Annotated in this window: 53 protein-coding genes and 1 other annotated feature (2 of these 54 running past the window's edge); of the genes, 33 read left to right on the top strand and 20 right to left on the bottom strand. The window is 47.4% G+C overall.

What is annotated here, in order from left to right; all coding sequences use genetic code 11:
* A protein-coding gene (locus tag B4V02_RS19840; protein ID WP_094156086.1) for an aldo/keto reductase crosses the window boundary here: on the top strand, positions 1-742 show its 3' portion. Its footprint begins 134 nt before the window's first position; 742 of the gene's 876 nt are visible here — the last part of the coding sequence; its start codon lies off the left edge, out of view; its stop codon occupies positions 740-742.
* Between the two features lie 14 nt (positions 743-756).
* Positions 757-1,293 (top strand): mismatch-specific DNA-glycosylase, encoded by a 537-nt coding sequence (locus tag B4V02_RS19835; RefSeq protein ID WP_094156085.1) that lies wholly within the window; start codon positions 757-759, stop codon positions 1,291-1,293.
* A 106-nt stretch (positions 1,294-1,399) separates the two neighbouring features.
* Here B4V02_RS19835 and ald read toward each other — a convergent pair whose 3' ends face one another.
* Entirely contained in the window at positions 1,400-2,530 is a 1,131-nt protein-coding gene (ald, locus tag B4V02_RS19830; protein WP_007429086.1) for an alanine dehydrogenase, read from the bottom strand.
* Between the two features lie 347 nt (positions 2,531-2,877).
* On the opposite strand from ald, the gene B4V02_RS19825 reads away from it, so the two are divergent.
* The 6 genes from B4V02_RS19825 (at position 2,878) to B4V02_RS19800 (ending at position 11,435) form a co-directional block, all read left to right on the top strand.
* Positions 2,878-4,542, top strand: coding sequence for a PucR family transcriptional regulator (locus tag B4V02_RS19825; RefSeq protein WP_094156084.1), 1,665 nt, complete (start codon positions 2,878-2,880; stop codon positions 4,540-4,542).
* Positions 4,543-4,643: 101 nt separating this feature from the next.
* A complete protein-coding gene (locus B4V02_RS19820) occupies positions 4,644-6,167 on the top strand; it encodes a copper amine oxidase N-terminal domain-containing protein (RefSeq protein ID WP_094156083.1) in 1,524 nt (507 codons plus the stop codon).
* Between the two features lie 279 nt (positions 6,168-6,446).
* Complete coding sequence (locus tag B4V02_RS19815) at positions 6,447-7,742, top strand: galactokinase (RefSeq protein WP_094156082.1); 1,296 nt, start codon at positions 6,447-6,449, stop codon at positions 7,740-7,742.
* 165 nt (positions 7,743-7,907) lie between these two features.
* The gene (locus B4V02_RS19810) at positions 7,908-8,825 is read left to right on the top strand and encodes a PD-(D/E)XK nuclease family protein (RefSeq protein WP_094156081.1); all 918 of its coding nucleotides are present in this window, start codon (positions 7,908-7,910) and stop codon (positions 8,823-8,825) included.
* Positions 8,826-9,071: 246 nt separating this feature from the next.
* Positions 9,072-9,731: an SGNH/GDSL hydrolase family protein gene (locus B4V02_RS19805; RefSeq protein ID WP_167383769.1), complete on the top strand. Its 660-nt coding sequence runs from the start codon at positions 9,072-9,074 to the stop codon at positions 9,729-9,731.
* Positions 9,732-10,163: 432 nt separating this feature from the next.
* Positions 10,164-11,435, top strand: a complete 1,272-nt coding sequence (locus B4V02_RS19800) for a methyl-accepting chemotaxis protein (protein ID WP_094156079.1) — start codon at positions 10,164-10,166, stop codon at positions 11,433-11,435.
* 90 nt (positions 11,436-11,525) lie between these two features.
* Here the strand turns inward: B4V02_RS19800 and B4V02_RS19795 are convergent, their stop codons facing one another.
* On the bottom strand, positions 11,526-11,738 hold the full coding sequence (locus B4V02_RS19795) for a hypothetical protein (RefSeq protein ID WP_007429094.1): 213 nt from the start codon (positions 11,736-11,738) through the stop codon (positions 11,526-11,528).
* A 142-nt stretch (positions 11,739-11,880) separates the two neighbouring features.
* Here B4V02_RS19795 and B4V02_RS19790 point away from each other — a divergent pair, with 142 nt between their 5' ends.
* Positions 11,881-12,648, top strand: a complete 768-nt coding sequence (locus tag B4V02_RS19790) for a YwaF family protein (RefSeq protein ID WP_094156078.1) — start codon at positions 11,881-11,883, stop codon at positions 12,646-12,648.
* Between the two features lie 45 nt (positions 12,649-12,693).
* Complete coding sequence (locus B4V02_RS19785) at positions 12,694-14,127, top strand: N-acyl-D-glucosamine 2-epimerase (RefSeq protein ID WP_094156077.1); 1,434 nt, start codon at positions 12,694-12,696, stop codon at positions 14,125-14,127.
* A gap of 185 nt (positions 14,128-14,312) precedes the next feature.
* On the opposite strand, the gene B4V02_RS19780 is transcribed toward B4V02_RS19785, so the two are convergent.
* Together B4V02_RS19780 and B4V02_RS19775 are read right to left on the bottom strand one after the other, a co-directional pair.
* Entirely contained in the window at positions 14,313-14,990 is a 678-nt protein-coding gene (locus B4V02_RS19780) for a peptidylprolyl isomerase (RefSeq protein ID WP_094156076.1), read from the bottom strand.
* Between the two features lie 330 nt (positions 14,991-15,320).
* On the bottom strand, positions 15,321-15,578 hold the full coding sequence (locus B4V02_RS19775; protein ID WP_007429100.1) for a YqkE family protein: 258 nt from the start codon (positions 15,576-15,578) through the stop codon (positions 15,321-15,323).
* Positions 15,579-15,709: 131 nt separating this feature from the next.
* On the opposite strand from B4V02_RS19775, the gene B4V02_RS19770 reads away from it, so the two are divergent.
* The gene (locus B4V02_RS19770; protein ID WP_094156075.1) at positions 15,710-16,939 is read left to right on the top strand and encodes an MFS transporter; all 1,230 of its coding nucleotides are present in this window, start codon (positions 15,710-15,712) and stop codon (positions 16,937-16,939) included.
* 145 nt (positions 16,940-17,084) lie between these two features.
* A complete protein-coding gene (locus B4V02_RS19765; protein WP_094156074.1) occupies positions 17,085-17,312 on the top strand; it encodes an aspartyl-phosphate phosphatase Spo0E family protein in 228 nt (75 codons plus the stop codon).
* Between the two features lie 351 nt (positions 17,313-17,663).
* Here B4V02_RS19765 and B4V02_RS19755 read toward each other — a convergent pair whose 3' ends face one another.
* From B4V02_RS19755 to B4V02_RS19745, 3 genes are all read right to left on the bottom strand, one after another.
* Positions 17,664-19,286, bottom strand: coding sequence for a DUF1593 domain-containing protein (locus tag B4V02_RS19755; protein ID WP_094156073.1), 1,623 nt, complete (start codon positions 19,284-19,286; stop codon positions 17,664-17,666).
* Positions 19,287-19,519: 233 nt separating this feature from the next.
* Positions 19,520-20,602, bottom strand: coding sequence for a bifunctional 3-deoxy-7-phosphoheptulonate synthase/chorismate mutase (locus tag B4V02_RS19750; RefSeq protein WP_094156072.1), 1,083 nt, complete (start codon positions 20,600-20,602; stop codon positions 19,520-19,522).
* A 53-nt stretch (positions 20,603-20,655) separates the two neighbouring features.
* Positions 20,656-20,929: a binding site (T-box leader), on the bottom strand.
* A gap of 180 nt (positions 20,930-21,109) precedes the next feature.
* Positions 21,110-21,346 carry a hypothetical protein gene (locus B4V02_RS19745; RefSeq protein WP_094156071.1) on the bottom strand — a complete coding sequence of 79 codons (237 nt, stop codon included), beginning with the start codon at positions 21,344-21,346 and terminating at the stop codon, positions 21,110-21,112.
* Between the two features lie 356 nt (positions 21,347-21,702).
* On the opposite strand from B4V02_RS19745, the gene B4V02_RS19740 reads away from it, so the two are divergent.
* Positions 21,703-23,592 carry a sensor histidine kinase gene (locus B4V02_RS19740; protein ID WP_094156070.1) on the top strand — a complete coding sequence of 630 codons (1,890 nt, stop codon included), beginning with the start codon at positions 21,703-21,705 and terminating at the stop codon, positions 23,590-23,592.
* Positions 23,593-23,704: 112 nt separating this feature from the next.
* Here B4V02_RS19740 and B4V02_RS19735 read toward each other — a convergent pair whose 3' ends face one another.
* The 4 genes from B4V02_RS19735 to B4V02_RS19720 all read right to left on the bottom strand — a co-directional run bounded on the left by B4V02_RS19735 (position 23,705) and on the right by B4V02_RS19720 (position 27,384).
* Positions 23,705-23,941 carry an NHLP leader peptide family RiPP precursor gene (locus B4V02_RS19735; RefSeq protein ID WP_007429107.1) on the bottom strand — a complete coding sequence of 79 codons (237 nt, stop codon included), beginning with the start codon at positions 23,939-23,941 and terminating at the stop codon, positions 23,705-23,707.
* A gap of 75 nt (positions 23,942-24,016) precedes the next feature.
* The gene (locus B4V02_RS19730) at positions 24,017-24,952 is read right to left on the bottom strand and encodes a hypothetical protein (RefSeq protein WP_094156069.1); all 936 of its coding nucleotides are present in this window, start codon (positions 24,950-24,952) and stop codon (positions 24,017-24,019) included.
* Positions 24,953-25,141: 189 nt separating this feature from the next.
* Positions 25,142-26,212 (bottom strand): polysaccharide deacetylase family protein, encoded by a 1,071-nt coding sequence (locus tag B4V02_RS19725; protein ID WP_094156068.1) that lies wholly within the window; start codon positions 26,210-26,212, stop codon positions 25,142-25,144.
* A gap of 86 nt (positions 26,213-26,298) precedes the next feature.
* On the bottom strand, positions 26,299-27,384 hold the full coding sequence (locus tag B4V02_RS19720; protein WP_094156067.1) for a glycoside hydrolase family 11 protein: 1,086 nt from the start codon (positions 27,382-27,384) through the stop codon (positions 26,299-26,301).
* A gap of 335 nt (positions 27,385-27,719) precedes the next feature.
* On the opposite strand from B4V02_RS19720, the gene B4V02_RS19715 reads away from it, so the two are divergent.
* Positions 27,720-28,232 (top strand): hypothetical protein, encoded by a 513-nt coding sequence (locus tag B4V02_RS19715; protein ID WP_094156066.1) that lies wholly within the window; start codon positions 27,720-27,722, stop codon positions 28,230-28,232.
* A 206-nt stretch (positions 28,233-28,438) separates the two neighbouring features.
* Here the strand turns inward: B4V02_RS19715 and B4V02_RS19710 are convergent, their stop codons facing one another.
* Both B4V02_RS19710 and B4V02_RS19705 read right to left on the bottom strand, forming a co-directional pair.
* Positions 28,439-29,317, bottom strand: coding sequence for a (Fe-S)-binding protein (locus B4V02_RS19710; RefSeq protein ID WP_094156065.1), 879 nt, complete (start codon positions 29,315-29,317; stop codon positions 28,439-28,441).
* A gap of 164 nt (positions 29,318-29,481) precedes the next feature.
* Complete coding sequence (locus B4V02_RS19705) at positions 29,482-29,937, bottom strand: MarR family winged helix-turn-helix transcriptional regulator (RefSeq protein ID WP_094156064.1); 456 nt, start codon at positions 29,935-29,937, stop codon at positions 29,482-29,484.
* A gap of 182 nt (positions 29,938-30,119) precedes the next feature.
* Here B4V02_RS19705 and B4V02_RS27115 point away from each other — a divergent pair, with 182 nt between their 5' ends.
* Positions 30,120-30,218, top strand: a complete 99-nt coding sequence (locus B4V02_RS27115; protein ID WP_232289054.1) for a stalk domain-containing protein — start codon at positions 30,120-30,122, stop codon at positions 30,216-30,218.
* A 93-nt stretch (positions 30,219-30,311) separates the two neighbouring features.
* Here the strand turns inward: B4V02_RS27115 and B4V02_RS19695 are convergent, their stop codons facing one another.
* Positions 30,312-30,761, bottom strand: a complete 450-nt coding sequence (locus tag B4V02_RS19695) for an AbrB/MazE/SpoVT family DNA-binding domain-containing protein (RefSeq protein ID WP_094156062.1) — start codon at positions 30,759-30,761, stop codon at positions 30,312-30,314.
* Positions 30,762-30,989: 228 nt separating this feature from the next.
* Between B4V02_RS19695 and B4V02_RS19685 the strand changes: the two genes are divergently transcribed.
* The 5 genes from B4V02_RS19685 (at position 30,990) to B4V02_RS19665 (ending at position 35,669) form a co-directional block, all read left to right on the top strand.
* A complete protein-coding gene (locus B4V02_RS19685) occupies positions 30,990-32,387 on the top strand; it encodes a helix-turn-helix domain-containing protein (protein ID WP_094156060.1) in 1,398 nt (465 codons plus the stop codon).
* 226 nt (positions 32,388-32,613) lie between these two features.
* The gene (locus tag B4V02_RS19680; RefSeq protein ID WP_094156059.1) at positions 32,614-32,799 is read left to right on the top strand and encodes an aspartyl-phosphate phosphatase Spo0E family protein; all 186 of its coding nucleotides are present in this window, start codon (positions 32,614-32,616) and stop codon (positions 32,797-32,799) included.
* Between the two features lie 356 nt (positions 32,800-33,155).
* Positions 33,156-33,764: a hypothetical protein gene (locus tag B4V02_RS19675; RefSeq protein ID WP_094156058.1), complete on the top strand. Its 609-nt coding sequence runs from the start codon at positions 33,156-33,158 to the stop codon at positions 33,762-33,764.
* A 221-nt stretch (positions 33,765-33,985) separates the two neighbouring features.
* Complete coding sequence (locus B4V02_RS19670) at positions 33,986-35,173, top strand: hypothetical protein (RefSeq protein WP_094156057.1); 1,188 nt, start codon at positions 33,986-33,988, stop codon at positions 35,171-35,173.
* A gap of 31 nt (positions 35,174-35,204) precedes the next feature.
* Positions 35,205-35,669 carry a copper amine oxidase N-terminal domain-containing protein gene (locus B4V02_RS19665; RefSeq protein ID WP_094156056.1) on the top strand — a complete coding sequence of 155 codons (465 nt, stop codon included), beginning with the start codon at positions 35,205-35,207 and terminating at the stop codon, positions 35,667-35,669.
* 78 nt (positions 35,670-35,747) lie between these two features.
* On the opposite strand, the gene B4V02_RS19660 is transcribed toward B4V02_RS19665, so the two are convergent.
* Positions 35,748-36,974, bottom strand: coding sequence for an acyltransferase (locus tag B4V02_RS19660; protein ID WP_094156055.1), 1,227 nt, complete (start codon positions 36,972-36,974; stop codon positions 35,748-35,750).
* A gap of 206 nt (positions 36,975-37,180) precedes the next feature.
* Here B4V02_RS19660 and B4V02_RS19655 point away from each other — a divergent pair, with 206 nt between their 5' ends.
* From B4V02_RS19655 to hcp, 4 genes are all read left to right on the top strand, one after another.
* Positions 37,181-38,188 carry a substrate-binding domain-containing protein gene (locus tag B4V02_RS19655; RefSeq protein WP_094156054.1) on the top strand — a complete coding sequence of 336 codons (1,008 nt, stop codon included), beginning with the start codon at positions 37,181-37,183 and terminating at the stop codon, positions 38,186-38,188.
* Positions 38,169-40,235 (top strand): cache domain-containing sensor histidine kinase, encoded by a 2,067-nt coding sequence (locus B4V02_RS19650; RefSeq protein WP_208618689.1) that lies wholly within the window; start codon positions 38,169-38,171, stop codon positions 40,233-40,235. Before B4V02_RS19655 ends, B4V02_RS19650 begins: the two co-directional genes overlap by 20 nt.
* On the top strand, positions 40,198-41,478 hold the full coding sequence (locus tag B4V02_RS19645) for a response regulator (protein ID WP_244188366.1): 1,281 nt from the start codon (positions 40,198-40,200) through the stop codon (positions 41,476-41,478). Before B4V02_RS19650 ends, B4V02_RS19645 begins: the two co-directional genes overlap by 38 nt.
* Before the next feature lie 95 nt (positions 41,479-41,573).
* Positions 41,574-42,866 carry a hydroxylamine reductase gene (hcp, locus tag B4V02_RS19640; protein WP_094156053.1) on the top strand — a complete coding sequence of 431 codons (1,293 nt, stop codon included), beginning with the start codon at positions 41,574-41,576 and terminating at the stop codon, positions 42,864-42,866.
* Between the two features lie 64 nt (positions 42,867-42,930).
* Here hcp and B4V02_RS19635 read toward each other — a convergent pair whose 3' ends face one another.
* A complete protein-coding gene (locus tag B4V02_RS19635; RefSeq protein WP_094156052.1) occupies positions 42,931-43,278 on the bottom strand; it encodes a helix-turn-helix domain-containing protein in 348 nt (115 codons plus the stop codon).
* Between the two features lie 325 nt (positions 43,279-43,603).
* Here B4V02_RS19635 and B4V02_RS19630 point away from each other — a divergent pair, with 325 nt between their 5' ends.
* From B4V02_RS19630 to mmsB, 5 genes are all read left to right on the top strand, one after another.
* Complete coding sequence (locus B4V02_RS19630) at positions 43,604-44,107, top strand: hypothetical protein (RefSeq protein ID WP_007429124.1); 504 nt, start codon at positions 43,604-43,606, stop codon at positions 44,105-44,107.
* A gap of 107 nt (positions 44,108-44,214) precedes the next feature.
* Positions 44,215-44,547: a nucleoside triphosphate pyrophosphohydrolase gene (locus B4V02_RS19625; RefSeq protein WP_094156051.1), complete on the top strand. Its 333-nt coding sequence runs from the start codon at positions 44,215-44,217 to the stop codon at positions 44,545-44,547.
* Positions 44,548-44,811: 264 nt separating this feature from the next.
* On the top strand, positions 44,812-45,897 hold the full coding sequence (gene chvE / locus B4V02_RS19620; RefSeq protein WP_094156050.1) for a multiple monosaccharide ABC transporter substrate-binding protein: 1,086 nt from the start codon (positions 44,812-44,814) through the stop codon (positions 45,895-45,897).
* A gap of 34 nt (positions 45,898-45,931) precedes the next feature.
* Positions 45,932-47,482 (top strand): multiple monosaccharide ABC transporter ATP-binding protein, encoded by a 1,551-nt coding sequence (gene mmsA / locus B4V02_RS19615; protein ID WP_094156049.1) that lies wholly within the window; start codon positions 45,932-45,934, stop codon positions 47,480-47,482.
* Positions 47,466-48,629 (top strand): multiple monosaccharide ABC transporter permease, encoded by a 1,164-nt coding sequence (gene mmsB, locus B4V02_RS19610; RefSeq protein ID WP_094156048.1) that lies wholly within the window; start codon positions 47,466-47,468, stop codon positions 48,627-48,629. Before mmsA ends, mmsB begins: the two co-directional genes overlap by 17 nt.
* An 86-nt stretch (positions 48,630-48,715) precedes the next feature.
* Here mmsB and B4V02_RS19605 read toward each other — a convergent pair whose 3' ends face one another.
* Both B4V02_RS19605 and B4V02_RS19600 read right to left on the bottom strand, forming a co-directional pair.
* Positions 48,716-49,615, bottom strand: coding sequence for an SDR family oxidoreductase (locus B4V02_RS19605; protein WP_094156047.1), 900 nt, complete (start codon positions 49,613-49,615; stop codon positions 48,716-48,718).
* 124 nt (positions 49,616-49,739) lie between these two features.
* Positions 49,740-50,492, bottom strand: coding sequence for an MBL fold metallo-hydrolase (locus tag B4V02_RS19600; protein ID WP_094156046.1), 753 nt, complete (start codon positions 50,490-50,492; stop codon positions 49,740-49,742).
* 160 nt (positions 50,493-50,652) lie between these two features.
* Here B4V02_RS19600 and B4V02_RS19595 point away from each other — a divergent pair, with 160 nt between their 5' ends.
* Positions 50,653-51,081, top strand: coding sequence for an Lrp/AsnC family transcriptional regulator (locus B4V02_RS19595; RefSeq protein WP_007429132.1), 429 nt, complete (start codon positions 50,653-50,655; stop codon positions 51,079-51,081).
* Between the two features lie 52 nt (positions 51,082-51,133).
* Here the strand turns inward: B4V02_RS19595 and B4V02_RS19590 are convergent, their stop codons facing one another.
* Positions 51,134-51,652, bottom strand: coding sequence for a GNAT family N-acetyltransferase (locus B4V02_RS19590; protein ID WP_094156045.1), 519 nt, complete (start codon positions 51,650-51,652; stop codon positions 51,134-51,136).
* A 158-nt stretch (positions 51,653-51,810) separates the two neighbouring features.
* Between B4V02_RS19590 and B4V02_RS19585 the strand changes: the two genes are divergently transcribed.
* On the top strand, positions 51,811-52,677 hold the full coding sequence (locus B4V02_RS19585; protein WP_094156044.1) for an EcsC family protein: 867 nt from the start codon (positions 51,811-51,813) through the stop codon (positions 52,675-52,677).
* Here B4V02_RS19585 and B4V02_RS19580 read toward each other — a convergent pair whose 3' ends face one another.
* Positions 52,678-53,946 (bottom strand): MFS transporter, encoded by a 1,269-nt coding sequence (locus tag B4V02_RS19580; RefSeq protein WP_094156043.1) that lies wholly within the window; start codon positions 53,944-53,946, stop codon positions 52,678-52,680.
* 224 nt (positions 53,947-54,170) lie between these two features.
* On the opposite strand from B4V02_RS19580, the gene B4V02_RS19575 reads away from it, so the two are divergent.
* Both B4V02_RS19575 and B4V02_RS19570 read left to right on the top strand, forming a co-directional pair.
* Positions 54,171-56,177, top strand: coding sequence for a stalk domain-containing protein (locus tag B4V02_RS19575; protein WP_094156042.1), 2,007 nt, complete (start codon positions 54,171-54,173; stop codon positions 56,175-56,177).
* 198 nt (positions 56,178-56,375) lie between these two features.
* Positions 56,376-57,671, top strand: the 5' portion of a protein-coding gene (locus B4V02_RS19570) for an acid phosphatase (RefSeq protein ID WP_094156041.1). Its footprint extends 474 nt past the window's final position; 1,296 of the gene's 1,770 nt are visible here — the first part of the coding sequence; the start codon lies at positions 56,376-56,378; the stop codon falls past the right edge of the window.

The following is a 57,671-nucleotide window of genomic DNA, read 5'->3' as shown; positions in this document are numbered from 1 at the left end:
TCAACTTGGTTTGGAGCTGGGCATGACGCTGATTGACACGGCTGAAATGTACGCGGAGGGGGGAGCGGAAGAGATCGTCGGGGAGGCCATTCGCGGCCGTCGGGATGATGTATATCTCGTTAGCAAGGCTTATCCGCATCATGCAGACCGTCAAGGGCTGGCTGATGCCTGTGAAGCGAGCCTAACCCGAGTGGGAACGGAGTACATGGATATGTATCTGCTGCATTGGCGTGGGAATATCCCGTTGGAAGAGACGATTCAAGGCATGGAAAAGCTGCGTGAGCAGGGTAAAATCCGTAACTGGGGAGTGTCCAATCTGGACAAGTCCGACATGGAGGAGCTGTGGAGCCTGAGCGGAGGCGATGCCTGCGCAGTAAACCAGGTACTGTATCATGCAGCTTCGCGAGGCATCGAATACGACCTGCTCCCTTGGAGCCGCACGCACGGGGTGCCTGTGATGGCCTATTGCCCGATTGCACAGGGTGGACGCCTGCGACGGGGGCTGCTGGAGCATCCCGTTATGGTGGATATCGCAGCCAGCCACGGGGTAACTCCAACCCAAATTGCGCTCGCGTGGGTTATACGGGATGGCGATGTCTGGGCAATCCCGAAGGCGGTACAAGAATCGCACGTACGGGAAAATGCAGCGGCAGCCCATATCCGGCTTACCCCTGAGCAGCTTCAACGAATAGACGAAGCTTTTCCTCCACCCACGCGGAAGCAGCCACTGGATATCGTTTGAGGAAGGGGAGGCCCATGGCAGAGCAGGAGACAGAGTTGCATGAAGTAGATGATCATTTGGATTATGGATTATCCGTCGTATTCATTGGTTTTAATCCCAGCTTGAAATCAGGCGAGGTAGGGCATCATTATGCGAATCCCCGCAACCGTTTCTGGCGCATCCTGGAGGGAGCAGGCTTGACGCCCCGCTTGTACGATCCATCGGAAGATCGGGAGCTGCTGAAGCTTGGCTACGGTTTTACGAACATTGTTTCCCGCCCTACCAGGGGCGTGGAGGACATTACGCGCGAGGAATACGCCAAAGGACGTCTGGAACTGCATGCAAAGCTAAAAGAATATCGCCCGAAGGTCGCTTGCTTTGTCGGCAAAGGCGTATACACCGAATACAGTAAAAAATCTAAAGTGAATTGGGGATTTCAGCCTGAACCGCTCATCCCCGAGATGCATGAATTTGTGGCACCCTCGTCCAGCGGATTGGTGCGCATGTCGCTGGACGAGATCACGGATATTTACCGCCAGCTGCAGACGTTCCTTTCGTCGGAAATCGTCTGAAAGCAGCAAAACACAGCGAATGCATTGGATACTGTGAACGGAAAAAGAACCACACGTCTTCAACCCTTAGAGGAGAGAATGTGTGGTTCTTTGAGTTGCAGCTATTTTATTGCAAAGCCTTCGCCTGCCATGCCTGTTCCACCGGAACGTAAGGGTAACCCAGGTCGCGGGCGACTGCTTCGTAGGTGATATGTCCGTTCAGGACATTTGTGCCGCTAAGCAGCGGCTTGCTTTTGCGAAGCGCCTCCTGCACACCCAGATCCGCGAGCTGGAGAGCATAGGGGAGGGTGGCGTTCGTCAGAGCAAGCGTCGAGGTTTGCGGTACTGCGCCCGGCATGTTTGCTACCGCATAGTGAATGACGCCATGCTTCACATAGGTTGGCTGATCGTGTGTCGTGATGTGGTCAATCGTCTCGACAATACCACCTTGGTCGATAGCAACATCCACGATCACAGAGCCGGGCTGCATGGTCTGCACCATGGCCTCCGTTACAAGCCGCGGGGCCTTGGCACCGGTGATCAGAACAGCCCCGATCAGCAAATCGCTTTGCGCCACGGCCTCAGCAATGTTGGAGGGGGTGGACACCAGCGTATGGAGCTGGTTGCCAAAAATATCATCCAGCTGGCGCAGCCTTTGCAGACTCAGATCGATCAGGGTCACATCTGCGCCGAGACCGATGGCGACCTTGGCGGCGTTCGTGCCGACGATCCCTCCACCAATAATGGTTACTTTGCCACGCTTGACCCCCGGTACGCCTGCCAGCAGGATGCCTTTGCCGCCCTTTGGCTTTTCCAGCAGCTGTGCTCCGATTTGTACAGCCATTCGACCTGCAACCTCGCTCATCGGAGTGAGCAGCGGAAGGCTTCCTTCGACGTCTAGCGTTTCATAGGAGATGGCAGCTACACCGTTGTCCGTTAAAGCCTTGGCCAGTGCTGGCTCAGCGGCTAGATGCAGATAGGTGAACAAAATCAATCCTTGTCGAAAATATCCGTATTCCGAGGCTAAGGGCTCCTTCACCTTTATAATCAGATCGGCCTGGGACCACACATCGGCAGCCTTCTGTACAATGGTTGCACCCGCAGTGGCATAATCCCCATCGCTAAAGCCACTTTCAGCCCCTGCATGGCTTTCCACAAACACGTGATGTCCGTGTCGAATCATTTGAGCTGCACCTGCAGGTGTCAACGCGACACGGTTTTCATTGTTTTTAATCTCTTTCGGAACCCCGATTTTCATTTCATTCACCTCTCCTTAAAATAATGTTTACCCAACGGCAATCATTGCTTGTTAGGGCAGTTGTGCTGCTGCGCTACTGTGTTACTGTTGCTGGTGGGCTTATGCTTCCTATTCTTGCTGGTATTTATTATTGCCCAAATTGCATTATCATTTTTGTGCAGGCTGCCAATTAGTTAGTTGGACTCAAGCCGATAAATGCAATTCATGTTAGATTAGGTACAGTTTACAGGGGAGGGAACTCCTTGACATCATACATTTTGTCGGATTATCTGACTTGGGGGCTCGACTTTTTGATGAATATGTGTCATATAATATGACATAAAGACATATATATAAGGAGAATGCCGATGAACGGTAAAAAAACATTTACCATTGCGGATGTGCTGGAACGTCCTGTTTTCCGGCGGGCCAAGTTGGCGGCGGGGGAGCAGGGCACGAACCGCCGGGTTGGTTGGGTACATGTGTTGGAAATTACAAATGTTTCTCCGTTTGTGAGTCGCCATGACCTGATTTTGACGACTGGCCTGTGGCTGACCCGGAAAGGGGAGGAGCGCGCCGAGTATATGGAGCAGCTGATCCGCTCGGAAGCGGCGGGATTGTGTGTGGAGCTGGGCACAAGCATTCATGAAATCCCGCTGGAAATTCTGGAGCTGGCGGAACAACATCATTTTCCGGTCATCGTATTTGAGCAGCCCGTGCGTTTTGTGGAAATTACGCAAGATATTCATTCCCTTCTTATTAACCGCCATCATGAACTGCTAAAAGATCTGGAGCGCTTTTCACGTCAGCTTCAGCAGGAAACGCTGCGCAGCACTGATATGAACGCTCTCTTGCGAGTGCTCCATGATTATACCGCCCGGCAGATCATCTACATGTCCTCCATAGACACCAATCGGTTCGTACCTTCCGTCCAGCCGGAATCGGCGGACCATATTGCAGATTTTTACGCCAATGAAGTGGCATCCAGCATGACTGCTGATCGCGAGGGGCACCTGCTGTTTCAGCTGAATGACTCCACTGCCGTCTTGTTTCAGCCCGTTGTATGCTTTGGTCAGGTGTTTTCCGCTGTAGGTTTGGTGCTGCACGGTGAAACCCCGACGGAAGAAATGTCGCTGCTGCTCGATTACACAGCCAAGGCAGCCGCTACACTGGTGCTGAGGACACAGTTTCTTGAAGACCGTTTATTACGCAACCAGAATGAACTGATTCAGGATGTATTGAACAGACAGCTTCCCAGCGAAGAACAGGCCCAGACCCGGATGGGGCTGCGATTGTTGTCAAAGGGACAGTATTTATTTTGGGCAGGGGTTATCGAGGTGGAGCATGAGGATAAGGACGCCAGTCAGGTGCGCAAGGAATCCATCAATCAGGATGTGCTGGTGCTGCTTCGTTCTTTGTTGAAAAAAGAGACATTGCACAATCTGTTGATGATGAAGGGCAGCCAATGCTACATCCTTTGTGCCAAGGAGGAATTAACGCTGCGTTCTGCAGCGCAAATGAGAAAAGTGCTTGCCCATACCGTACAATATATTCAAAATTATGCCGCAGGACAGCTTGACAAGGTGCGCATTCATGCAGGCTTTGGTAAAGTTAGGCACCGTATGACAGAGACGGATCGCAGTTTTGAAGAGGCTTATCAGGTCATTGAAGTAGCGCGAAGCGTCCCGGCCATGCAGGATCGGCTGTTTTACGACAGCATCGGAATCTATCAGCTATTGAAGGCGGCACCCAGCATTCCTTTTTTACAAGAGTTTGTACAGGACCATTTGGGCGGACTGATTGCTCATGATCGTGAGCATCATATGCAGCTGCTGGACACGCTGGATGCCTACTTTCAATGTCATGGCTCCAAGCGCGATACTGCCGGGATGCTATACATTCACAGGCAAACTCTTTATAATCGGCTGGACAAAATTAATGAAATCGTCGAGGGAAGTCTTGCAGACCCAGACAAACGTCGTTGTTTGGAGATGGCACTACTGGCTCACCGGATGCTGCAGGCTGAAAATTGATTCTAAATGACTAGTTCTATTTTCCAATCTGATTGTTTACAATGCGTGTTAACACTGAGATAATAGAAGAAAGTAAGGTAATATCTTGAAAGGGGATTAATATGAATATAAAAAAATGGATTGCTGTCCCTCTTATTCTGTTAATGGTAGCTTTGACAGGGTGTCAGGCAGTAGGAGGATTTGATGTAAGTAAAAATCTTTTGGGAACACTTGATGTGAAATCCCAGCAGTCAACGGAGAAGATATCTCTTAAATTGACTCCAAGAGAAGGAATCTCGCAAGGTGATCAGGAAATCATAGATCTTCTTAATTCCATTTCGGTAACGGTGGATGAAGCCAAGGTGCAATCGGAGGAGATCGCTTCCGCCAAGGGTACATTGCACATCGATAAGTATAATTTGCCGTTTGAGCTTGCTTTGGATCGCCAAGGTATGGCTATTCAACTGGAAGGCGCCAAAAAACCTTATTACATATCTTTGAACTCGTATGAGAGTTTAGGCGGCCTGCCTGCCGGATTTGATCCATACGTATACTCCAAGGATGTAAAAGACCTGACCAAAACAGCTATGGCACTTGTGCTCAAGCATGCTCCTAACCCTTCAACCATTTCTGCAACGTCTGTAACCGAGGAAGTATATGGTGAAAAGGACAAAGTGAAACTGACCCATCTGCATGCTGAACTTCGTGGCGATGAGCTGGTAGCGCTTGTGAAACCGTTCCTGACTAATCTGGCCAAGGACGAGGCAGGTTTGAAAGAACTGATCGGGCAAGCCATTGATGTGACCAAAAATATCGCTTCCGGCATGGCTATTGAAGGTAGTGATAAAGTAACAACTGAACTGAATGCCAACAAGGAAAAGCTGGTTAATGAGGCTTATACCGAGGTTAAAAAGTATCTGGATCTGGCTGTTGCGCAGTATGATACAGGAGTTAGTACTTTGTACGCACAGTCCCCTGAAATTAAAACAGTACTGAGTGCGAATACGGTGCTGAAAACCGACCTGTATTTTGATGAAAAAGGAAATGCCCGCAAATCATCGGCAGACCTGACAGTTGCTTTGCCAGATGTGGAAGGTCTTCCAGTGAAGTCCTTCTCGATTCTGACTGAAACTCAAGCTTGGAATATCAATGGCAGTGTAACGGCTGACAAAGTAGATATTTCGAAAGGCGTTATTGACTTGAATAAACAAGCTGAATTAACGCCGGGAGCGACACTCCGCAATTTTGATGAGAATTCTCCGATCTACAATATTTTAAAAAATGATCTGAAAATTACAAAGGTAGAAACCACCTTCGATCCGAAAGACGATTACTACGTTTTGGAGAATCGTGGAGGTACAGCCTTCATTCCGCTGCGTGAATTGGCATATGAACTGAACTCCGAATTAAAATGGGATGCAGCTGCCAAGCAAATTACAGTAGTGGATGATATGACAGGCAAGACACTCAAACTGAAAAGCGGCTCCAAACAAGCTACACTGGAAGGAAGCACGTTGAAGCTTCCACAAGCTCCATATACGGATCAATATGGAACGCTGTATGTTCCTTTCAAAACAGTTGCCGAGGCGCTTGGTGCTACTGTAACTCGCAGCAGTAATGGGGAATATGTACTGAAACGCGATTAAAAAGAATGCCACATATTGGTCTCCAGCAGAACTGCTGGTGCATAGAGAAATATGCCAGTATGGACACAGGAACCGGCCCGTTCAAGGGGCGGTTCCTTTTTTTCGTCTGTTGATTTTTTGCGGAAATATTCTCGGAAAATGATTAAAATAAGCGCTTACAGATTAAAAAAGTACCCTGTTTTTGTACAGAGAAAATTGAGATAATTATAGTGTTGTTGCGCCATATATATTCGCGGCCAGGCGCCACAGTAGAAATCACCTACAATAGGGGGATATACGATGACAGATACGGAACTGTTGAATTCTAGCGAGGGACAAATTGTACTCGCCCGGATGTATGGTCAACAGCAGGTTTCAGAGCAAACGACGCGATATCAATCACTTATACAAGCGTATCGGGAGCACTTCGGTGTCGGGAATATTGAATTGTTTAGTGCTCCGGGGCGATGCGAAATTGGAGGAAATCATACAGACCACAATCACGGGAAGGTGCTGGCAGGCAGTATTACACTTGATACCATCGCTGTAGCTGCTAAAGTAGAGGAGCCTGTAATTACGTTCTTTTCCGAAGGCTACCAAACGAAATACGTCATTCATTTAAATGACTTGTCGCCACAACCGAAAGACGACGGTACGACGCTGCTGGTTCGCGGTATGGTCGCTGGTCTGCTCGAATTCGGCTATCGTATCGGAGGATTCCAGGCTTATATATCCAGCAATGTGTTCTCTGCTTCAGGCTTAAGCTCTTCCGCTTCGTTTGAAATGTTGATATGCACGATCATAAGTCATTTTTATAATGAGGGAGCATTGGATGCTGTCGCCAAATCCAAAATCGGCCAGTATGCAGAAAATCGCTACTGGAACAAGCCGTCGGGCCTGCTCGACCAAATGGCTTGCGCATATGGGGGATTGGTTGCGATTGACTTTGTAAACCCCAAGGAACCGATCATCAACCCGGTTCATTGGAATTTCGGGCAAAACGGATATTCCCTGGTGATCGTAAATACAGGAGGAAATCATGCTGATTTGACAGATGATTACGCTGCGGTGCCAAACGAAATGTATGCAGTGGCTCAGTCCTTGGGGGCTTCGGTTTGCCGTGACTTATCGCCGGAAGATCTGTATGCCAATCTCAAATTGGTCAGGGAAACAGCAGGAGATCGTGCAGTGCTGCGTGCGTTGCATTTTTTTGAAGAAAACAAGCGTGTGGATGAACAGGTGAAGGCGCTGCAGGAGAGACGCTTTTCTGATTTTTTGAGGCTCGTCACCGAATCCGGTAATTCTTCATGGAAATGGCTTCAAAACGTATATAGAAGTGAGGTTCCCCGGGAACAGGACGTATCCGTTGCACTTGCTTTAACAGAAATATATTTGAAATCAATAGATGACAGCGCATGCAGGGTACATGGTGGTGGCTTTGCTGGAGTCATCTTGACGATTCTTCCGAATGATTATGTTGAAGATTATAAGACGTGGATCAGCGGAATGCTGGGAACTCCCGTACTCGTTGTCAACGTCCGTGAGCATGGTGCCGTTAATGTCAGTGATCTGATTCATGCGGAGAAGAAGTATTGACAATGAGACCATGGTTGGATGGACCTCGGGAGTCATTGTGAATTGAACATACTGGACAGTTGAAGACTTTAACCCATGGGTTAGAGTCTTTGTTCTTTTTGGACGATGCAGTCCAGGCTTGCGTTATAATAGAGCATGGAAGTTCTAATGAAGGAGGGCCTATTCATGGCTATGTACCCGTCCTGGTCCTATTCGCAATCGAGGGCCCAAACGTTCGATGAATGCTTACGCAAATACTACTACCATTATTACGGCTCGCATAACGGCTGGAACCCCGCACAGGGCAGTGAAGAGCAGGTTGTGTTGTATCGGCTCAAGCAGCTGAGCAACTTATATATTTTATTCGGGAATATTACGCACCAAATGTGTGAATCGGTCATACGAGGGTGGATGGAAAAAGGTGCGATTCCACGTCCGGCGTACCTGGAGACAGCGATGAAGAATATGCTGAACGATAGTTACAAGGAATCGCTGCACCGTGAGCTATGGCAGCAAGATCCCAAAAATCGCATTATGCTCGCTGAAATTTATTATGATGACGAGGTGCTGACGGAACGGATTGCCCGGATTAAGGAGCGACAGCATGCGGTAGTACACAATCTGTACCGTACTGCGGTTTGGCGCGAATTACAGCAGGGCGAGGCTAGAATCGTCGAGGTGGAAAAGTGGGATACAATGCTGCTTTACGAGACGAAGGTATATGTCAAAATGGATTTGCTCTACCGCAGAGCCAATGGAGACATGGTTATCGTAGATTGGAAGACAGGTAAGGAAGGCGACTTCTCCGACCAGCTATTTTTGTATGCGTCCTATGTGCAGGAGCATTACCAGCTCCCCTTGGAGAAGATCGAGGTGCGTGTGGAATATTTGATGACCGGAGAGCATGAAGTGTACCGGCCTGTGCAGGAGGATATCGACAAGGTGGTTCGTAATGTCGGACGATACATCGAGGAAATGAAGTCTTGTCTTGATGACGATTATTACAATCGACCCAAAGCGGAGTCCTTTTTCACCCCGATGCCTTCACGCAGAGCGTGCGGGGGCTGTAATTTCCGGGAGGTATGTAAGTACCGCGCGGTGTGAACATGGTTTTAATGTGTCGAACCAAAAAAAGTACATGGAAAACGGAGCAGGCGGAATGGTGCTGTACAAGCGAAGCATCATCCGTCTGCGTAGTGGCGCATCATTTACATTTCCAGTTCGGCTTATATATTAAAATTCATATGGCAAATCTATAATTCTCCCATGTTTTGAAATCGCTTTCTAATTTAGAGGATACGAGGTATGATAAGGGTATTATTGGGAAAAGGTGAAGGGGGAATCAAGGAGATGACGAGTACAGGACATATACGTATTCTTTTTCAGGGGGATTCCATCACAGATGGGGGAAGAGGACGGAATGAGGACGCGAACCATTGGCTGGGTCATAGCTATGTGTATATGATCGCGGGTGCACTGGGGAGTCGTTTGGCTGCAACGCAGCCGGAATTTGTGAACCGGGGAATTTCGGGGGATCGGGCTTCGGATTTGTATGCACGCTGGAATGAGGACACGTTTAGCCTGAAGCCGGACCTGCTCAGTATTATGATCGGAGTGAACGATGCCTGGCGAATCGTGGAGCAGGAGCCGTCCGGGGTGACGGACCGGTTTGAACGAGCCTATCGCCACATTTTGGAGGAAACGCGTGAAGTGTTGCCTGATACCGGGCTGGTGCTATGTGAGCCGTTTATTTTGAAAACAGGAGCTACCGAGGCACGGTGGGACATTTGGCAGGAAAAAATAACGGGCTATCAGCGGCTTGTACGTCAGCTTGCAGACGAGTTTGGGACCGTATTTGTGCCGCTGCAAGGCATGCTGAACGAAGCCGCTACCAAGGCAGACGCCTCCTACTGGCTGCATGACGGGGTTCATCCGACAGCGGTTGGGAACCAGTTGATAGCCGATCAATGGATAGATGTCGTGCAGAAGAGCCGGCTGGCGATCCGCTAGCGTGATTAAGTATAGTCTACTCCTTGTTATTTTTGGGTGATACACGACTATGGACATACTTACTTAGATAATGGGAGTATACCGTGCTGGAAAAAAACAGTCACCAAATAGCCATAATTGAAGCGGTCAAGAAAGAAGTCATTGGTCAGGAAAATGACAGTACTTCCGAATGATGGAATGTGAGATTTGCTGATGAATCGTTGATTTAAAATGGGACGAATGTCTGTAAAGCAAGTAGCAGCGCGGTTCGTCCGTTTTTTGTTGCAGATTGCGGCCTGTTAATCTGCTGTTTTTACAGTTAGGTCGAGGGCCTTAAGTCTCTCTATCTTTATGCTCATAATTAAAATTGTCTGTGAAAAATACTGCTAGAATTGTAGCAATTTTATGGTAAAATGGAATCAAATTTGAGTTTTTTGGGGTGGGCTACGGTAGATGAAGATGTCACTAGGTACGAAAATGGTTGCTGCATTTGTCTTGATTTCTGCAATAACCTATGGAACAAGCGCTTTTTTTATTTTTGTACTCAAGGACTGGCTCGCTCATGATGCACAGGAATGGGTGTACACTTCGATCATTCTGTTATTGGGTGTCCTGTGGAGTGGCATTTTGGGCTGGTTGATCTCAAAATTACTCACAGGTCCAATTGTTAGATTGGCAAAGGCGGCAGAGGAAGTTTCAGCGGGAAATCTGTCGGTTGTCATTCCGGAACGTCGTTCGGATGATGAAATCAAGGTGCTTTATGATGCATTCCGGCATATGATGCTGAACATTAAGGACATGTTTAACGAGATATCGTACAGTACCAAAACAACTTCGCAAAGTGCGGAAAATCTGAGTTCGGCTATTGTACAGGCAACGGCACAAATTGAGGCCATGTCTTCGGTGGTAGAAGATATTTTGGATGGTGTGCAGCAGCAGCAGCAAGCTTCCTCCCAGTCCATTGAAACAGCGGATCGAATGTTGGGCGATTTTAAAATGATGCGCAGCAAATCGGGACATATGCTGGAGCTGTCAGGCCACATGGAGAATTCAGTGGATTCAACACAGACCGTATTTTCATCGCTTATGAATGGAATGGAGGAGCTGACAGCTTCACACGGTCGTTCGCAGCAGGTTATTGCACGCCTGGAAAAGGAAGCTTCTCAAATTGAAGCGATTACAAGCACGGTGAAGGATATCGCGGAGCAGACCCATCTGCTGGCGCTGAACGCTTCCATCGAAGCTGCCCGTGCGGGAGAAGAAGGTAACGGGTTTGCCGTAGTGGCTCACCAAATTCGTGCACTTGCCGCCCAAAGTACGGAGTCTGTACAGCAAATTAATGCCATCGTTAGCCGTGTGCAGTCGCAAATCGTAGAAACGGTGCAGCTAATGCATCAGCAAACGTCCTTGGTCAGCGCTGAGGCGGAACGGACAAGCTCTGTGGATCAGACATTGAATCGCTTGAACGCTATTGTACACGAATTTGTCGAGAGCATCCGCTTAATGGAAGAAGCCGTAACAGAGCAGACGAACCGGGTAGATCAAACCTTTGAACAAATTCGTCGTATTCAGCAAATGTCAGGGGCCTTCTCAGAAGGTGCAAACAAGATTTATACAGCGGCTCATGAGGAAACCGCGATCATGCAGGAAATTTCGTCTTCTTCCGAGGATTTGAAAGTGCTTACGAATAAACTTATGATGAAAACACATGGAATTCAACTATAGCAGGAACAGCCACGAGATATGATGTCTAAAGCCAAATATAGCCGCTGTACACCGGAAAACGAAGCAAAATGGTTCCCCGGTGTGTGGTGGCTATTTTTTAATTTCAAAAAATTCACATTGTTTTCTTGGATGGTAGGCCACATCACTGACACTGGATTGCACGACGATGGTTTGATCGTCAAAACGGATGATGGTTCCGCCCGAGCCAATCAACTGGTCGTCCTGAAATACCCGGACACGAAGATGGCGTTCCAGTGCCTCACTGAAATCCTGATCTGTAATTAATCGGCGATTAATGGGCATGAGAGATCTCCTTTGAATATGATATCTATTATCATAAGGGTTGAAGTATGGAACAAGCAAGAAAGGTGGCTAGAACATATTCGGTTTTTTGGTATAAAATAGAATGCAATGAAAGGGAAACAGGGATAAAAGGGGGCTTTTTATGAACAAGCCGTGGTCAGAGTCCTGGTTCGATGCTTATGCGCCAGAGAGATTCGAGGCATTTACGCCGTCACATGTGTGGGCTGTACTGGGGCTCATTGTATGCGCTTTGCTGCTATGGCTGACTCGAGGGGTTATTCGGTCGCATAAGTCTGTAAGCGAGGGGATTCGCTGGTTTTTAATGGCTGTTCTCTTTCTGTCAGAGGTGACTCTAAATATATGGTACGTGACGCAGCGCATTTGGGATGCCCAGACGTCGTTGCCGTTGGAGCTGTGCAGTGTGACATTACTGCTGTCTATTCTGATGCTGTTTTTCCGAAGCCGCTGGCTATATCCGATTATTCTTTTTGCCGGAATTGGAGGAGCGCTTCAAGCAGTACTTACGCCTAATTTGGCATATGCTTTTCCTCATTACCGTTTTATCCATTTTTTTGTGGCCCATAGTGGTATTATTTTGGCGGCATTGTATATGACCTGGATAGAAGGACTTAAACCGACGTGGAAAAGCGTTGGAGGAGCCATGCTTTTTCTGAATGGCTTGGCGCTGATCGTATGGATCGTAGATACTGCTCTCGGAGCAAATTACATGTTTCTTGCTGGAAAGCCGTCCACACCGTCGATATTGGATGTTTTGGGGGCATATCCTGCGTATATTTTGGCGGAAGAGGTTATAGCACTGTTGTTCTTTTCTTTAATGATGCTGTTGTTCGAGGTGCTGCCGGGGGGCAGGCTGTATGCCCGCTCAGGGACATATAAAAAGACATATTAAAAAGAATCTGTGGCGGAGAAAACGCGAGTAACGGAGGTGGATCGAATGAGCGATCACGCAAATGGCAGATCTGAATCGACAGATCCTGTAGCACTGACCGGAAAAATGAAACCGTGGGCGCTGAGTGGTCCCAGTATCCAAATCGATCCGCTGTTTCCCTATTACGCCAACCGTTCGCGGGACAGTATAGCAGATGAAATCGCCCTTGCGGGCTACCAGACCGTCCATTATTTTGTTGTGCGTGAAAATGAAGTGGATGGAGCGCTTGTCGCTGCTTTTCAGCGCAGAGGCATAGCGGTGTGGGCGATGGTGCTGGGCAACGGCTCTTTTGGCGTGTCACAGCTGCCGCCGGAGTGGAAAGGGTGGCGCATGGAGCTGCTGCGCGAACCGGACGACGGGTTTCAGCGGCTTTCGCATTTTGCACACGAGTATGTGGAGTGGAAAAAGAAAGCCGCTGCCCGGCTCGTCACCGACATTCCGTTCGACGGATTCGAGGTGGCGGAGCCTTATTTCCCCGAATGGAACGGGCTGCGCAGTGGAGTATACGGGGATATCGGACCGCATGCACAGCGCGCCTTCCGCAAGCGCAGCGGTGAGGACATTCCGGATTTCCGCGACAAGCATGCACGGAATTATTACCGGAAGGTCCCGGAGCTGTACGCACAGTGGGTCGATCTGCGCGTGGACGCCGTGAACGGGCTGATTGGCGAGCTGGTGAACGGCGCAGGCGGTGTGCGTGATGTCCGGCCGGATATCTGCGTGGCGACATGGTCGCTTGCTGTAAATGGGCGCGGCGATGTTCCCGGTCAGCTGCGGGAATGGCAGGGTCTGGACGCGGTAGCGATGATCCGGTGCGTCGCCCCGGATATGCATGTGCTCCAGACCCATTGGCCGGACTGGATGCGCCGCCGCCTGCCGCCGCATTATATTCGCGGCTATGCCCGCATGGCGCAGTCGATACGCGCCGCTTATCCGGGCCTGCCCCTCGGGGTGCAGGCGGATATCGGTTCCCTCGCGAGCATGGTTCGAGATCGCGAGTGGATACGGCGGTTTGGGGCTGTCGCCCTGGAGGGCGACTACGACACCTGGACCGCCTATGAATACCATCTGGGCGGCTATATGTATGATGAGCCGCCCAGACCGCTCAGGGCAAAGCGAACGGCCGCAGATGAGCTGATGGTTTCTTTCAGCAAGCGGATTGCCATACCGTCAGTAGATGAGCTGCGCCTCTGGAGCCGGGAGAGCGCAATGGGTACAACTGGACAGCTGATTGATACGGTGAGCAGCGCTTCTCATGCACCGCTGGAGCTTGTGGATGCAATGGCAGATGGAAATCGTCTACTGCTGCGCATACGCCATTTGCCGAAGCGGCCGTTTCATCTGAGACTTGAGGGAGTTCAGGATACACCGGAGCTATGGCTGCTCAAGGGCAGGAAGGCACATCGCAACCTGCCAGAGCATGAGGTGGATGTTCCTTAAGTTTTAAAATAATGATTGAAAACGCTTCCTTTTGTGTATATAATCTTACTACATCTCAGAGACTTCAGCTTAGAAAGTATCAGGGGAGATGCAAAAACGACCTCATGCATAATGCACAAGGTCGTTGCTGTCCCCTCGTTTTGAAAGACGAGTTTGAATGTAATTTTATCTTATTTTACTTTATCTTATTTTACTTTGACTGGAGCCGGATATTTTTTACCCAGCGTGTCCACAGTTACTTTTTTCATCGTAACCGGTTTGAGCGGTTTGTCATTGCTATCCCGTTTGGAGTTGACGATGGCATCGACCACTTCCATCCCGGACGTCACTTTACCGAAAGCAGCATATTGACCGTCGAGGTAGTCTGCATTGGCAACCATGATGAAAAATTGTGATCCGGCTGAATCCAGATCCGCCGAGCGGGCCATAGATAATACACCGCGTGTATGTTTGAGTGTATTGTTGAAGCCATTGCTCTTGAACTCACCTTTGATACTGTAACCGGGACCGCCTGTACCATTACCTTGCGGATCGCCACCTTGGATCATGAAGCCCGGAATTACACGATGGAAAATGGTACCGTTGTAAGCGCCCTTTTGCACTAAAGAGATGAAATTGTTGACGGTGTTTGGTGCTACTTCAGGGTACAGCTCAAGTTTAATCTTTTTACCATCATTCATGACAATCGTAACGATGGGGTGGGATACAGCCTTGCTTTTGTCTTTAGTCGCAGCAGGAGCTGTATTGCTTGTCCGGCTTGCGGCTTCCACGTCGGTCGCTTTTGTGCCGCATCCGGCAACAAGCACGAGCATGATGGCCAGAAGGCACAACATGTACCATGGGCGTATCGTTTTTCGGTTCATTGATATTCCTCCTGAAAGGTTGGATGATATGACATCCTAAATTATGGTTTGGGGGCAGCGCAGAGCACTTTTCCATTTTCTATCATACCTTTTTTGCTGGGATATGGAAATACTGGTTTGAAAACCGTATTCTTGACCCATACTGCTGCTATTCGCTAGGAAAGGGGCAGGATCATGATGGAGGTAGACAAAAAGCTGGCTAAAGGTCTCATTTGGGGTGTGGCGTTCAGTCTTCCGGTTTGGATAGGGGTGTTGTACTCGGTACAGCATATTCGTGACTGGCTGTAATATAAAGCGTAAATGATAGGCCAAAACCGAAATGGTTTTGGCTTATTTATACTTGTGCCAGTCCAAATCACTGTTATTCAGCAAATGCTCAAAGTTGTTGTCCAGCTTCTTCTGTTCTGCCTTTTTTGCTTCGAGGGCACGCTGTCGTTCGTCTTCCTTGCGTTTGTCCTGCTCTGCCTGGGCTTCATTGGCCTGAGCCTTAAGCTTATTCAGCACATCTTGGCTCAGCAGATCCTTTAATGTAGCAGGTTTGTCCTGAGCCGCTGGAGCGGGAATCGACGAATTTCTCTTTTTAGCCATGTCATCATCTCCATTCCATTCGATTATATCAGCTTCTTCGTAGTTGTTCCACGCTTGGAGAACGAGGCTTGCAGTGGACTTTTCTAATGGAGAGGGTAATAATGGTATGAGCAGAAGGGGCGTGTGGCAGCATGTATCATCTATATTGGAAGCGAAACCTGGTTAATTTGTGGATAGGGGTATTGTTTTGCAGCATGGCCTATTCGGTCTCCATTCCGTTTTTACCTATTTTTTTGAATACGGAAATGGGCGTCAATGATCATTTGGAGCTGTGGTCGGGGATTGCCTTTGGAATCACTTTTTTAGCCAGTGCGCTCATTGCTCCGTTCTGGGGCTCGCTCGCAGATAAGTATGGACGCAAGCCGATGCTGATTCGTTCCGGCTTTAGTTTGGCGGTATTGTACCTGGTATGTGCCTTTGTGACAGACCCCTATGTGTTCGTAGGAGTACGTCTGTTTCAGGGCCTTCTCTCCGGTTTTATTCCTGCAGCCATCGCACTGGTTGGTACAGGGTCGCCCGAGGACAAAACGGGGTATGCACTTGGCATCATGGCGACCGCCGGGGCCACCGGCAGTATTATAGGTCCGCTGATTGGCGGGGTAGTAAGTCATTATTATGGCAATCGAAATGCCTTTTTGTTCTCTGCGGCGCTTGTGCTGGTGTCTGCGTTAATCGCGACCTTTGGCACCAGAGAGGACAGCTTTAAGAAAACAGACACCCGCTCGCATGTCCGCGATGATATCAAGGAGGCTATGGCTAATCGACCATTGTACTTTTTGCTCATTCTGGCCGGACTGAGTACCTTTTCCGTCATGATTTTGGAACCGCTCATTACGGTGTACGTGCTTGAGATGGGAGTTGTTCGCAGCCAGGCTTCTTTAAGCTCGGGAATTGTATTCTCAGCCGTAGGCATTGCGGCCGTGCTCATGGCTCCGCGATGGGGGCGAATCGGCGGACGGATCGGTTTTGCACAAGTGCTGCTGATCGGACTGATTGGTTCTGGAATCGGGAATATTTTGCAATTTTTTGTAACCAACTTTTTTGGCTTTGGTGCGCTTCGCTTTGGGTACGGCTTGTTTTATGCGTCCGTCATCCCGGCGATCAATGCGATGACCGTGGAGGTCACCAAGCCGGAATTCCGCGGACGTGCCTTTAGCTTGAATCAATCGGCTACACAATTGGCGATGATGGCAGCTCCGCTGATTGGCGGTTTGCTCGGCAGCTGGATGCCGATCCGCTGGATTTTTGTGCTGAACGGTGGCATGCTGCTGGTTGCGGCGCTGCTGCTATGGGCGAAAGGAAAAGAAGTTTTCACAGCTTCCCATAAGGCAACGGACACGGATGTCCATTCTGCTGGATAGGTGCTGGAATATCTAATTCATTTTACAGATCTGCTCTCAAAGCAGGTCTTTTTTTGTGCTAATAAATATTTAATCCCAAACTTTTACTTTTAGTAAACTTATTCATAACCCTCTAAACTGATCATATGACAAGGAGGGATATATTATGATAAGAGACGACATTTTACGTCAAAAACTGGAGAAAGCTCGTCAAAAGCTGTATGTTTTGCAAGCAAAACATGGCTTCAGCCACGCCAGTGTGCTTAGACAGTCTGTAATTCTGGATAACCTCATCAATCAATATAACCGCCATTTTTATATAAAAGAAAAAAATCCGACTACACAAGTGCAACCAGCTGAGCGAGGAACCTTTGATGAAGTCCTAAGCTCTTAGCATTTGGCAGCTTTAGGGACCAAATTCATCACAGAAACTCCAATCAATATTGAATTCCCGACCAGTTGATTTTTGCCATCTGAACTTTCCCCTACCAAGGTCAAGCAATATATCCCTATTATGGCCTAACCCCTATATTCTCCATAGAGAAATAAAGAGTGATCCCCAACACACTGCTAAATGAAATCGTAGCCAAATCCTTTGGCTTCACTTAGATATATTCTTTTTTGATAAATCTGGACAGACCCCATGTAGAGGGTGGATGCCCCCGGGATGGTACGATATGCAATAAATAAAAGGCTCATGGAGTGTTGTACTCCCATGAGCCTTTGTACTGGCCTGTTCCGCCGGTTATTTTACGGTTACAATGACACGTTGATAATGTTTCAATGTATGCTTTCCGTTATCCTGTACTTCAGCAATGATATGAATCGTATTTCCTGATTTGGCATCTGCAGGAACGGTGAAGCTCATGGTGTTCGTGTCACTGCCTTGCAGGTCGATGGTGTTCAGCTTTTCACCTTTAGCTACTTCACGATGAAGTCCGAGCTGCAAATTACCCAGCATTTCAGGTTTAACCTGTGCTGGTTTTACTTTAGAATCCTCATACGTATCTGCTTCAAAGTATCTCCACCATTTATAGGTTAATTGATCCCCATCTGGATCGGAGCCTTCCGAATGCAACGTAATTTTTTCCCCTGGACTCGCAGTGAGATTCAATCCTTCTTTAACAGTCAACGTTGGATTGTGGTTGGCGCCTTTGTAGTCGGATGCAATCGCCCAATCTGCACGAGCAGCAAAGTCATTTTGAATATCATCAAACCAACGCATCAGAGAGTATTCCGCTTCGAATCTTTTCGTATATACATCATAATCCAACACGGTATTTCTAAATAATTTGTCGTTAACGACACCAAAGCGGCCTCCCCAGCCTCCATAGGTCGGGTTTTCCATACTCCGCAAGCCGTTATCAATCAGATAGAAGAAGGACGGAGAATCCCCTTCCGAAATAAAGTCATATTTGTTATATTGAGGATTTTTCTTCAAGTAGGCTTCAGTGCCTCTTTGCTCTTCAGGCAATTCGCCTTTGATGATATTTCCATCACCCATCAAAGCGTACATACTCAGCAGCTTTCCGTGACCATCTTTGATATTTTTGAAATTCCATTCTCCATGCAGCTTGCTGTTTACTTTTTCCGTATGCATTTTCCAGGCGTAGGCAAAATGCCAGAAGTTCGATTGGTCGTTGATGATTCTGATGTCAGGCCAATTTTTTGCAATGTACTTATTGTAGCTATCGTCCTGGTCCAAAATGATATACAGCACGAGCTTATCGCTTACTTTTTTTCGAATCGTTTCCCATTGATCTGTATTTTTATATTGGTCTTCAATGGATTTTAGCGCTCTGGCTGTAGTATTGGTTCCACCCCAAGTTTGCACGTACAAATCTCTTTTGTCATCGTCCAGGAAAAGGGTTTTAAGGAAGTTGGAGCCTTCCGTTTCCTTGTCCATTTCACCTTTGTATGAGATGTTGCCTATTTTGGTGACACTCTTAAGGTATTCAGGCTTTGGATAGCCATCAGCATGTTTGATTAAGTTAGGATAAATTTCTCCGTAGGCATCGATCATATTCGTTACCCATTGTGTTCCGGTCCATCTAAATGGCTTGATGCCGGCCTTTTCATCCCCTGCATAATGATATACAGAGCTGGTCAGTACGATCCCGGACAAGTCCATTTCATTGGAATAGAGAAGGAAGCGAATCACGGAGTTCATATCATCGACTTCTCCATCGGTAGTGATAACCGTTCTGGCCTTGGCTGCTTTATTTTCTACTTTAGCTTCCGTTTGTTTTTCTGCTGGAACAGCGCTTTCATTCTTGGTAACAGCGGGAGCCTTCCCACTACAACCACTGATGATCAAAATACATATCATAGCTAACAAAAAAGCGCTTAACCCTTTTCTTTTTCTCATTTCTGTTCCCCTCTCTGAACATTTCCAGGATGTTTTAGGATTATAACCATGCCAGCATCCTTTTTATTCATGATTTAGGATATAAAAAAAACCTAAATACATATATGCTCCATAGAAATGGCGCATACATATATCTAGGTTTTGCCTGCATGATCAGTCACAATCCTGTTTAGATTCTACAACATAATCCGAGAAAATGAAAGCGATTTACGAAGCTTTGCATAAAATTGGGTTTATGCTTTGAATAAACCGGATTCTTTGACTTCTGACATGAACTTATTGAACTCAGGAATGTTCAGCTGTTGCTGAGCATCGGACAGAGCGACTGCCGGGTTCGGATGAACCTCTACCATGATACCGTCAGCTCCGGCAGCCAATGCGGCTTTGGCGCAAGGGGCCAAGATGTCCTTGCGTCCTGTGGAGTGAGTCACGTCAACCAGTACTGGCAGATGGCTTTCCTTTTTCAAAATCGGTACAGCGGAAATGTCCAGCGTGTTGCGGGTCCATTTTTCATACGTGCGAATACCGCGCTCAATCAGCATGACTTGTGTGTTGCCACGAGAAACGATGTATTCCGCAGCATGAAGGAATTCTTCCATGGTTGCAGCCAGTCCGCGCTTGAGCAGAACCGGAGTTCTCGTTTCACCCGCAGCCTTAAGCAACTCAAAGTTATGCATGTTGCGCGCACCGATTTGAATGATGTCGATGTATTGGATGGCTTCCTCCAAATGTCTTGGATCGACGATTTCACTGATCGTCGCCAGCCCGAACTCGTCGCCTACGCGTTTGAGAATTTGCAGACCTTCAACGCCCAGCCCTTGGAAATCGTACGGGGATGTGCGCGGTTTGAACGCACCACCGCGAAGAATCGGTACACCTGCCTCTTTGAGGGCCGCTCCCACTTCGCGAGTTTGCTGGTAGCTTTCCACCGAGCATGGACCTGCAACCATGATGGAGGCCTTGCCGCCCACCAATGTGTCTTTGACCTTAATGACCGTGCTGTCTGGCTGATTTTTGCGGCTGACGATCAGATGCTTTTTGTGCTCTTCTTTTTGATAGTTCAGCGAAGCCTTGAAAATATTTTTGAACAGCTGGCGAATTGTTGCATCGTCAAAAGGTCCACGGTTAGCCGCAATCAGCTTGTCGAGCATTTGTTGCTCACGCACCGGATCAAAGTCAGGTACCCCTTGTGCTTCCTTTAATTTTCCAAGCTTTCCCGCCAATTCAGCGCGTTGGGACAGCAGCTCCAGCAATTGCAGGTTTGTAGCATCGAGCTGTTCCCGCAGCAGCTCCAAAGAATTTTCATTGTTCGACATACAGTACACCCTTCCCGAATAAAATTTGTTTTTAACACAAAAAGGCACTCGTCGCAAGGGACGAATGCCGTGGTACCACCCTAATTACAGAAGTATACATACGAGTCGTCAACGTCAATTCAGTTGACGGCAGTAACTTCTGAGCTTAATGCCCGTAACGGGGGCTTCCGGAAACCTCTAATGCGGACAAAGGAATGAATCCTTCTGTCGGTTCAAGGCTCGACTCGGGAGTGAATTTCAACGCGGGATTGCGATACGCTCTCAGCAATGCGTACCTTTCTGTGGGAATCCGGTTAGACGTTTACTTGTCTCCGTCCATGTCTTTGATCATGGTATTCAAAAGATTTACCTTATTTTAAACAAAGTAGGTGCAGAAGGCAAGCCCTGATTATCCAGTTCAGTTTTTGCACCGTTTTGAATCGGTCCTTTTATCTGCCTTCATCTATGGGGACGGGCTTTGCCGATGCGACTCCTCGTGGGGTGTTTTCGGCAAAATCCTGCACCTCATCACCCTTCATCCTCATCCCGGTCGGTGCCGTTCAGTAAATCCGTCCCATGCAGGAATTCGGCGGGAGCGGAAGGGTCGACAGGGCTGTCCGGTTCCAGTTCATCGGCATTAGGAACGTCTTCCAATGGGGTATCCGGTTCTTCGATCAGATTTTCCCAGTTGGTTTCCGCATTTTGCAGGGAAGGCTCATAATCATAGTCATGCAGCTCGGTTGTGCGATCGTCACGTTTGGCCATGTTGCTCAGCTCCTTTACTTCGATTGCTTATTTCGACCTTACCCAAACAGTAGAATGGCTAAACCTTGATTTAGTGTGTCTATCAGAGGTTAAAATCATGCGAATAGGGATATGCCTATTCCCTTTAACCGTTTTTTTCGTAACCGCTGTGATATGATAAAGAGGATGGGGAGGAATATTAATGATTATTAACCAATATGAAGATTTTAGAAAGATTGAGTAAAAAGAACATGATACCCTTCTCTTGAAGAAGGTATGCACATCATCTTATAGAATAATATTATTTCAGAACGTTTAAAAATGTAAAAATGCATACAAATTTGTAAATCCTACTTTGTAACTTTGAGGTGCTTAATATGAGGCATGTGCCCAAAGCTGTCGCCGCCTTGCTGGCGGTCATAGTGATGCTGTTGTCGCTGGGCCACCCCGCCTATGCGGCGAAGACGACCCCGGAAAGAGAATATAAGATCCCCTCGTGGGATATGAGATGGGGAGTGGAAGGGGAGGATGGATCTCTAGATGAAGTAAGGGACCCTGGCAAGACCTGGATGCATATTCAGGACGATTCACAGTTGCCCACGCAGCCCGGCAATATCGGCTCCGCCTGGATTCGTATTCGTCTGCCATCGCTATATGATGAAACGCCGGCGGTGCTTTTTGAAAATATTTATGGCCGGCATATTACGCTGTATAAGGATGGCATCAATTTTTACGAATCCTACCGTGGTTACAATTATGAGAACAATCGTATTCTAATTCCGCTGAAACCGGAAGATAGCGGTAAAACATTATACATATGGACAGAAAGCAGCCGGAATAGACTGGGTATTATTGGAAATGTGATCACTGGTGATTATCGCGACTTGCTGGGGAATTTGGTCAGGATGGATGTTTTGGATATCGTACTAGGCAGTACGTTCATTTTCATTGCCCTGGTACTGCTGATCTGCTCGTTCTTTCTGTTCCGTCCAAGTATGGCCATGTGGCTGTCTCTCAGCGCAATTGTACTGTCCATTGGTCTGATGATTGTGACGTATTCGCCTTTTCTGTATACGTTCTATCGCAGCTTTGGCAAGCTGTATTTACAGCTCTTTGATGTGGGAATGTTCATCTTGTTGCCTTCACTAGCGTACTTTTTTGAACAAAATATTAGTTCGATTCTACTGATTCGCCAGTTTCGAAAGGTGTTAACTGCCTACTCCCTGTTCTGCTTCACCATGATGATTGTGAATTTGGGTGCACAAGAGCGGTTAAACGATGTGTATTATTTCTTCAGTGTAACAGTCCTGTATGTATTGCTCGTGGCTTTGCTAGTACTGCTGGTGTTTGCTTCGGTTCGCAGGGCACTTAAGGGAGATCACGAAGCGATTATTTTATCGACAGGCTTTGCTTTTTTCGCAGTGATCTCCATTAGTGAGCTGACCTGGTTCTTCATCCGGGAAGGACACTATAATTTGTTCCTGTGGAAATGGGGCGTGTTCGGCTTTGTGCTGGCGTTGATTGCGATTTTGGGCAGAAGGCTGGCTGAAAAGCATAAGCAGGTGGTTCGCTATTCCAGAGAGCTGGAGATGTTTAATAATGAGCTTCAACGTTCGGAAAAAATGGAGATCATCAGCGATCTGGCTGCATCTGTAGCGCATGAAGTACGCAATCCACTTCAAGTTACTCGCGGATTTCTCCAGTTGATGAGCAAGCAGGAGGATGGCAAAAACAAAGATTATCTGTATATTGCGCTGGAGGAGCTGGATCGGGCTTCCGCGATTATTACCGATTTTCTTACCTTTGCCAAGCCGGAATTTGAACAAACCAAAACGCTGACTATATTGGACGAATTCAAGCATATTGAAGGAATCATTAGTCCGATGGCTAATTTGCAAGGCGGTAAAATTTCGCTGGATATTCCCCAGGAAATCAAAGTACGCGGGAATTCCTCCAAGTTCAAGCAGGCGTTCATCAATATTATCAAAAACAGCATTGAAGCGCTGCGGGATCAGGGTCATATTCAGATATGGGCTTATGTGGACAACGGAGAAGCTGTCATTCATATTCGGGATAATGGTGAAGGAATGGATGCTCAGACCTTATCGAGACTGGGTGAGCCTTATTTTTCGAATAAGACTAAAGGCACGGGCCTGGGGATGATGGTGACCTTTCGGATTATTGAAACGATGAATGGCAAAATATCTTTCACAAGTGCAAAAGGGGTGGGAACAGAAGCGACCATCCGCTTCCCCGTAGCCGGATAATATCCGGCTTTTTGCATTCGGAGAAAACGGAAGGAAGCTTGCTGAACCCACCCGCTTGTGATTAGGCCTCTTGTTATTAAGAACTAGAGTACAAATGTACTGAAACAGTCATTTACCACATCGAGCGAGGTTTCTGGGATGCGGCGAGCACGCCAGAAGGGTCTGGAGGGATGACCAGATAAAACTGATCAGGTGTTTCTTCTAACGTTTTGATTTGGATATGATCGGGGATCACGACTCCTAACACATCACGTATTGCAGATTTGGGATCTGTCATTAGTTTTTCTCTGAAACTGGCATCCTCCCAAGCTTTTTGAATGACTTGTGTTTGAAGAACTTCAGTAGCCATCAAAAATCACCCTCTCATTCAATTGGTTATATTTACCTAGTCAGTATACCACGAAAGACTCATCAAAATCTAGCATTATTTCATATTTTTGGAGATCCAAAAATCGAGCCCGCCTCTTCTCAAATGAGAGCGTCCGCTTTCAATTTCTGCGGCTTCTTCGCCCAGGTCCTCAGCGATGGAACGTGCAAACGCATGAAGTCCGGGGATGGAAGGCTCCATAGATTCCAACTGCTGGACTGCCTGATCAGCAATATCTGCATAACTGGCAAGCATGCCACGTACATAAATCGCTTCCTGAATCATCTCTGGATTCAAGCCTTCACGATAAGCCATCTTTTGTTCGGCACTGATATGGGACAATAGGCAATTGTAGCTATGTTCCTCCCAGTCTTCCGCCCAATCCGCCCAATCATCTGACATTTGGAGTAGAAGCAGTGCCGTATCCGTCATACCTGTAATGGTCTCGATTAGGTCGGCACGGTCTGCAAGCAGCAAAGCGCCCGTCCCGGCCATTTTTAACGGACTTGCTTTCAGCGCCACCTGATGTCGGTTTCCTTGGAAATAGTCCTCTGTCCCCTCGGATGTCACACTAACGGCCCATTCATTGACATACGTTCTGGCATGTAACCAAAAAGGGGAGGACGCGGGAAAAAGGTCCCGATAAATGCTTAGACATTCGGTATAAAATAGCTGGCTTAAGGCGAGTTGTGTTTTACGGTTGTCTGCTGCGGTGTCCATCACATCATCCTGAATGAAATAGTGAGTCATAACAAACACGTTGCCAAGCGAGAGCTTTCGGCATATTTCGGGAGCCAGCCCGGTGATTTCTTGCAGCCAAAAGGGAAGCAAGTAGCATATGTAGTTCCGTGTGCTGTCTTCCCGCAATGGGTTAAAACGGGCCAGATAGTCCAGGCCCTGATGCTGAAACGGAGCAGGGAACGCAGCTGTTCGCTCCTCCGCTTGACGAAACACGTCCTCTAATTCCTGTTTGTATGCAAAATACCATTCCATCGCTATCACCTGCATCTCTTATGAATATATTTATAGCGATTTCTAGTTGTTACCCGCCATTGTATAACAGATTGCGATTTTGCAAGATTTTGTTATTTTTACATTGCCGTTAGCTATCACTCATGCAGGGGGTACCGACAAAAATCCCGGCGGGGAAGATCCCGCCGGGATTTTTACTGCTCCGGGATTTTAGTTGATCTCCAGATAATCAATGTACGCATCCCATGTCCCGTTATCGGCTGTTACAACGAGCTCAATCTCTTGATTTCCGGTTCCATGGCTGACATTGTTTAGAGTATAGACCGCAGGATTGCTTCCACCGAAGTAGAAGGTACCCTTCGTCTGTCCACCGATTTTTAAGTCAACTCTGGCCATATTGGAGTTATTTGAAGCACCACGAAGTGAAAAATTATGGGTACCGCTCTCGAAATACTGCGTATATTTCACCGAATCATTGTTGGCGTATAAAGCGACTCCGTTGAACGGCGAGCTGATATTTCCGGTGTACTGGCCGCCTTTGGTCATACTCTCGGCTTCCATTTTTGTACCTGTGCTTGGTGTACCACCGCTTCCGCCGTCAGGCGCGACCGCCCGGCCGGTGCTTGGCGAGATCATGCCAGAGCAAAGACCACGGCTCTTGAGGTTCTGCGCGACCTGCGGGATCGCTTGGAGCGTAGTCTGATACTGGTCATGCATCAGGATCACGTCGCCGTTTTGCAGCCTGCCCGCGGCGGCTACGATCTGGGCGGTGGTGGCGCCGTTCCAGTCCTGGGAGTCAACGTTCCACAGCACTTCGGTAAGACCGTTTTGAGTCTCGATGGACCTCAAGGTCGCGTTGGTCTCGCCGTACGGCGGACGGAACAACTTCGGTGCCGTGCCGGTAATGGACTGCACCGTTTGTTGCGTGCGTGTAATTTCCGATGACATCTGTGAGTTACTCAGTTGCGTCATATGCGGATGTGACCATGAATGGTTGCCGATCCACATGCCTGCTGCCTGCTGGTCGCGTACGAGTGACGGGTAATTCTGTGCGTTCTGTCCAACGTTGAAGAGCGTCGCGCGCAAGCCGTTTTGCTTCAGTGTGTTAAGCAGCGTTGTGGTGTTGTGGGAATTCGGACCATCGTCGAAGGTTAATGCTACATAGCCGTTCGAACATTCGGCCGCAAGCGCCTCGTCATCGGAAATCACCAGTGAGCCCGTGAACAAAGACACGACGAGCGACCCGATCGCCACCCATTTTCCTGCTTTAGCCATAAACATGGTTCTACCTCCTAGCATTTTTGAATGGCTAGTATGGTTGTTCAAGTCACTCCGAACCGCTTCAACTCTCTACTAGATTCGGGATTTCAGTTGATCTCCAGATAATCAATGTAAGCATCCCATGTCCCGTTATCGGCTGTTACAACGAGCTCAATCTCTTGATTTCCGGTTCCATGGCTGACATTGTTTAGGGTATAGACCGCAGGATTGCTCCCGCCGAAGTAGAAGGTACCCTTCGTCTGTCCACCGATTTTTAAGTCGACTCTGGCCATGTTGGAGTTGTTCGAAGCACCACGGAGTGAAAAACTATGGGTGCCGCTCTCGAAATACTGTGTATATTTCACCAAATCATTGTTGGCGTATAAAGCGACTCCGTTGAACGGCGAACTGATATTTCCGGTGTACTGACCGCCTTTAGTCATACTCTCGGCTTCCACTTTCGTAGCTGTGCTTGGAGGAGGAGTAGTTCCGCCGCCGGAGTTGCCGCCGATCGTAATTGTATTACTAGTCACAGTAGCACTCCCACTGCTTTGATATCCCTCTACCGTAAGCGAAGTTTCATACATCTTGCCCATTGTCATTCCTAAGCTCTCCCACTTCTTGAAGTGTTCGCTAACAGATATGGTTCCGCTCGTGCGCTTCGACGTTCGGACACTCCAATACTGCTTAAAAGTTGCATTGCCTTTAATCGAAGGTTGGTTGACTCGAATAGTCTCATATATGTCATATGTCCCCCCGTCAACGGTAATCGTGCCCTTTGACGTTGCTCCAGGCGGACGCCAGCTGCCCCAGCTATCGACGATGTAATATTCTACGAGCGGGTCAACCGTCCACCCATAGACACATAAATACGAATTGCCGTTTGGCTGGTAGTTGGCACTGTAGTTTACGGATATGTTTCCAATTTGCTGATGTGTCTGGGTCTCGTTGAATTTCTTGCCTTTACGGAATAACGCATTTCCGATGTTACTCCACTGGGCACTGAACGTGCCACCACTATTGAGAGTCATACTTGTAGTCCCGGAATCCTTCCACAACTCATAGTAGTAGCCGTCTTGGGTTCCACTTTGATTTGAGGTGATCGTTGTTGCCGCCTGTGCGGTTACTGCTGGTAAAGTAAGTGAAAAACAAATTAAAATCGCCAAAAATAACCTCATTCTTTTTTGTTTCATTTGATATTCCTCCTTTTTGGTTCATTTGCATTTAGTCTGACTATGATGCTGTTCAGCCCGTAGTAAGCTCATACGTAAGTTCCTTCCAAAAATTGAATTGTAATCGATTACGAAAAATATTTTACCATAGATTTCCTAATATTTAACCTGCAAAAAATTAAGATATACTGTAAAAAGTTTAGTTATTTAATTCCTGCTTACTCTCCATGATAAGGAGCCCAAGGTAAAAAGAAAGCCAGAGTAGATTGAAGATGGATGTAACAGGCATGAAAACGAATAAAAAAAGCGGAAAGAGAAAATATTAGATGAAAAAGAATGAAAGAAGGGTCTGCAACATGAAAAAACAATGGAAATTGATCGCTGCTACTCTATATGGAGGAGTGATGATGTGCGGTAGTGCGGGGACGGCCGGAGCTTCCGGTATAGAAACGAGTCTCCAACTGCAAGCTCCTACTCCCAACAACCTGATTCAAGGTAAGGCTGGTCAAGGGAATACGGAGCCACAGGATTGCCATCGACAAGGGCATGCTCACAAGCACGAGCATGGCAAACGGCCTGGCGGCTGGAATCATCATCTGAACGAAAAAGTAGCCAAGCTTTTGGGCATCACTCCTGCCCAGTTGGAGAATGAGCTGGGACAAGGAAAATCGTTGGCCGATATTGCGAAAAGCAAAGGAATCAAAGAGGAACAGCTCATTGATAAGCTGAAAAATGAAATGACCGTCGATCTGAAACGGCTCGTTAACCGTAAAGGTCCGATTACATTTGACCGTAAGCCCGGGGCTCCACATGAAGCTCAATTGAAGCAGGAGTCAGGGACACCTTCAACCTCGGTTCACGAAAACTAGACTAAAAAAAGGGATGTCTGGCATGCGACACCAGAAGGTATTAGTGCAGATCGAGCTGGGAAATGGCTACGTAAGCTAATGATATTTGCTTGAACTTGCTAGGTTTGAGTTATGGTCAAGCATGTAAGGAAAAAAGGCAAGCAAAAGATGGGCGTTTCTGGAGTAATCCGGAAACGCCCTTGTGAATGGGGACAAGGTTTCCATATTCACCGGGCGGTCCGCATCGGATTCCTGCTCTCGCAGGGTACCTTGGTCTGGCACAGTCCGCAGCCAGCACCCGATTTGGCCTCGCCGCCGTTTAGAACCGCAAAGTCCCGTGATGCCTGGCCATACACAAATTTCATGCAGGCGATTTTGTCATGTCCGCCGTCCTTGCTGATGGCTTGCACAGGGCAGCGGGTAATGCACACACCGCAGATGCCCTTGCTGCACAGCAGGCAGTTTCCGGTATGGCCTGTGGCTGAAGATGTTCTGGCATCAGGCGTCACCTTGAGATCGGTCACCACGGACAGCAGGCGGATGGCAATTCCTTTTTCGGTGATGAAGCCGTCGTTGATACTGAAGGTGCCAAGACCCGCAGCATATGCAATGTGGCGCTCCGACCAGTTGGAGATCGGCCCCCCTGCGGCACCATGGATGCTGTACCAATCTGTATCCAACGGCGCAACCGCACGGTAACCGAGGCCTGCTAAGTATCCCGTCAAATGCCGCCTCGCAGACTGTACAAAATATTCATCCCCAAAGGTTCGCAGCAGCACCCATTCCCTTGAGGCTCTATATTTTTGCGCACGATTAGCCTTGCGGATCGTCTCACTGATCGGCAGCACAACGCTGATAACGGTGCCTCCATCAAAACTCCTCATTCCAAAGGAACGTTCAAATGCTTCCTGCGGCGTGGCGTGGTCGGGCCCTACCACTCTTTTGTACTCCTCAAATAAAGGATCATTGGCCGCGGCAAATTGAATAATCGGCTCCTCGTAATAAGGGCTCTGTAATTCTTCGCAAACATTACCTTTGTCTTCGCTCACATAGGTTTTCATCTCGGCTATGATGTTTTCTCTCATATCCGGTACGGATTCAAGCATCCTATCCACATCCCTCTCCGTGGTTATTGCTCACAGCAAAGCTTCCTTTCAGAAGCCTTATGCGGGCTAACGTATATCGCTGATCTCTTACTACAGAAAAACATTTCATTTTTCGTGTATATACACGAATTGAGCAAACACCTCATGTATGAGAAGGCGGCGAATCACAAACCCAAATTTTCAATTTTGGATAAGAGTAAGGTCAGTATCTGCAACTCCCCGTTTCCCAATGACTCCTGCAAAAAACGCTGCGCCTCCTCCCAAAGCTCTGCTGCGTCGTTGTATACCGTTCTTCCACTCTCTGTCAGAGCAAGGCAGCGGTTGCGACTGCCCTCAGCAGATGTATCCTCCACATATCCGCTATGCTCCAGTGCCTTCAAATTGCGCACAATCGTAGTCCGGTCGAGCCGCATCTCCAGCGCCAATTCGCTTACACTTGCCGGTCCCAGCGCAGTTAAGTGCTTGAGTAGCGAGAATTGGCTAATATTGAGTCCGCTCGGGGCCAGATACCGGTCATACAGTCCCGTAACAGCCATCGAGGAACGGCGCAGATTGATGCAGGTACAGACTGAAGGTGATCGCTCCTGCGAAGATTTCTTATTCTTCCCTGTCGTTGCCATAGGTTCTCCATTCTTTATACTGTTTCGTGTATCTACACGATCTCAGAAATAACAGGTTTTGTCAGGGAGATTTGTCACAGTAGTCAGCACTGTCAGTCTAGTTGGGCGCTTATTTCGTATCTTGCAACGGTGGGCCCTGAGCAACAATTAAGTTAAGTACATCATGCTGGGTTGTTGTACCCTTGCGTTTTATCAGCGAAGCTTTTAAAGCAGAAGTAGATTGGAAACCGGAGAGGAACACTGTCATTATACGAAGTGCTGGCCAAGTAAAAATGCTGTAGTCTTCCTGCTAATGAAAAGTTAAAATAACCAGTCGCTTGAAATCAAACAGCGACTGGTTATTTAGTTTCGCTTGAATGCGAGCTGAGCGATACCTATAACAGCTTTTTAAGCTGGGAAATACGGCCATGGGATACGCCAAGCCATTCAGCATATTCACCTTGCTTGGCTGTTGGATGCTCGTGCATAAGTCTTTTTAGCTTCTCAACCCAATATTGTGAAGACGACCGATTTGCTCGTTTTTCTTTATACGCAGGTTCCTTAACAACAGGGACAGGTATTGGACTTACACCTATGTTTCCTTTCAGGTTGAGTATGCATGTTTTACATAGAAATGAATCCTTGAAATAGGTTAAATCTTGGGTTGAACTGCACAAATTGCAAGAGACTCCAATATACTTCCGCATACTCAAAAATCCTGTTTCAATATCTACATAAAATTCTATAGGATCGCCAGTCTTAATCTCCATAGAGTTTCGCATTTCCTTAGGAATAACAATCCGGCCTAATGTATCCAAGGGACGTGTCATACCTGTATTTTTCAAGTGATCTTCTCCTTCTTGGCAAATTAGAATGATAGGAGCGGGTAAACGTCCGTCATCCAATGATCTCCTATTAAAAAGATGATAAACAATAAAGTGAAAGTATTTATTGTTGTTCCAAAAGATGGTATTATCATGAATGTAAAAACAATAATTATACTATTAGTTTCCAAACTATATTTTTTTATTAAAATTGGAAACCTATGAAAATGCTGAAAGGGTGGTTTATCCATGCAAATCACACCTACGATACAGGCAGAAATTCACACCTATCTAAAACGAAAAGGCTTAACCATGACCGAGTTTGGTCACACGATTGATTTGAATGTAGGTACAGTTAGTGGCATTGTGACAGGCAACCGATCGATCTCTGTTCACCAACTGGACAGTATTACTGCGGGAATGAATTTACCACCGGATTATTTTTACGAACGTTACATTGAAGAGTGCATTGAAGAATCTCCGCTCAACTGGAAAAAGATCAGCCCATTCCTGTACCGATGCATTGAGCTAGGGCGACTGGATTGCTTGCAGCGGGTTGTAATTCTATTGTTGGATAACCCCAATTATCTACCATCGCTCTTTGATGTTGCCGAAAATGTGTACAAAGACGGTTACAATGAAGCAGCGGCATACCTTTACAAAAAGGTGGCTGAAAGTGAGAAGCAGCAGCATTCAGAGCGATTGGCGACCTGCCAGTATCGCTTGTTCCAAATCAATGTCGGACAGGATCGGGCCGTCAATCTTCAAGCAGCCATTGAATTTGCCCCTTTTGTTGATCGCTTAGACGAGATAGAGCAACTAGATGGTTTGAAAGATTTAGCAAACGTGTATAGATCATTAAGCCTGTGGGACAAGGTTTATGAGTTTGCATCTCAAATGGGTCAATTAGGAAAACTCCAATATAATTTGGTTCACAACCCCAAGCGAAAAGGGACAGAGTTGCAAAAAAAGCTAAGCAGACCACTGTTTGTATACATAGTTTACGCCGAATTGTTGTGTGCTAATGCTTGTGATGCAAAAGGAGATCATGAACAGGCATTAGAACATATTCGTGGTTATGCCGATCTAAGTTGGGTAAAGGAGAAGGACGCTGATACGCTTTATTGGAAGCGGAAATATCAACAATGGGCGAAAATTAATACTTACGTCAACAGGCTTATGTCCGGTGATATTAGTGTTTTGCCGGATTACGTAGAGCATATGGCTGCCGAAAAAGAGATTTTTGCCGAGCTATTGAACGTCCTTGAAGTGGCTAATCGATACAATGTGGATGTAGACCCTATCCTCCAGCGTTTTGAATACCAGATTACAGCTTATCAGGAGCCGTCATCTTCTGACATGTATACACAACAAGTTTTACCGGAAGAATACGTACGGTTTTGGTATAAAATGGCTAAATACAGCCTAAATAAAGGTAGATATCCATATGGTTTCAATTGTTTAATAAACGCTTTTGAAAAAGCTGTTACAATTAATCATGTACTACTTATTGCTAATTGTTTTGGATTGTTTTCTCATTTCAAAACACATGCGGCTCCTGAAACACAAGCTCAGTTCCAATCTATTTATGAGGAGGTGTGGGAAAAAAATGATAAAAAAGATGGCTTTCTGCTTGGCAATAACTAGCTTATTGCTGGTATTCACAGTACCAGTGCAAGCCGAAAATCCAAGTTCTGGCACGATCCAAATTCAAGGACACGTTGGTGGATCTTGACCAAGCACTAATTCATTACTATTGGCCAGCTTTTTGCTGGTCTTTTTTTGTATTATTTTGTAATTTTTTGATTCAAAAAAGGTTTTAAAGCAGTTGGGCATCGCTCCTTAAAATGAGATTCATTAGGAGGTATGCAGGATGAACAGGGATGAAACGTTAACGTTAATTCAACAGATGGAGCAAGCCAGACAACACTTGCATGATCTTTACGAAGAGTATGGCTTCGGACATGCTTGTGTACTTGAGCAATCTATGCTTTTGGATGAACTGATTAATCAGTACAATCGTATGTTTCAGACCAAGAAGCAGCCTCACTATGTTTAGAGCCAAATTATTGACAACGACGATGCTATGTTCATTCTATCCCCCCATTCCTTTTATGCAAAACTATGACTCCTCCCACATAACGTTTATGATTATTCTATATAATGACTTATTTGAAAATAAAATACATGTCCATGTCATAAAATGTTAATAAGCTGGAGGAGATGGTGCAGCATACCCAGGCAATAAAAAACAGAGCTCAGTAAGAGAGCCCTACGATTTGAGGATAGTATACACATTATTAAAGAGTCCTTTACGCAGGTGACTCATGAATATTTTCTATGATGCATCATTAATGTACCATCGACATATGAATTAAAAGGTTCGGAGTCTACTAGGATAAAAAAGGAGAAATCATGCTATCTTATCGGCTGAATATGAATAAAAAGCGGTTTTTTCTCAGGATTGCTCTCTTGTGTATGCTGATTATCACGGGCTGTAATGATGCCACAGAGCAGCCGGATAGCAGCAAACCCAATCTTCCTGCTCCAAATGTACAAGAAAACGATGGCAAGAGAGATACATCCCTTAGCTATACACAGTATCGTGATTTATTCACGGCTATGTCCCAAGAACTTCAATTGGCACCATTTAATTTTCCTGAAAGTACCCAAGAGACCAATATTGTTGCGATTGAAAAGGATTGGTCATTTGGTGCCAGATCGCTGTTAACCCGTGAGGGTAAGCCAACAGACGAGGAAACGCAAGAGAGGATCATCTATAAGAAAAAGAATGGTACCTTGTTACTTATTGACCTTATTTATCTGAAAGACACCTTAAGTAATGACTTAATATTTTGGCCGACACAAGAAACTGAAGCAAATAAAACAGAGGACGTGTTGAAATCCTTTGACGAAGCTATGCTCAGTTATAAAAATGTAATCGTTAAAATTACAATCGCTATCTCTACGGTACATCTTAGAGAATACGAACGAATAAATTTTATACATACCATAGAGATATAGTACGGAATTTAAGTGCAACGTTAAGAACTGAGAAACTTTTTTACTCCATTTATTTTATTTATTTCAATTAAAAGAGAAAAATAAAAATATTGATCTTGTAAAATTCGCCCACTATAATACATATGGAGTTATTTTTATGAATGAATTTCCATAATCAAAGAAACGCTGGCCAACTTTCGATTATAGCTTTACATTAAAATGTGGAGAGTGAGTTTATCATTATGTTGAAGAAAACAAAGATTACTCTTTCTATTCTACTTATGGCCGTTTCCATTCCAAGTTTAGCTGTAAATGCTCAAGGGCAAGAACCTTCGTCGAATGAATTTAATCAGTACATTAAAGACGCTATTGAGCAAGAAATCCAACTGGCGGCTCCTGCGGCTGCAAAAGGGATATCAACATTAAGCAACAAAGATTTTGACCATTCTGTTGATAGCCTTTTGGAAAAAGGAGTACTTAAACAGGATACAATTCAAAAAATCGAAAAGTTGCAGGATGCCGAAGTGGTTATATTGAATATTGATCAAGCTGGCGATCTGGTTGAAGCTACTTCTTCCAAACAAGGAGATATTAAAGACCAATTTGAAAAGAAAGTTACTGATGCAACCTACGTCAATAGTGATGATTCTTTAGAAAACAAAAATAACGGACGCAGAATAACTTTGCAATCTTCACTTCCCAATAGGGGAAGTTCAGCGGGGAAAGAAACGGGAGCCTTCCACCGCTTGCAAACCCCGGCCAGCAATTCATCAATTGTTTATAATGGGGTCATGGCTGATTCTGTAGTTTTGCCTTCATATCCAATAGCCAATGCATATGGAAAGGGTGAGGCGGCATACCTGTACACTGGTGTTGATGGGGTCGCAGAGGTCGGTTTCGAAGGCGTTGTTTCACAGCAAACTCCGGCAGGATGGTATCCTGTTTTTCATGCTAAGGTACTTCATAATGTGAATGAGGGAGATGACAACGGTTATTCACAACCTCGGTCAACAGACACTACCTATACTTATCGGTCGAAGAAATTTGATGGTGGTGCGACTATAAATGGCTATAAAGTATTTTATTATGCAGGCAAATCGGATGAACCTACATTAACTATTAGAGAGCAAATTAACTATTCTAATATCTATGTAGTCAAATTTAATGGTTTGGGTACGACTGGTAGATCCGTTAAAAGAGTTACTGCTATAGCCATGAATAATGCTGGTTCCCCTAATACATCTTTTTCATATGGTTTTAATTCGCCAGCAATTTGGAACAATATGAGATTCCTGATTAATAATAGTGCCGGTACCAAGTACCCCGAAAATGTCACCAATTTAAGTGATGATGTTTGGAATCATGGTGGACGAATTGATTATGTCAAGGATTCAAATCATGTAGAGAAGTATACTTTTTACAAACAATGAATGTAATTCAACTAGAAAGGATTGATATTGTATGTTAAAAAAGGCAGTTAACACATTACTTTTTTCCTTAATTTTCTTTGTGACAGTGGATCAAGCAAATGCAGCTCTTCCAAAATATTTGTACAATCTTGTGATTAAAGTCAACAATGTTGAGGTTACATCCGATGCCAATCCTTATATTGAACGAGCGACCAATACAACTTATGTTCCCATTAGATTTGTATCAGAGAATTTAGGCGAAGCTGTAAACTGGAACGGAGAAAAGAAAGAGGTTACAATCCGTTCAAAAGATGGGAAGACAGTGCGCTTAACAATTGGGAGCAAAGTTGCTTATGTGAACGATCAGCAGAAAATATTGCCTAGTGCTCCTGTAATGCCGGTATCTCCTAACCGTGTCATGGTGCCACTCCGATTTGTTTCCGAAGTTATGGGCGCTACTGTAGACAGTAGTAAGAAAGATGAGACTCTGTACGTAAATATCACCAAGGCTAATTAATAATTTAGGATAGAGCAGGACATTCCCGAAATGAATCGGGAGTGTCCTTTTTCAGTAATGTAAGCCTCCTTTTTTCGATTAACCAAGCTCCTGCGTGCTTTTGGAAGCACGTTTGGATGAAGGGAACTGAAAACGAAACGGACGCCAGTTCAACCGCTGGCGACCTTTGGACCCTACAATCCAGTTGCCTCCCGGCAGATGGGCAAACAGCCAGCTAATGCCCAGCGAAACACTTGCCACGACTATAAACGTAATGAGCGTAGCTGTAAAATGATGATCACCCAACGAAAGCGGGCGTGTGAAATAGGATATGAAGGACAGCACGAGTGCGTGTGCCAGATATCCCCCGAAGGAATAACGTCCGATCCAGTTTAGCATACGGCGAAACGGCTCCGAACGCTTGTCTTTTTGCAAATGGAGCAGCAGTCCGTACGACAAAAGCAGCTGCGAGACAATCAGCACAAAGGTGCTCGGCTTAAGATAGGTGGAAATATTGAGATTGATGGTATCGCCTGACTGGATCAGCATGGTGTGACCCATGAGCATGAACAGACCAATAAAGACAAATACATTCCAGGGCAGCGTCTGTTGGGCCAATCCCCGCCAGGTGTCCGTCATATAAGCACACACTGCGCCCAGCATAAAATAGAAAAAATACATAACAAAGTTATAAGTGCGGTAATCTAACAAGGTCTGCCAAAAGGACGGCAACCGGGTGCTCCACGCAGACATGTCATAGTAGGACCATTGTAGCAGCAGCGCATAAGCCGCAGCAGCGATCAGCATGACAGCTAAAACAAGCTGCTTGCGTCTTTTCGTGCTATAACGACGTAGAAACGCTTGAACCCGCCCGGCCGCTTTTGCAAATAAGGGAAATAAAATATAAAACTGAAAGATCATCACCACAAACCATAGATGATATCCGCTGACAGGTATAATCATTTCCTCAAGCATGCCCTTATAAAAATAAATATTTCCCCACTGCGCAGTCGACCAGTTCTGAGTACATATCCAATAAACGACCGTCCAGCAGAGAAATGGTACATAAATATCTCGAAACCGTCTGCCAATGTAACGGGGATAGCCAATCGGTTTGTTTCCATTATAAAAAAGCAGCGCCGCAGACAGGAAAACGAACGTCGGTGTGCCAAAGCGTGTCAAATGGTACAGCATTGCAAGCATAACGGAATCCGGCTGCTGGATGTCGCTGCGATAAATATATTCGCCAATGCAATGCTGAAGCACGACAGCGAGGTAGGCAAGACCCCGCAGTTCTGTCCACTCCGCGATACGCGGCTTGCTCATCCATATCACTCCTTTTCCATAAGATACGCATAGGGTTCTATAACACAATTGTAGGTATTGTAACGCAGGAACATTAGTGCAGGATTAACGTTACCTGAAAGTTGGAAGAGTGTAAGTAGTTCCAATTTGATATGATTGCGTTTACAATCTAAGTAAAATCACAGAAAATTCACAGCTTAAGGATACGCGCGAGAAGAGGTGGGCAAATGAAAAAAACGCTACTGGTATACATGCTGCTGATTGCGGCCTTTGCGCTCTATGTGTTCAGGTATGAACAATCCGGACCGTTGAATGGCACTTGGGAGGAAAAGGGGCTGCGAGGCAATATCGGAGAAACCTATATGATGATTACGTTCCAGTCTGGTTTGGAGTATTGGAAAAGCGGTCTCAAGGGCTTTGAGGATGCTGCCGATGCCTTGGGAGTAACTGTGGAGTATCGAGGGGCTACCCGTTATGATGCACAGGAGCAGACGACCGTCATTGAGCAGGCGATTGCCCGTAAACCCGCAGGAATTGCGATTTCCGCGATAGATCCGCATTCCCTGATCCCGGCGATTAACAAGGCACTGGATGCGGGCATTCCTGTAGTACTGTTTGATGCAGGAGCACCGGGGAGCCGGGCGTATTCTTTTTTGGGAACGGATAATTATAAGGCAGGCGTGACCGCTGCGGATAAAATGGCAGAGCTGCTGGGACGGGAAGGTGAAGTCGCCGTTTTGACAGTACCTGGTCAGCAAAATCATGAGGAACGCACGCGCGGCTTTCGCGATACCATCCAGCGTCAGTACCCTGCCATGAAGGTGGTAGAAGTGGCAGATGGTCGCTCAGATGCGATGGTATCCCGGGATGAGTCGCTGCGACTGATGAAAGCTTATCCGAAGCTGGCCGGGATGTTTGTGACCGAGTCGACGGGAGCTACAGGGGTAGGGGAAGCGGTGCTGAGCCTAAAGAACCGCCATCCGCTGAAAATCATTTCTTTTGATACGAATAAAGCGACATTGGATATGATTCGTAGTGGGACGATCTCGGCAACGATTGCGCAGGGAACGTGGAATATGGGCTATTGGTCGCTTCAATACCTGTTCCATCTGCACCATCATTTGACGATTCCGGCACCTTCCTCCTCCGGTGATAACGCTCCGCTGCCTGTGCGGGTGGATACAGGAATTTCGGTGGTCACACGGAAGAATGTAGATGATTATTATGCGAAATGATGATCGACAACACACCTGGAGCTCTAAAATATGGAAGCGCATCCATGCAGGGGCGGAGAAAAGGATGCAGCATTTGCGTTTACGCAATATGCCCTTACGGTATCAGCTCATGCTGTTGTTCCTGTTGTTTGGCATCGTGCCTTCGCTCGGATTAGGCTTGCTGGTCAACTGGACGGTGGAACGGATTATTGAGCGGCAGGTGGAAGACCATACGATGCAGTTGATTGGCAAGGTGAACGAGGCACTGGATACCAAAATGGAAAATTTGCAGAACATGACGTATTTGATTGGTTTTAATCCGGACATCGGGAAGTTTTGGCAAGGTCGGACGCTGGCCGACGGTCATGCGGGCCATGCAGGTCATGCCAATCCAGTAACGCTGGAAAATCAGGGGGGGCAGGCACAGAACTCGGCAATCCTCCCCAACCAGGCAGCAAGCTCTGTACAGGCACAGGATACGCTATATGGTATGAAACAATTTCTGCAGGGCTTTACGACCTTATATCCCGAAATTGCCGGGATTCTCATCGTGAACGAAAACGGTGACTATATCAGCAACGAAATGTATGCGAAAAGCACACGCAGCCTGACCGAAGAGGACTGGTACCGGCAGGCGGCGCAGCATGCAGGTATTTTCACCGTGCTGGGACAGCCAATCCACCGTAATGTGACCACTCATGTCCGGTATAAGGACAGTGAAATTGTATCTGTCGTCCGTTCGGTCACGGATTCGGAGACGGGACGCGTGCTAGGCGTGATTATGATTGATCTCAAGCGGCGGGCTGTGTCGCAGGCGGCCAGAGACGTGACCTTGGGCAAAACCGGATATTTAATGGTGACAGATGCTGAGGGACGCAGCGTCTATATGCCGGATATGCCGCTGATTGAGCGTATTCCTCTGGAATGGTTCGGGGCAGGCGACAGCGGGATGTTTACCCGTCAGGCCGGAGGTCGGGAACTGCTGTTCATGTTCCGTGCTTCCGAATTTACGGGCTGGAGAACGGTCGGGGTATTCCCGGCAGGGGAATCGACGCTGGAGGTTCGGCAAATTCAATTCTATGTTGCTTGTTTTGTTTTCATTGTATGTCTGTTTGGCTTAACGGCGTCCTTGCGCTTGTCGCGTTCCATTGCACAGCCAATTTTCCGGCTGATGTCCTATATGCGAACGGCAGAGACGGGGGATCTTACGGTTCGCCCATGGAGTGATCGCGGGGATGAGATCGGATTGCTGGGTCGGAGCTTTAACCGGATGTTGGGACAGATTCGCCGTCTCATGTCACTTAGCGAACTCCGGGAGCGGCAAAAACGGGATGCCGAGCTGCGCAGTCTTCAGGAGCATATTAAGCCGCATTTTCTATACAATACGCTGGATACGATTCATTGGATGGCCCGAAAAAATGGGGCAGACGACGTGTCCGACATGGTTGGGGCGCTGTCGAGATTGTTCCGCCTCGGACTGAGCAAGGGAGATGACTTCATTCCGCTTCGCTCGGAGATGGAGCATATTTCAAGCTATATGCAAATCCAGCAAACCCGGTATCGGGACAGACTTCGCTGGGAATTGATCGTATCCGAGGAGTTGGAGGAGCTGTTCGTATTAAAGCTCATCCTTCAGCCTGTGGTGGAAAATGCCATTTATCACGGCATCAAGGCCAGACGCGGCCCCGGCACGATTCGGGTGGAGGCGAAGGCCGACGGCGACAAGCTGCTGCTGACGGTTCGTGACGATGGCGCAGGCATGACGGCAGACAGGCTGCGGGAGCTGCAGAATCTGCTGGAAATGCCGCTGGAGGCGATGGAGCAGCAGCAGAAGCAAAGCAGAGCCAATATGAACGACAGAAGCTACGGCATGCTGAATGTACAGGCACGTATCCAGTTATCTTTTGGCGAGGAATATGGAATTGTACTGGAGAGTGAAGAAGGGACAGGGACCTGCGTTACGATCATTCATCCGTTGCTGCGGGATATGGGACAACTGAGAAAGCCTCACGAAAAAGGAGAAGAACAGGATGGCAAAATCAATGACTACAGGGACGGAACAACGTAACACGGAAAAACGTTATGAAGAACGTTATCGGGTACTGATCGCAGACGATGAGCCGATCATCCGGGAGGGGATTCGGGATTGCGTAGACTGGACGGCTCTCGGCATGGAGGTTGCAGATGAGGCGGAGGACGGTGAAGAAGCGCTGGAGCTGGCGGTTCGGCTTGGCATCGACATTTTGCTGGTCGATATGAATATGCCGATCATGGACGGGATTGAGCTGATCCGGCGATTGCGTGAAGAACGTCCCGAATGTCGCTGCCTGATCATTTCCGGGCATGATGAATTCGCTTATGCACAGGAGGCTGTGCGACTTGGCGTAGAGGACTATATTTTGAAGCCGGTAGATGCGGAGCAGCTTCACGCTGCGCTGTCGCGGCTCAGTCAGCGGCTGGGTGAAGAGCGCAAGCGTACCGCCTATGTAGAGCAGGCTGCCGAGCAGATACAGCGCAATATTCCGCTGCTGCGCCAGCGCTTTTGCCTGGAATTGCTGGAAGGGCAGCATACGGGGGAAAATGTCATGGAGCAGCTGGCGTTTTTACGTCTTCCATCCCAGCCGCCTGTTCAGATCGGCGTGGTGCGGTGGCCAGCAGTAGAGACACGACAGGCGATTATGCGCGAAAATGACCGCCAGTTGTTTCTTTATGCCGCTGAAAATATCATTGCCGAGCTGCTGGAGGACCGCCCCCATGTCCTGTTTCGCGATGCGAACGGGCTGATCGGCATATGCCTGTGGCAAGAGGCGCCTGAGACGATCGGCGCTTCCATCGAGCAGGCGATTGGGCGCTATCTGAATATAGCGGTTCATACACATGTAGAGCACAACGCCGGAGGGATGGAAGGTGCGATTGAGGCGTTCCGGGTATGCCGTGACCGTGTGTACGGCGAATCGCAGCTATCTCCACTCGTGCGCCGGGCGCGTCAGCTCATTCAGGAAGGCTATGCCGATCGGGAGCTGACACTGGAGACCCTTGCTTCGCGTCTGCAGGTATCGGCTGTGTATCTCAGCCGTGTGCTCAAAAAAGAGCTTAACGATAGCTTCGTGACCCTCGTCACGCGTGCCCGAATCCGTAAAGCGGTACAATTGCTGGACTCCACCACGTTGTCCATCTACGATATAGCAGAGCGTACCGGATACGATAGCCAGCACTATTTCAGCACCGCTTTTAAAAAGACCATGGGAGTTTCCCCGGTTCAGTACCGCAAGGGCGGTGGAAATGGAGTCAGCGTGTCGGATCAGGAATGACAAGAAAAATGTGTGTGTAATCACACCTGTGGATTTGCGGGTCTGTTACGCTGAGGATAACAAACAAATATCTATCATATTTGGAGGACAACAATATGTTTTGTTATCAGTGTGAACAGACGCCGAGTGGCGGCTGTAAGGTAGTCGGGGTATGCGGCAAGAATGAAACGGTAGCGAGCTTGCAGGATACGATGATTTTTGCCTTAAAAGGCATTGCCGCTTATGCGACCCATGCCAGACAGTTGGGCTATACCGATCCTGAGGTGGATCGTATCACGCACGAAGCGTTATATATGACCTTAACCAATTCTAACTTTAATGTACAAGAGCATTTGGAGATGGCAATGAAGGTCGGAAATGCAGCCGTACGGATCATGGATGTGCTGGATCGTGCGCATACGGATCGTTTTGGCATTCCGCAACCGATTACAGTCAGCCAAAATAAGATCGAAGGTCAATGTATCGTCGTGACCGGACATAATTTGTATGCGCTGGAGGAATTGCTGCGGCAGACCGAAGGCAAGGGCATCAATATCTATACCCACTCGGAAATGCTGCCAGCACACGGTTATCCGGCGTTGAAGAAATATACACATCTCAAAGGCAATATCGGCAAGGCCTGGTACGATCAGCGCAGACTGTTCGAGGAGTTCCCTGGCGCGATCCTTGCCACGACGAACTGTGTCATGCCGATTAAAGGCACGTATGCAGACCGCTTCTTCTCTTATGAAGTAGCCGGGCTGGAGGGTGTTGCCAAAATTGTGAACGACGATTTCTCTCCACTGATTGAGCGCGCGTTGGCTCTGCCAGCCGCAGATGTAGAGTCTGAACAAGTGCTTACGACAGGATACCATCATGAGACGGTGATCGGGCTGGCACCCGAGATTATTCAGGCAGTTAAAGACGGACATATCCGCCATTTCTTCGTCATTGCAGGCTGTGATGCACCGGGTAAAGGCGGCAATTATTATCGCGAGCTGGCCACATCCTTGCCGAACGATACGGTCATTCTGACCACGTCCTGCGGTAAATTCCGCTTCAATGATGTAGATTATGGCACCGTTGGAGATACTGGTATTCCGCGTTATATCGATTTGGGACAATGCAACAATTCCGGTTCCACGGTGAAAATTGCTTTGGCATTGGCCGATGCTTTTGGCTGCACAGTGAACGAGTTGCCGATCAGCATCGTGTTGTCCTGGTTTGAGCAAAAGGCAGTAGCGATTCTGCTCGGCTTGTTCAGCCTTGGCATTCAGGACATCCGCATCGGACCTAAACCACCTGAATTTATCTCATCTGGTGTATTGGATGTGCTGGTGGAGATGTTTGGCTTGAAGCTGATTACAACAGCAGAAGAAGATATGAAGGCAATGCTGTCGTTGTCGTAAGGAGATTGAGAAAAGGAACTGCAAAACGTAGTTCCTTTTTTGTTACGATTTACTGTTTTATGATTCATCGTTCATCGAATCTTATAAATATGTCTGTAAGAACTTTTAAGGCCATTTCCGTATCCTTGGCTTCGCGCGTTCTCAGCAGGGACAAAATATTTTTGATATTCAAATCTTCTTCGGTAAGCTCATCATTTTCCTTCACATATGTAAGTAATTGATTAACGCTCACGTTCAATGCCTTAGCTATTTTCTCCAAATTTTTCAAGGATATATTTCTCTCCGCACGCTCGATAAAACCGATATAACTCGAATTGAATCCTGCTTTTTCGGCTAAAGCTTCCTGAGAAAGCCCCTGGGATTTCCGAATATCGCGAATACGTGTACCGACTAATTCCAGAAGTTCAGACATGGTTACACCTCTCTTTAGTAAGGACTTTACAAAATTCGATTCCAGTCGTTCCAAAGCGCAATATATTGACGAATTAGACTACTTCGATCTTAGATATTGTTTATTGGAAGTATTGGATTTTTGCAAAACCCTCTAGTTAGAAGTGTAGAGAAAGTGTTACATGTAATTAATGACTTGTAGTAAGTAAATTGATTTAAAAACTACTATGTAGTAATATTTATTATAAGGATTTACCGATAGCTAGAAAATTATACATTTTTATGGTTTCGAATTGTACTACGTACTCATATGGTTTATGAATATTTAATTCAGGAGTTGACTCCCCATGAAAAATGACTCCTTATGCCTACGCCTACAAAGTGATTCAGATGACACATTCCACACCTACAACGAATCCAACGTACTGAATTGCGTGTTGGATTTTCAAAAGCTTGCCCAATATCAGATGAAGCTTGCCCAGCTCATGCGCAACCATATGCAGTTTTATAACTGCCTCGTTCTTTGTGATCGAGCGATGTTTTCTATGGGAAAGGCCATGTATGTTCATCGAAATCAAATCATTCCTTTATCCATTAGCTTATCCATGAATGATCTGCTCAGATTGATTCGCACGGATGCTGAGCCGTGTTTAGATATGGTACTGTTTATGGGCACCGTGCATTATCTTGTTTCCGGAGAGGATGAAGCGTCCAGGGAGACGATGAAGCCGGAGGAAGTAGACATGCTGCTTAATAAAACAGACCATATTTTAAAGCGTCTATCACGAAGAATGGTAGCTCATCCAACCGAGCAGTATCTATCTATTTTTAAAGAAAAACCACTTAATTAAATCGTTGTTGATTATTGCTGCTCCTATTTCCTCCAGTGATATAATGGCGAGAAGGGAGATATCGGCCACGGCTTAAAAGCTCCACAGCAGAAAGGGTGTTAATACAGATGCCTACATACAATAAGCTGGTGAGGGATAAGATTCCGCACATGATTACAGCTCAGGGCAAGGAAAGCAGCTTACGCATTTTGGAGCCAGAGGAATATAAGCAGGCGCTTAGAATGAAGCTTCTTGAAGAAGCAGAGGAATATTTTGAAACGGCAAAAGATCAGGATGCGCTGGAAGAACTGGCGGATATGCTGGAAGTTATCCGGGCGCTGGCAGAAGTACATGGAGCGAATGCGGCAGAACTGGACAAGCTGCGGGCAGACAAAGCCGAGGCACGAGGCGGCTTTCGGGAGCGGGTGTTCTTGATCGATGTCGATGAGGCTGAAATATAGCGTGTTAATAACTGTGTTGTTAGGACTTTGCCATTGTTAAAAGGGTAAAGTCTTTTTTTCATTCTCCACACAAAGGTTAAAATTTTATAAAAAAAGTTCAAAACCTGCAAAGACCTTTCCTGGCCTGGAATGATACCATGTGGTTGCACATAAGAAAAGGAGAGGCGTTCATCGTCGCTCTATTGTAAGCGCTATCTAACTTCTATTCTAATCAGCACTTACCTTCAAAATGACCCGCATCACATGAGGAAAGGGGAGCTTCACATGAAAAAAGGAGCTGTCGCAATATGGCTTCTGGTTTTAGCCTTAATGCTTTCGGCCTGTAATTTGGCGGAGAGTGGAACGGGCAGCAAGGAAAAAGGCTATGTGGGTATTTCCATGCCGACCAAATCGTCCGAGCGTTGGGTAGGAGACGGGGAGAATATGGTCCGGATGTTTCAGGAGCAAGGCTATAAAACGGATTTGCAGTACGCCGAGGACGTGGTGGAAAACCAAATTTCCCAAATCGAAAATATGATCACCAAGGGTGTAAATGTCATGGTAATCGCTTCGGTGGACGGAAACACGCTGACGGACGTCATCCAGAAGGCGCATGACCGGGGGATTCAGGTGATTTCCTATGACCGTCTGATTCGGAACACGCCGTATCTGACGTATTATGCAACCTTCGACAACTTTAAAGTAGGTGTGCTACAGGCGGCGTATATTGAGCAGAAGCTGGGACTCAAGGAAGGCAAAGGCCCATTCAATATCGAGCTGTTCGGTGGATCGCCGGATGACAATAACGCCTATTTCTTCTTTAACGGCGCGATGTCGGTCCTCAAGCCGTACATTGATTCAGGCAAACTGGTCGTACGCAGCAAGCAAATGACGATGGCACAGATCGCTACGCTGCGATGGGATGGAGCCTTGGCCCAGTCGCGGATGGATAATCTGCTGAGTGCCTACTATTCGGGGGCCAATCTGGACGCGGTGTTATCTCCTTATGACGGAATCAGCATTGGTATTATTTCATCTCTCAAAGGGGTTGGCTACGGATCAGCGAACAAGCCGCTGCCGATCATTACGGGGCAGGATGCGGAGCTCGCTTCGATCAAGTCGATTGTGGCCGGAGAGCAGACGCAAACCATATTCAAGGATACCCGCAAGCTGGCTGAGCAGACGGTTGCGATGGCCAACAGCATTTTACAGGGCAAGCAAGCGCAAGTGAATGACACTAAATCATACAACAACGGGATCAAAGTGGTTCCTGCTTATTTGCTTGATCCCATCTCGGTAGATCGCACGAATGTCGAAAAGGATATTGTCGGCAGCCATTATTACACCAAAGAGCAAATTGGACTGAAATAAGAGCAGGCTATCTAAAGCGAAAGGAGCGTATCCCATGACTGGAATCATATTGGAAATGAAGGGAATTACCAAAACCTTTCCCGGCGTGAAGGCATTGGAAAATGTAAATCTCAAGATCAAGGAAGGCGAAATTCATTCTCTGTGCGGTGAGAACGGTGCGGGCAAATCGACGCTGATGAAGGTACTGAGCGGTGTATATCCGCATGGAACCTACGAAGGGGATATTATTTTCCAGGGCAAAACGTGTGAGTTCAAGGATATCAAGCAGAGCGAGGAATTGGGCATTGTCATTATCCATCAGGAGTTGGCGCTGATTCCATATCTATCGATTGCAGAAAATATTTATCTGGGCAACGAACGCGCCAGCGGCGGCGTGATTGATTGGAAAGAGACTTTTGTGGGTACACGCGAGCTGCTGGCCAAGGTCGGTTTAAGCGAAAATCCCAATACACTCGTTACGAATATCGGGGTCGGGAAGCAGCAGTTGGTCGAAATTGCGAAAGCGCTTTCCAAAAAGGTAAAGCTGCTCATCCTCGATGAACCCACGGCGGCGCTGAATGAGGATGATAGCGAAAATCTGCTTAATCTGATGCTGGAATTTAAGAAACAGGGTATTTCCTGTATTCTGATCTCCCACAAGCTGAATGAGGTTGCGAAGGTATCAGATTCCATCACGATTTTACGGGACGGGAAGACGATTGAGACGCTGGATATGAAGAAGGATGAGGTCACCGAGGACCGGATTATTAGCGGGATGGTTGGACGCGATCTGACTAGCCGTTATCCAGAGCGCCATGCAGAGATCGGCAAAGTCATTTTGGAAGTGAAGGATTGGACGGTCTATCACGAGCATCATGCGGAACGCAAGGTGCTGGATCAGGTGAATCTGAATATCCGGCGTGGTGAGATTGTCGGGATTGCCGGACTGATGGGGGCGGGACGGACCGAGCTGGCGATGAGTATTTTCGGCAAGTCGTACGGACGCAATATCTCGGGCCAACTGATCAAGGACGGCAAGTCGATCCAGAATAACACGGTCACGGACGCGATTAACAACGGATTTGCTTATGTGACGGAGGACCGCAAGGAATATGGCCTGATTCTGATGGATGATATCAAGCGCAATATTTCACTGACGGGCCTGAACAAGCTGACCAAGGGTGTTGTCGTCAATGAGCAGGAGGAAGTTGTCGTTGCCGAGGATATGAAAAAAAGCATGAACATCAAAGCGCCGAGCATTTTACAGAAAACGGGCAATCTGAGCGGCGGCAATCAGCAGAAGGTGGTACTGAGCAAATGGATTTTTGCCGGTCCGGATATTCTGATCCTCGATGAGCCGACACGTGGCATTGACGTAGGTGCCAAGTATGAAATTTACACGATTATTCACCGACTTGCTGCTGAAGGCAAGGGCGTGCTGGTCATTTCATCCGAGCTGCCAGAGGTACTAGGCTTGTGTGACCGGATTTACGTCATGAATGCAGGGCGAATCACCGGAGAGGTTAGCCGTGAGGACGCGTCGCAGGAAACGTTGATGAGATATATGACCAAGTCAGGAGGCGTGAAGCATGGAAACCATAACTAAATTATTTAAAAATAACATCCGCCAGTATGGCATGATGATTGCACTGGTCGTTATTATGATCCTGTTCGAGCTGCTGACAGGCGGGCTGCTGTTGAAGCCGATTAATATTACGAATCTGATTTTGCAAAACAGCTACATTCTCGTACTCGCTATCGGGATGGTGCTGGTCATCATCACAGGACATATTGATTTGTCGGTCGGCTCGATTGCTGCTTTTGTCGGCGCAGTTGCCGCCATTATGATGGTCGATTGGCAGCTTCCGGCGTGGATCGCCGTGATTGCAGCTTTGGTGGTTGGGGCGCTGATTGGCGCATGGCAAGGATTCTGGGTCGCCTACGTGCGGATTCCGGCGTTTATCGTGACATTGGCGGGAATGCTGCTCTTCCGCGGATTGACGATGATTGTGCTGGAAGGCCAATCCATCTCTCCTTTTCCGGGGGGCTTCCAAAAAATCAGTTCAGGGTTCCTGCCGGATTTTGCATCCTCCGGTTATAACCTGGTATCCATCATTGTCGGCATCGCGCTCACGGTGTGGTATATCGTCAATGAGCTTCGCGAGCGCCGTTCCCAGCTTAAATACGGTTTTGAGGTTCCGTCACAGGCTTTATTTGTACTCAAGCTGATTGTGGTGGCTGCTGTCATTAATCTGTTCACCTTTATGCTTGCAAGCTATGCGGGAATTCCGAACATTCTCGTACTGCTGTTCATTCTGATTGTCGTTTACTCCTTTGTGATGAATCGCTCGGTTATGGGTCGCCATGTGTACGCACTGGGTGGAAATGAAAAGGCGGCGGGTCTGTCCGGTGTCAAAACGAAAAAAGTAACGTTCTGGGTATTCGTAAACATGGGCGTGCTGGCCGCCATTTCCGGTCTGATCTTCGCTGCACGTCTGAATGCGGCTACGCCGAGAGCAGGTACGAACTTTGAGCTGGATGCCATCGCAGCTTGCTTCATCGGCGGTGCCTCGGCATCCGGTGGGATCGGGACCGTTTTTGGAGCGATTATCGGTGGTCTGGTGATGGGCGTACTGAATAACGGCATGTCTCTGATCGGCTTGGGCATTGACTGGCAGCAAGGGATCAAAGGTCTGGTACTGTTGCTGGCGGTTGCCTTCGATATTTACAACAAAAACAAAAGATCGGCTTAGAATACAAGGAACCTCCAGTCCCACTTAAAATGTGGATGCTGGAGGTTCCTTGTTTGTTTGACCTTGGTGACCACGATCATACGTATTTAAGTTGTCACCATTTGTCCGCCATTGACATGCAGCGTTTGGCCTGTAATAAAGGACCCGTCATCCGAAGCCAGCAGCACATAGGCCGGGGCCAGCTCATAAGGCTGCCCGGCACGCTTCATCGGTGTATTGGTGCCGAAGGTTCGAATAGCTTTAGGCGACTGGGTGGCGGCATTCAGCGGAGTCCAGATCGGACCGGGAGCAATGGCGTTCACGCGAATGCCCTGATCGACCAGATTATTAGCCAGAGCGCGGGTAAAACTCACAATCGCACCTTTGGTGGATGCATAGTCGATCAAATTCTTTTGCCCGACATACGCTGTAACCGAAGCCGTATTAACAATGCTGGCTCCTGCTCGCATATACGGCAGTGCCTCTGTGGTCATATGAAAGAAGGAAATGATATTCGTGTCAAACGTGTCACGAAGCTGCTGTTCGCTGATATCCAGATACGATTCTCGTATAAACTGAACCCCCATGTTGTTAATGAGGATATCGATACGTCCGAAGGTTTCCATCGTTTTTTGGACAACCAGACAGCAATTGCTTTTGTACCTCAGATCGCCTGGAATTAACAAACAACGTCTGCCAAGCTTGTGAATCACATCGCGGGTTTCCATCGCATCCCGATGTTCATCAAGATAGGCAATAACCAGGTCGGCCCCTTCTTTGGCAAAAGCCACAGCAACCGCACGACCAATACCGCTATCACCGCCGCTAATAATCGCTACCCGATCCTGAAGCTTTCCGGTGCCGATATACTTTGGATTATCAAAAATAGGGCGTGGAACCATCAGATATTCCAATCCCGGTTGTCTGTATTGATGCTGGGGAGGAAAAGCAATCGGAACTTCTTTACATTGGGTTTCTGTACCGTAATTAGGATACTGCCAATTCATTGTAATCTCCTTCTTTAGGCGTTTTGAAATCCAATATATTCGAAATGGGCGCAAACGGTGACTCGCGACGGTTTCCTGTAAGCGGACAGCTTCCGTCAACTGCGAGTCGCGTTCAAATCACAAATTATCCCGAAATCGTCGCTCCATCCGCCGGAATATGGACACGCTTCCCCAAACCTTCACGGTTGATATGTTCCGCAAGCTCGGAGCGAGTTAGCAGACAATGGTTGATGGCTTCCATGTGGATAGCCACGACTTGTGTATAAGGGGCGTGCTGCGCTACCGTTGTCACATCCTGGGCAGTCATAATGATGGGATCACCCACTGTAAAACGCGCTCCTCCAGCGTTCACAATGGTCCAGTCAGGACGGTATTCGTCCAGTGTTTTCGCAACTTCACTGCACCAGATGGTATCCCCGGCCAAATAGACGACAGGCTCATCAGGAGCTTGAAACACAAAGCCTGATACGGGTCCCATCTGCTCCCCGATTTCTCCGGTACCATGATGTCCAGTTGTGCGGATGATCTCGATTTCTCCCATAGATCCAACCATCCAAATCGGATTCACCTGTGTAAAACCGTCAGCAGCAATTTGCTCTTCATTACCGGGCTGACAGAAGACGGGAATTTGCTTGTCCAGCCATTGTACTGCCGCCGGGTCCCAATGATCCGGGTGCAAATGCGTAACGATCACAACGTCAGGCTGTCCGAGCGTTTCCCATTGTGGAGGCAAGGGAACCAGCGGATTGCGACGATCATTCGCCGTATTCGGAATAGGCGGATTTACGCCAGGCTCGCTCAGCATCGGGTCGATCAGAAATTTTACTCCACCATATTCCAGCCATAGGGTTGCATTGCGGATCAGTGTGATTTTCATATATTGATAGCTCCTTTGGTATAGTCGATAGAATTTTTTAGCCGGATATGTTCGGCAGTTCGTTGTTTCTGTTACAATCATATCTGACGCCAAAGATGCAGGCTATGGTCTGCTGAAAGGAAAACAAGAAATCTCGTTTCATGATGAAAGGAAAATGGCTATGGAACTATTTGTGCCCGATGAGATTGACCTGCGTATTCTTCATCATCTGATTGAGGACAGCTCTTTATCCCACAAGGAGATTGGTCTGCTCGTTCATCTTACGGGTCAAGCGGTAGGAGCGCGTGTTCGGAAAATGGAGGATGCAGGCATCATCGAAGGCTATACTATACGCTGGAACCCTGAAAAAATGGGGCAGACGATTCATGCTTTTATTACGGTATTTTTGAATTCGGGAACCGTTCATAGTACTTTCCTGGCTTTCGCACGGAAGCATCCCTCTATTGTTGAGATTCATCGGGTCAGTGGTGAGGGTTGTTACTGGATGCGCTTGCGCATGTCGTCACAGTCAGAGCTTAATGCCATGCTGGATGAACTGACGCAATACGGCAATTACAAACTAAGCTTTTCGTTAGGAGAAATCAAATGATACAAGCTCCCGTTGCTAGGGGAGCTTTTTGTTTGGAGAGGACGCATAGAGGTTAGCGATACAGGCTCATTTTTAAAATATGCTGCAATCCGTGTGAGCCCATCCTGGTGTTGCCCTCATCTTGAAAGCCACATGTGAGGTAGAGTTTTTGAGCAGGCAGGTTGTGGGCATTGACACCCAGTACGACTTCGCGAACATTTGGGAAGTGTTTGGAGATATATTGGGGCAATTGAAGCAGCCCATGCTTGGCGTACCCTTGTCCTTGATCTGCATAATGAATTGAGAAAGCACGTAGTAATAGAGCCTCGGAAGCATTCGTATAGCCCGCTAGCTCATCTCCATCGTATAGAATGAAAAATCCCACCGGTCTTCCGGCAGCCGTAATGACGACAGGATGGCGGTGCGGATCTTGCTTGGCCAGTGCCAGCATTTCATCCGGCATTCCGGTAAACTGCCGCTGATCCTCAGGCAAATAAAACGTATGTAAAATGGCATCATGCTTACAATGATAAGGGACAAGCTCTACGCCAGTGGTAGAAGCAGCCTGTGAGGTGTATGTGGGTTTATTCATGCTTACACTCCAATCTGTACATATTTTTAACATACTATAACATCTCATGGGCTATACAAGCTGAACTAAAAAATGTACAAAAAGAGAAACCCGAACGCACCTCACTTACGTAATACCCATACATAAACAAGCATGGCTAAAAGGAGACGTGTACTTCTATGAAGCAGGTTGTACCATACCGTGAAAGTCAGGACCTATTGCGTCATGAGCTGAATACTATTGAGGCGTGGGAGAAAGAGCAAAAGGACGTTTTTTTCTGGGAAAAAATCGGCAGATGGCCTTTTATGCTGCTGGATCGGCTGACGCCTAAAATCATTAAAGACAAGCTGGAGCAACTGCTTAACGAGTTGGGAAGCTTCATTCAAAACGGCGGCAAATATTTGGTGAAAGAAGAAACCGTGCTAAACAAGCTGAAACAGACAGCTCGTGAACATATCACTCGGCAAAATGGTACTGATTCGGACCACGGCCCTGAATCGGCATGGGGGCTAAAGCAGTCGGCCGAGCTACCGCTCACGATCATGGATCAGACCGCTGACGAAATAATATCAGGTCGTGTTACCTTTGCCACCGCTCAGGGAGTGACAACGGGAATTGGCGGTGTATTTACCATTGCGGCGGATATTCCTATTTTGCTCGGCTTGTCGCTCAAGGTACTTCAGGAAATGGCGCTATGCTATGGCTTCAATCCCGATGATAAGCAGGAACGCATATTTATCATTAAATGTATGCAATTCGCTTCATCCGACATCGTGGGAAAAAAGGCTGTGCTGGAGGAACTGGCCCTGTTTGATGATCCTTCGCGTCAGGCACAGGTCTTTTCCCAGATGCAGGGATGGAGAGAAGTCGTAAATACGTACCGCGACCAGTTTGGCTGGAAAAAGCTGCTTCAGATGGTCCCGATTGCGGGTATTCTGTTTGGCTCCATCGCCAATCGAAGCGCGATTCGCGACGTAGCGGAAGCAGGTAAAATGCTGTACAAAAAGCGTCGTATTCTGATACGTCTGGCTGAAGCCAAAAATTGATTACACTTCGGCTCCATTTTCCTCGGCCCAGCGGTTCAGGGTTTTATCTGTAGGCAGCAGGAAGGTCAAGATGCCGAGCAGCGGCAAAAAGCCACACAGGAACATGATGTTCGTGATGCCTAATTTGTCGATCCAGTTGCCGAGCACCAGCGCTCCCACTCCGCCAAGGCCAAAAGCAAGGCCCGTGATCAGACCGGACACCGTTCCGATTTTGCCGGGCACGAGCATCTGCGCGTATACAACGGTAATGGAGAAGCTTGACAACATGATAAATCCAATAATTGGCAGCAGGATCGCTGTCCAGAATTGGTTGGCATAAGGCAGCAATAGTGCAAGAGGCGCAGCCAGTACCATGGACAGGAAAATCATGTTCCGTTTGCCAAAACGGTCTGCCAGCGGTCCACCAAAGAAGGTGCCTAGCGCACCAGCTCCGAGGAACAGGAAAATATACAGCTGTGCATCAGCCAGTGGCATTTTAAACACTTCCATCAGGTAAAACGCATAGTAGCTTCCGACCGAGGTCGAATACCACGAACGGACAAATACCAGTAGAATGAGGACAATCATGGCAAACATAATGCGGTTGCGTACTTCGGGCTTTATACGGCGTGCCACCGCTTTTTTACGTGCGAAGCCTTCTGTACGCAGAACGTTGCCATACCAGCGGGCGATGAACGATTGAACCACAATCCCGGCTGCCGCAATACCTGTGAACCAGATGGCGCCAAATTGTCCTAACGGGATAAAAATCCAGCTCGTAAGCATCGGTGCCAGTGACTGGCCTGCATTGCCGCCAACCTGGAAAATGGATTGGGCTAGCCCGCGGCGTGATCCAGCCGCCATATGGGATACCCGCGAGCCTTCCGGGTGAAAGGCGGCTGAGCCCAGACCGACGAAGATAACCGCGAGCAGCACCGCTTTGTAATCCGGGGCATAGGCAAGGAGCAGCATACCTGTCAGTGTAAAGCCCATACCGATGGGCAGGATTGCAGGCGTAGGTCTCTTGTCCGAAAACAAGCCAATCACCGGCTGCATGATGGAAGCTGTAAAATTAATGGCGAATGAAATCCAGCCGATCTGCGTATAGTTCAGGTTCATGGATTCCTTCAAGATCGGAAAGATCGCAGGAATGACCGATTGAATCGAGTCATTGAATAGATGGACGAAGCTGATCGCAATCAGAATCGCAAAAACGGTGCCTTTCGCTTGCGGCTCCTGAAGCGGGAGCGATTGGCCCGTTTCTTTTTTTGCTGCAGATTTAGTAGTCATGGCAACCTCCGGTTATGTATGTATGTTTTAAGATATAGGAAGCGATCCGTTTGCAGCAAATGGCTGAAAGTGGAGTAAAGCCTGTCTTTGCTCGGTGCTGCTAACCCATACGGCTGCATACTCGTTATTGCTTGATTTAGTTCGGATTTTGTCTCATAGAAATCCAAATATTAATCATTTTGAAACCGATATAAATGGAATAGGAAAAGAAAAGGGGAGCTAGCATGAGAAAAACAGGGATAATTGTACTGGCCGCAGCGATGGTCTGTGGAGCGATAGCAGGCACTACATTAAACAACGTATCAAAAGCGGTAGCGGCAGAGACAGCGACGGATGTAATCACAAACAATTCTTGGAAAACCGCCAAAATCATGGATGTTGTCGACCGGGATAACTACCTACTGGATGACGGTTCTTTATGGAGAAAAAGTATAGATGGCCCTGTTATTGAAAAATTGAATTTGAAGGGAATTACGGGTAGCAAAAACGAAAGTCTAGGTTACTACGGATGGACTCAGGACGGAAGGGTAGCTAATTGGGATAATATTTCCGATCATGCAACAGTAGCGTCTCAGTCCTCAGGAGTTAAAGAGATTACCGGAGAGGGCTTGGCTATTAAAAACGATGGGACGGTCTCTTGGGGAAGAACAAAGATCGAGGGAATATCTGATGCCATCGACGGCGATAAGATAAGTACCTACTTTACCGTTCTGACTCGATCCGGTGATGTATGGTATTCCACAGGTTACACAGGATCCAAGCCGCGCAAGATAGGACATGTAGACCATGCGCTCGATATCAAAATGAGTACAGCGTATGCTGCGGTGCTAAAGGAAGACGGTCATGTCACGATGCTGGATATGCTGACGAATGAACCGCCGCGTGAAGTGGGAAGTGATATTGCCTCGATATTATGGAAAAAAGGCACACATGTCTTGATAACCGTACATCAGGACGGGACGGTGTGGAGCTATGATCGGCTGAAAAAGTATCCTGCGGTGCAGCTTAGCGGATTGTCTGATGTTGTGCGGCTGGTTGATGCGCCTGACGAGCTTTTTGCTCAATTAAAGGATGGTTCATGGGTCGGCTATAAGGATGGCATCACGACTCTATTGAGATTACCTGCATTAACAGGGATGGCCCTGTTGACGACCTCCAAAGAGGCTGCGATCGGTGACAGTATTCAATTGAATGTGCAGGAGACGTATTCCAATGGGTATCGACTCACACGGCATCCCGAGGCCAGTGAAATTGAAGTAGAGAAGCCTCAGGTTGCCGAGCTGCAGCAGGATGGCTCAGGCAAACTCAAAGTACGGGGCATTGGCAGCACCGCCGTATCTCTGCGGACCGAAGGTATACCATCATTTTTTACCCTGAAAGTAGCGTCTGATCAAACATTGACCGGGGCGGCTGTGCTGAACGGCAGTGTGTATTTGCCTGTGCAGTCTGTGTTCAAGACGCTGGGCGGATCGGTTACTGTGGCCAATCAGACCTTTACGATCAAGCTGGGGAAAAATAATATTGTACTCCAAAAAGGGAGTTCTTCTGCGCTGGTAAATGGCAAACCTGTTGCGCTGAAAGGCAAGATACAAACAGTCAATGGACAGGTGGTGTTCCCGGGAACATTGCTAAGCGATCTGAAGCTGGGTGGCTTCAAATGGAATCGTGATCGGCAGCAGGGGGAATTATCTGTGGGGGCAACCAAACTTGTGATCGAGACGCCGGAAACGGCAAAAATTATCAAAGCCATTGATCTGGGCAGTCTGTCCAAACTCATTGGCAAAACCTATTGGGTCAATAACTTCTATAACGCAGGAGAGCGCTTTGGCAAAGTAACCGTCAAAGATATCGAGGTCAGTACGGACCCGAATGGCGTTAAATCGTATGAGGTTATTTTTCAGGGTGCCAGTGGCGTAACTTATAACACGTTTTCCATGGTTGGAGCTTCACGCATCCCGCAAATGCTGTCCGATTCCGATCAATTCCTGACTTACGATCCCTACAAGAAATATCAATGGTCGCAAGCCATTTGGAACAAGATTAAAAATAATGAAGTCAGCTTGGGCATGAATACGACGCAAGTGCAGTTCGCATGGGGAAACCCAACAGTCAGAGAAAAGGGAACTGCTTCAAACGGAACCCAAGTCGAAGCCTGGGTATACGGCAACCGCAGTCTTTATTTTAAAGCGGTGGGTTTCGTAAATGGCAAAGTTATAGAGGTATGGCTGTAAGGTTAATGACGTTTCCATAATAGCTTGAACGAGGGTGTCTCAAGAGCCGCATAAAGGGCTTATGAGATGCCTTTTTTATTTTAACAAAACCATGCTCTTTATTTAACAAATGCAAGATATGATTTTTATGCCGTACACCTGTTGTGTGGATGAACACAAAGCAAGTATGAAGAGCATAAGAGAGGATATGATTACACAATGAAATTGCTAAGAAAGCCATTATCTGCTGCTTTATTATCTGTACCATTACTTTTAGGTTCTCTGGGAGGAAGCTATGCGAGTGCAGCAACTCTACCAACAACGGTAACTCCATCCGAGCCGTCCGGAGGATATTTTGTAGACCACTATAAAAATAATACCTCTGCCAATAAGACAGAAAGCTCTAATCCGACCCTCAGATTGCTCTCTGGATTTACCAAGCTTTGGACTCCCGGGGCGACTTGGGATACGGGCACCAAGCTAAATAGCAGCGTGCTGGATGCCAATATTCAAAAAGTGATTGATATAGCTGCCCGCCGCACTTTCAGTGAGGCCGATGCGGCTTATTTGGATGATCGCAGAAATCAGAGCTACAGTGTGATTGACGGTCTGGGTTCGCTTACCGATGTATATCGAAAGAATGCAGGGGCAACTACAACAATCAACGACGTTCCGGCAGATGCCCTGACTAAAAAATATGAAGATGAAGGAACCAATGCAGGGAGTACAAGCTCCAGTCTTGGCAATATCGTGAAATTGGTCAATACCCTGCGTGGTGATTACTCTTCGACGAGCTCGGCCAAGGCTTACTTTAGCTACCCTCGTCCGTTTCGCTGGAGCGATAATTCAGTCGTAGTTCCGACTCTGCTGCCAGCTCAAAATCCGGACCCGAGCAAGGATGGCGGTTTTCCTAGTGGTCATACCAACGCGGCGTATCTCAGCGCCATTGCTATGGCCTACGCTGTACCAGAGCGTTACCAGGAGCTGCTGACGCGAGCTTCGGAGCTGGGCAACAATCGTATTGTGGCTGGTATGCATTCACCATTTGATGTGATGGGAGGTCGCGTCATGGCAACGGCGACGGCGGCTGCCATCCTGTCTGATCCGGCCAATAGCAGCTTGAAGAAAGCAGCTTATCAGGATGCTCATAGTACATTGCTGACGCAAAAGGGTACAGCGCCCGATCGGTTCAGCAATTACGCTACCAATAAAAAAGACTATACCCAACGATTGACCTACGGATTTAGTCAGATTAATCCGACGACTACACCAATGACGGTGCCTAAGGGAGCCGAGGTGCTGCTGGAAACACGTCTGCCTTACCTTGATAGCACACAACGCCGTTGGGTACTGGCCACTACAGCTCTTCCATCCGGTTATCCCGTGCTTGACGATGCCGAAGGATGGGGACGACTCAACCTGTTTTCCGCCGCGGACGGTTATGGAGCCTTTGCCAATCATGTTACTGTGACCATGGACTCCTCCAAAGGCGGCTTCAATGCATTGGACCGCTGG

It is taken from the genome of Paenibacillus kribbensis (assembly GCF_002240415.1).
Taxonomy (GTDB): Bacteria; Bacillota; Bacilli; order Paenibacillales; family Paenibacillaceae; genus Paenibacillus; species Paenibacillus kribbensis.
Note: the sequence above shows the minus strand (reverse complement) of the source record. Positions and strands in the feature narration are given on the sequence as shown.

Excerpts from the sequence above, each read along its gene's own strand:
- B4V02_RS19775 (WP_007429100.1), bottom strand. The coding sequence starts at position 15,578 with ATGGCTAAAAAGAGAAATTCGTCGATTCCCGCTCCAGCGGCTCAGGAC.
- B4V02_RS19590 (WP_094156045.1), bottom strand. The coding sequence starts at position 51,652 with ATGAATAAACCCACATACACCTCACAGGCTGCTTCTACCACTGGCGTA.
- B4V02_RS19735 (WP_007429107.1), bottom strand. The coding sequence starts at position 23,941 with ATGGCTACTGAAGTTCTTCAAACACAAGTCATTCAAAAAGCTTGGGAG.
- B4V02_RS19755 (WP_094156073.1), bottom strand. The coding sequence starts at position 19,286 with ATGAGAAAAAGAAAAGGGTTAAGCGCTTTTTTGTTAGCTATGATATGT.
- B4V02_RS19650 (WP_208618689.1), top strand. The coding sequence starts at position 38,169 with ATGATTATTATGCGAAATGATGATCGACAACACACCTGGAGCTCTAAA.
- B4V02_RS19780 (WP_094156076.1), bottom strand. The coding sequence starts at position 14,990 with ATGAACCGAAAAACGATACGCCCATGGTACATGTTGTGCCTTCTGGCC.
- mmsA (WP_094156049.1), top strand. The coding sequence starts at position 45,932 with ATGACTGGAATCATATTGGAAATGAAGGGAATTACCAAAACCTTTCCC.
- B4V02_RS19740 (WP_094156070.1), top strand. The coding sequence starts at position 21,703 with ATGAGGCATGTGCCCAAAGCTGTCGCCGCCTTGCTGGCGGTCATAGTG.
- B4V02_RS19630 (WP_007429124.1), top strand. The coding sequence starts at position 43,604 with ATGAAAAATGACTCCTTATGCCTACGCCTACAAAGTGATTCAGATGAC.
- B4V02_RS19600 (WP_094156046.1), bottom strand. The coding sequence starts at position 50,492 with ATGAAAATCACACTGATCCGCAATGCAACCCTATGGCTGGAATATGGT.
- B4V02_RS19675 (WP_094156058.1), top strand. The coding sequence starts at position 33,156 with ATGCTATCTTATCGGCTGAATATGAATAAAAAGCGGTTTTTTCTCAGG.
- B4V02_RS19815 (WP_094156082.1), top strand. The coding sequence starts at position 6,447 with ATGACAGATACGGAACTGTTGAATTCTAGCGAGGGACAAATTGTACTC.
- mmsB (WP_094156048.1), top strand. The coding sequence starts at position 47,466 with ATGGAAACCATAACTAAATTATTTAAAAATAACATCCGCCAGTATGGC.
- B4V02_RS19765 (WP_094156074.1), top strand. The coding sequence starts at position 17,085 with ATGATAAGAGACGACATTTTACGTCAAAAACTGGAGAAAGCTCGTCAA.
- B4V02_RS19835 (WP_094156085.1), top strand. The coding sequence starts at position 757 with ATGGCAGAGCAGGAGACAGAGTTGCATGAAGTAGATGATCATTTGGAT.
- B4V02_RS19580 (WP_094156043.1), bottom strand. The coding sequence starts at position 53,946 with ATGACTACTAAATCTGCAGCAAAAAAAGAAACGGGCCAATCGCTCCCG.
- hcp (WP_094156053.1), top strand. The coding sequence starts at position 41,574 with ATGTTTTGTTATCAGTGTGAACAGACGCCGAGTGGCGGCTGTAAGGTA.
- B4V02_RS19670 (WP_094156057.1), top strand. The coding sequence starts at position 33,986 with ATGTTGAAGAAAACAAAGATTACTCTTTCTATTCTACTTATGGCCGTT.
- B4V02_RS19710 (WP_094156065.1), bottom strand. The coding sequence starts at position 29,317 with ATGCTTGAATCCGTACCGGATATGAGAGAAAACATCATAGCCGAGATG.
- B4V02_RS19595 (WP_007429132.1), top strand. The coding sequence starts at position 50,653 with ATGGAACTATTTGTGCCCGATGAGATTGACCTGCGTATTCTTCATCAT.
- B4V02_RS19705 (WP_094156064.1), bottom strand. The coding sequence starts at position 29,937 with ATGGCAACGACAGGGAAGAATAAGAAATCTTCGCAGGAGCGATCACCT.
- B4V02_RS19790 (WP_094156078.1), top strand. The coding sequence starts at position 11,881 with ATGAACAAGCCGTGGTCAGAGTCCTGGTTCGATGCTTATGCGCCAGAG.
- B4V02_RS19795 (WP_007429094.1), bottom strand. The coding sequence starts at position 11,738 with ATGCCCATTAATCGCCGATTAATTACAGATCAGGATTTCAGTGAGGCA.
- B4V02_RS19820 (WP_094156083.1), top strand. The coding sequence starts at position 4,644 with ATGAATATAAAAAAATGGATTGCTGTCCCTCTTATTCTGTTAATGGTA.
- B4V02_RS19575 (WP_094156042.1), top strand. The coding sequence starts at position 54,171 with ATGAGAAAAACAGGGATAATTGTACTGGCCGCAGCGATGGTCTGTGGA.
- B4V02_RS19825 (WP_094156084.1), top strand. The coding sequence starts at position 2,878 with ATGAACGGTAAAAAAACATTTACCATTGCGGATGTGCTGGAACGTCCT.
- B4V02_RS19730 (WP_094156069.1), bottom strand. The coding sequence starts at position 24,952 with ATGGAATGGTATTTTGCATACAAACAGGAATTAGAGGACGTGTTTCGT.
- chvE (WP_094156050.1), top strand. The coding sequence starts at position 44,812 with ATGAAAAAAGGAGCTGTCGCAATATGGCTTCTGGTTTTAGCCTTAATG.
- B4V02_RS19725 (WP_094156068.1), bottom strand. The coding sequence starts at position 26,212 with ATGTTTATGGCTAAAGCAGGAAAATGGGTGGCGATCGGGTCGCTCGTC.
- B4V02_RS19720 (WP_094156067.1), bottom strand. The coding sequence starts at position 27,384 with ATGAAACAAAAAAGAATGAGGTTATTTTTGGCGATTTTAATTTGTTTT.
- B4V02_RS19680 (WP_094156059.1), top strand. The coding sequence starts at position 32,614 with ATGAACAGGGATGAAACGTTAACGTTAATTCAACAGATGGAGCAAGCC.
- B4V02_RS19655 (WP_094156054.1), top strand. The coding sequence starts at position 37,181 with ATGAAAAAAACGCTACTGGTATACATGCTGCTGATTGCGGCCTTTGCG.
- B4V02_RS19715 (WP_094156066.1), top strand. The coding sequence starts at position 27,720 with ATGAAAAAACAATGGAAATTGATCGCTGCTACTCTATATGGAGGAGTG.
- B4V02_RS19750 (WP_094156072.1), bottom strand. The coding sequence starts at position 20,602 with ATGTCGAACAATGAAAATTCTTTGGAGCTGCTGCGGGAACAGCTCGAT.
- B4V02_RS19660 (WP_094156055.1), bottom strand. The coding sequence starts at position 36,974 with ATGAGCAAGCCGCGTATCGCGGAGTGGACAGAACTGCGGGGTCTTGCC.
- B4V02_RS19810 (WP_094156081.1), top strand. The coding sequence starts at position 7,908 with ATGGCTATGTACCCGTCCTGGTCCTATTCGCAATCGAGGGCCCAAACG.
- B4V02_RS19625 (WP_094156051.1), top strand. The coding sequence starts at position 44,215 with ATGCCTACATACAATAAGCTGGTGAGGGATAAGATTCCGCACATGATT.
- B4V02_RS19785 (WP_094156077.1), top strand. The coding sequence starts at position 12,694 with ATGAGCGATCACGCAAATGGCAGATCTGAATCGACAGATCCTGTAGCA.
- ald (WP_007429086.1), bottom strand. The coding sequence starts at position 2,530 with ATGAAAATCGGGGTTCCGAAAGAGATTAAAAACAATGAAAACCGTGTC.
- B4V02_RS19645 (WP_244188366.1), top strand. The coding sequence starts at position 40,198 with ATGGCAAAATCAATGACTACAGGGACGGAACAACGTAACACGGAAAAA.
- B4V02_RS19605 (WP_094156047.1), bottom strand. The coding sequence starts at position 49,615 with ATGAATTGGCAGTATCCTAATTACGGTACAGAAACCCAATGTAAAGAA.
- B4V02_RS19665 (WP_094156056.1), top strand. The coding sequence starts at position 35,205 with ATGTTAAAAAAGGCAGTTAACACATTACTTTTTTCCTTAATTTTCTTT.
- B4V02_RS19685 (WP_094156060.1), top strand. The coding sequence starts at position 30,990 with ATGCAAATCACACCTACGATACAGGCAGAAATTCACACCTATCTAAAA.
- B4V02_RS19745 (WP_094156071.1), bottom strand. The coding sequence starts at position 21,346 with ATGGCCAAACGTGACGATCGCACAACCGAGCTGCATGACTATGATTAT.
- B4V02_RS19635 (WP_094156052.1), bottom strand. The coding sequence starts at position 43,278 with ATGTCTGAACTTCTGGAATTAGTCGGTACACGTATTCGCGATATTCGG.
- B4V02_RS19805 (WP_167383769.1), top strand. The coding sequence starts at position 9,072 with ATGACGAGTACAGGACATATACGTATTCTTTTTCAGGGGGATTCCATC.
- B4V02_RS19585 (WP_094156044.1), top strand. The coding sequence starts at position 51,811 with ATGAAGCAGGTTGTACCATACCGTGAAAGTCAGGACCTATTGCGTCAT.
- B4V02_RS19770 (WP_094156075.1), top strand. The coding sequence starts at position 15,710 with ATGTATCATCTATATTGGAAGCGAAACCTGGTTAATTTGTGGATAGGG.
- B4V02_RS19800 (WP_094156079.1), top strand. The coding sequence starts at position 10,164 with ATGAAGATGTCACTAGGTACGAAAATGGTTGCTGCATTTGTCTTGATT.